At 41.8% G+C, this 57530-nt stretch carries 58 protein-coding genes, 1 tRNA gene and 1 pseudogene (2 of these 60 only partly in view); 13 read left to right on the forward strand and 47 right to left on the reverse strand.

From position 1 onward, the window contains the following. Both AC4CS8_RS06905 and tehB read right to left on the reverse strand, forming a co-directional pair. Positions 1 to 2002, reverse strand: partial view of a heavy metal translocating P-type ATPase gene (locus AC4CS8_RS06905; RefSeq protein WP_493892536.1) — the 5' portion only. Its footprint begins 455 nt before the window's first position; only the first 2002 of its 2457 coding nucleotides appear in the window; the start codon lies at positions 2000 to 2002; its stop codon lies off the left edge, out of view. Between the two features lie 93 nt (positions 2003 to 2095). Further along, positions 2096 to 2953: an SAM-dependent methyltransferase TehB gene (gene tehB, locus AC4CS8_RS06910; protein WP_493892537.1), complete on the reverse strand. Its 858-nt coding sequence runs from the start codon at positions 2951 to 2953 to the stop codon at positions 2096 to 2098. A 179-nt stretch (positions 2954 to 3132) separates the two neighbouring features. On the opposite strand from tehB, the gene AC4CS8_RS06915 reads away from it, so the two are divergent. Beyond that, entirely contained in the window at positions 3133 to 4176 is a 1044-nt protein-coding gene (locus AC4CS8_RS06915) for a zinc-binding dehydrogenase (protein WP_493892538.1), read from the forward strand. 48 nt (positions 4177 to 4224) lie between these two features. Here AC4CS8_RS06915 and thrS read toward each other — a convergent pair whose 3' ends face one another. From thrS to yycF, 9 genes are all read right to left on the reverse strand, one after another. Continuing rightward, positions 4225 to 6177 carry a threonine--tRNA ligase gene (gene thrS / locus AC4CS8_RS06920; protein WP_493892539.1) on the reverse strand — a complete coding sequence of 651 codons (1953 nt, stop codon included), beginning with the start codon at positions 6175 to 6177 and terminating at the stop codon, positions 4225 to 4227. A gap of 133 nt (positions 6178 to 6310) precedes the next feature. Continuing rightward, positions 6311 to 6661 carry a MazG-like protein gene (locus tag AC4CS8_RS06925; protein WP_493892540.1) on the reverse strand — a complete coding sequence of 117 codons (351 nt, stop codon included), beginning with the start codon at positions 6659 to 6661 and terminating at the stop codon, positions 6311 to 6313. Between the two features lie 284 nt (positions 6662 to 6945). Then, positions 6946 to 7308, reverse strand: a complete 363-nt coding sequence (locus AC4CS8_RS06930; RefSeq protein WP_493892541.1) for a hypothetical protein — start codon at positions 7306 to 7308, stop codon at positions 6946 to 6948. A gap of 11 nt (positions 7309 to 7319) precedes the next feature. Next, complete coding sequence (locus tag AC4CS8_RS06935) at positions 7320 to 8633, reverse strand: glycosyltransferase family 4 protein (RefSeq protein ID WP_493892542.1); 1314 nt, start codon at positions 8631 to 8633, stop codon at positions 7320 to 7322. Then, positions 8634 to 9632 carry an LTA glycolipid anchor biosynthesis glycosyltransferase, IagA/BgsA family gene (locus AC4CS8_RS06940; RefSeq protein ID WP_493892543.1) on the reverse strand — a complete coding sequence of 333 codons (999 nt, stop codon included), beginning with the start codon at positions 9630 to 9632 and terminating at the stop codon, positions 8634 to 8636. A gap of 252 nt (positions 9633 to 9884) precedes the next feature. Beyond that, the gene (locus tag AC4CS8_RS06945) at positions 9885 to 10829 is read right to left on the reverse strand and encodes a glycosyltransferase family 2 protein (RefSeq protein WP_493892544.1); all 945 of its coding nucleotides are present in this window, start codon (positions 10827 to 10829) and stop codon (positions 9885 to 9887) included. 117 nt (positions 10830 to 10946) lie between these two features. Continuing rightward, the gene (locus tag AC4CS8_RS06950) at positions 10947 to 11750 is read right to left on the reverse strand and encodes an MBL fold metallo-hydrolase (RefSeq protein WP_493892545.1); all 804 of its coding nucleotides are present in this window, start codon (positions 11748 to 11750) and stop codon (positions 10947 to 10949) included. A 6-nt stretch (positions 11751 to 11756) separates the two neighbouring features. Next, entirely contained in the window at positions 11757 to 13106 is a 1350-nt protein-coding gene (gene vicK, locus AC4CS8_RS06955) for a cell wall metabolism sensor histidine kinase VicK (RefSeq protein WP_493892546.1), read from the reverse strand. Continuing rightward, a complete protein-coding gene (yycF, locus tag AC4CS8_RS06960) occupies positions 13099 to 13806 on the reverse strand; it encodes a response regulator YycF (RefSeq protein WP_493892547.1) in 708 nt (235 codons plus the stop codon). Before yycF ends, vicK begins: the two co-directional genes overlap by 8 nt. A gap of 178 nt (positions 13807 to 13984) precedes the next feature. Between yycF and AC4CS8_RS06965 the strand changes: the two genes are divergently transcribed. From AC4CS8_RS06965 to AC4CS8_RS06980, 4 genes are read left to right on the forward strand one after another with little or no spacing between them, the layout of a single operon-like run. After that, positions 13985 to 14746 (forward strand): amino acid ABC transporter ATP-binding protein, encoded by a 762-nt coding sequence (locus AC4CS8_RS06965; RefSeq protein ID WP_493892548.1) that lies wholly within the window; start codon positions 13985 to 13987, stop codon positions 14744 to 14746. A gap of 11 nt (positions 14747 to 14757) precedes the next feature. Next, entirely contained in the window at positions 14758 to 15597 is an 840-nt protein-coding gene (locus AC4CS8_RS06970) for a transporter substrate-binding domain-containing protein (RefSeq protein ID WP_493892549.1), read from the forward strand. Positions 15598 to 15611: 14 nt separating this feature from the next. Next, positions 15612 to 16310: an amino acid ABC transporter permease gene (locus tag AC4CS8_RS06975; RefSeq protein WP_493892550.1), complete on the forward strand. Its 699-nt coding sequence runs from the start codon at positions 15612 to 15614 to the stop codon at positions 16308 to 16310. Between the two features lie 12 nt (positions 16311 to 16322). Then, positions 16323 to 16982 (forward strand): amino acid ABC transporter permease, encoded by a 660-nt coding sequence (locus AC4CS8_RS06980; RefSeq protein WP_493892551.1) that lies wholly within the window; start codon positions 16323 to 16325, stop codon positions 16980 to 16982. Between the two features lie 170 nt (positions 16983 to 17152). Here AC4CS8_RS06980 and AC4CS8_RS06985 read toward each other — a convergent pair whose 3' ends face one another. After that, positions 17153 to 18754 (reverse strand): ATP-binding cassette domain-containing protein, encoded by a 1602-nt coding sequence (locus AC4CS8_RS06985; RefSeq protein WP_493892552.1) that lies wholly within the window; start codon positions 18752 to 18754, stop codon positions 17153 to 17155. A 216-nt stretch (positions 18755 to 18970) separates the two neighbouring features. Here AC4CS8_RS06985 and AC4CS8_RS06990 point away from each other — a divergent pair, with 216 nt between their 5' ends. Then, positions 18971 to 19876: a helix-turn-helix domain-containing protein gene (locus AC4CS8_RS06990; protein ID WP_493892553.1), complete on the forward strand. Its 906-nt coding sequence runs from the start codon at positions 18971 to 18973 to the stop codon at positions 19874 to 19876. 44 nt (positions 19877 to 19920) lie between these two features. Here AC4CS8_RS06990 and smpB read toward each other — a convergent pair whose 3' ends face one another. From smpB to ybeY, 10 genes are all read right to left on the reverse strand, one after another. After that, positions 19921 to 20388 carry an SsrA-binding protein SmpB gene (gene smpB / locus AC4CS8_RS06995; protein WP_002935771.1) on the reverse strand — a complete coding sequence of 156 codons (468 nt, stop codon included), beginning with the start codon at positions 20386 to 20388 and terminating at the stop codon, positions 19921 to 19923. Positions 20389 to 20390: 2 nt separating this feature from the next. Then, positions 20391 to 22760 (reverse strand): ribonuclease R, encoded by a 2370-nt coding sequence (gene rnr, locus AC4CS8_RS07000; RefSeq protein WP_493892554.1) that lies wholly within the window; start codon positions 22758 to 22760, stop codon positions 20391 to 20393. Between the two features lie 51 nt (positions 22761 to 22811). Then, positions 22812 to 23045, reverse strand: a complete 234-nt coding sequence (gene secG / locus AC4CS8_RS07005; protein ID WP_493892555.1) for a preprotein translocase subunit SecG — start codon at positions 23043 to 23045, stop codon at positions 22812 to 22814. Between the two features lie 45 nt (positions 23046 to 23090). Continuing rightward, the gene (gene rpmG / locus AC4CS8_RS07010) at positions 23091 to 23240 is read right to left on the reverse strand and encodes a 50S ribosomal protein L33 (RefSeq protein ID WP_493892556.1); all 150 of its coding nucleotides are present in this window, start codon (positions 23238 to 23240) and stop codon (positions 23091 to 23093) included. Then, entirely contained in the window at positions 23240 to 24445 is a 1206-nt protein-coding gene (locus tag AC4CS8_RS07015; RefSeq protein ID WP_493892557.1) for a multidrug efflux MFS transporter, read from the reverse strand. The genes rpmG and AC4CS8_RS07015 overlap by 1 nt, the downstream gene beginning before the upstream one ends. Beyond that, entirely contained in the window at positions 24429 to 25034 is a 606-nt protein-coding gene (coaE, locus tag AC4CS8_RS07020; protein ID WP_493892558.1) for a dephospho-CoA kinase, read from the reverse strand. The genes AC4CS8_RS07015 and coaE overlap by 17 nt, the downstream gene beginning before the upstream one ends. Beyond that, positions 25027 to 25854 (reverse strand): DNA-formamidopyrimidine glycosylase, encoded by an 828-nt coding sequence (gene mutM, locus AC4CS8_RS07025; RefSeq protein ID WP_493892559.1) that lies wholly within the window; start codon positions 25852 to 25854, stop codon positions 25027 to 25029. Before mutM ends, coaE begins: the two co-directional genes overlap by 8 nt. A 56-nt stretch (positions 25855 to 25910) precedes the next feature. Then, entirely contained in the window at positions 25911 to 26810 is a 900-nt protein-coding gene (gene era, locus AC4CS8_RS07030) for a GTPase Era (protein ID WP_014637640.1), read from the reverse strand. A gap of 17 nt (positions 26811 to 26827) precedes the next feature. After that, positions 26828 to 27226, reverse strand: coding sequence for a diacylglycerol kinase family protein (locus tag AC4CS8_RS07035; protein WP_493893876.1), 399 nt, complete (start codon positions 27224 to 27226; stop codon positions 26828 to 26830). Between the two features lie 88 nt (positions 27227 to 27314). After that, positions 27315 to 27812 (reverse strand): rRNA maturation RNase YbeY, encoded by a 498-nt coding sequence (gene ybeY / locus AC4CS8_RS07040; protein WP_493893877.1) that lies wholly within the window; start codon positions 27810 to 27812, stop codon positions 27315 to 27317. A gap of 99 nt (positions 27813 to 27911) precedes the next feature. On the opposite strand from ybeY, the gene AC4CS8_RS07045 reads away from it, so the two are divergent. Next, positions 27912 to 28724, forward strand: a complete 813-nt coding sequence (locus AC4CS8_RS07045; protein WP_493892560.1) for a MurR/RpiR family transcriptional regulator — start codon at positions 27912 to 27914, stop codon at positions 28722 to 28724. 107 nt (positions 28725 to 28831) lie between these two features. Here the strand turns inward: AC4CS8_RS07045 and AC4CS8_RS07050 are convergent, their stop codons facing one another. From AC4CS8_RS07050 to AC4CS8_RS07075, 6 genes and pseudogenes are all read right to left on the reverse strand, one after another. Further along, positions 28832 to 30340 carry a PTS transporter subunit EIIC gene (locus AC4CS8_RS07050; protein ID WP_493892561.1) on the reverse strand — a complete coding sequence of 503 codons (1509 nt, stop codon included), beginning with the start codon at positions 30338 to 30340 and terminating at the stop codon, positions 28832 to 28834. Between the two features lie 24 nt (positions 30341 to 30364). Then, positions 30365 to 31069 (reverse strand): N-acetylmannosamine-6-phosphate 2-epimerase, encoded by a 705-nt coding sequence (locus AC4CS8_RS07055; RefSeq protein WP_493892562.1) that lies wholly within the window; start codon positions 31067 to 31069, stop codon positions 30365 to 30367. A 297-nt stretch (positions 31070 to 31366) separates the two neighbouring features. Beyond that, a pseudogene (locus AC4CS8_RS07060) lies at positions 31367 to 31803 on the reverse strand (carboxymuconolactone decarboxylase family protein). A 163-nt stretch (positions 31804 to 31966) separates the two neighbouring features. Beyond that, positions 31967 to 32662, reverse strand: coding sequence for an HAD family hydrolase (locus AC4CS8_RS07065; RefSeq protein ID WP_493892563.1), 696 nt, complete (start codon positions 32660 to 32662; stop codon positions 31967 to 31969). 48 nt (positions 32663 to 32710) lie between these two features. Further along, positions 32711 to 34450 (reverse strand): ABC transporter ATP-binding protein, encoded by a 1740-nt coding sequence (locus AC4CS8_RS07070; protein ID WP_493892564.1) that lies wholly within the window; start codon positions 34448 to 34450, stop codon positions 32711 to 32713. Beyond that, positions 34447 to 36177 (reverse strand): ABC transporter ATP-binding protein, encoded by a 1731-nt coding sequence (locus tag AC4CS8_RS07075; RefSeq protein ID WP_493892565.1) that lies wholly within the window; start codon positions 36175 to 36177, stop codon positions 34447 to 34449. Before AC4CS8_RS07075 ends, AC4CS8_RS07070 begins: the two co-directional genes overlap by 4 nt. Positions 36178 to 36553: 376 nt before the next feature. On the opposite strand from AC4CS8_RS07075, the gene AC4CS8_RS07080 reads away from it, so the two are divergent. Further along, entirely contained in the window at positions 36554 to 37330 is a 777-nt protein-coding gene (locus AC4CS8_RS07080; protein ID WP_493892566.1) for a S24 family peptidase, read from the forward strand. A 118-nt stretch (positions 37331 to 37448) separates the two neighbouring features. On the opposite strand, the gene AC4CS8_RS07085 is transcribed toward AC4CS8_RS07080, so the two are convergent. Further along, a tRNA-Thr gene (locus AC4CS8_RS07085) sits at positions 37449 to 37521 on the reverse strand. A 130-nt stretch (positions 37522 to 37651) separates the two neighbouring features. Here AC4CS8_RS07085 and AC4CS8_RS07090 point away from each other — a divergent pair. From AC4CS8_RS07090 to AC4CS8_RS07100, 3 genes are read left to right on the forward strand one after another with little or no spacing between them, the layout of a single operon-like run. Further along, positions 37652 to 38122: a FeoA family protein gene (locus tag AC4CS8_RS07090; RefSeq protein ID WP_493892567.1), complete on the forward strand. Its 471-nt coding sequence runs from the start codon at positions 37652 to 37654 to the stop codon at positions 38120 to 38122. Continuing rightward, the gene (gene feoB / locus AC4CS8_RS07095; RefSeq protein ID WP_493892568.1) at positions 38119 to 40260 is read left to right on the forward strand and encodes a ferrous iron transport protein B; all 2142 of its coding nucleotides are present in this window, start codon (positions 38119 to 38121) and stop codon (positions 40258 to 40260) included. Before AC4CS8_RS07090 ends, feoB begins: the two co-directional genes overlap by 4 nt. A gap of 2 nt (positions 40261 to 40262) precedes the next feature. Continuing rightward, complete coding sequence (locus AC4CS8_RS07100; protein WP_493892569.1) at positions 40263 to 40409, forward strand: FeoB-associated Cys-rich membrane protein; 147 nt, start codon at positions 40263 to 40265, stop codon at positions 40407 to 40409. A gap of 50 nt (positions 40410 to 40459) precedes the next feature. Here AC4CS8_RS07100 and AC4CS8_RS07105 read toward each other — a convergent pair whose 3' ends face one another. The 11 genes from AC4CS8_RS07105 to AC4CS8_RS07155 form a co-directional block, all read right to left on the reverse strand. Then, positions 40460 to 40969 (reverse strand): GNAT family N-acetyltransferase, encoded by a 510-nt coding sequence (locus AC4CS8_RS07105; RefSeq protein ID WP_493892570.1) that lies wholly within the window; start codon positions 40967 to 40969, stop codon positions 40460 to 40462. Then, entirely contained in the window at positions 40959 to 41513 is a 555-nt protein-coding gene (locus tag AC4CS8_RS07110) for a GNAT family N-acetyltransferase (protein WP_493892571.1), read from the reverse strand. Before AC4CS8_RS07110 ends, AC4CS8_RS07105 begins: the two co-directional genes overlap by 11 nt. After that, a complete protein-coding gene (locus tag AC4CS8_RS07115; protein ID WP_493892572.1) occupies positions 41497 to 42531 on the reverse strand; it encodes a PhoH family protein in 1035 nt (344 codons plus the stop codon). The genes AC4CS8_RS07110 and AC4CS8_RS07115 overlap by 17 nt, the downstream gene beginning before the upstream one ends. 78 nt (positions 42532 to 42609) lie before the next feature. Next, positions 42610 to 42825, reverse strand: coding sequence for a YozE family protein (locus tag AC4CS8_RS07120; protein ID WP_493892573.1), 216 nt, complete (start codon positions 42823 to 42825; stop codon positions 42610 to 42612). A 5-nt stretch (positions 42826 to 42830) separates the two neighbouring features. Beyond that, complete coding sequence (locus AC4CS8_RS07125; protein ID WP_493892574.1) at positions 42831 to 43289, reverse strand: DUF1801 domain-containing protein; 459 nt, start codon at positions 43287 to 43289, stop codon at positions 42831 to 42833. A 14-nt stretch (positions 43290 to 43303) separates the two neighbouring features. Next, positions 43304 to 44674 (reverse strand): D-alanyl-D-alanine carboxypeptidase, encoded by a 1371-nt coding sequence (locus tag AC4CS8_RS07130; protein ID WP_493892575.1) that lies wholly within the window; start codon positions 44672 to 44674, stop codon positions 43304 to 43306. 18 nt (positions 44675 to 44692) lie between these two features. After that, positions 44693 to 45613: a 2-dehydropantoate 2-reductase gene (locus AC4CS8_RS07135; protein WP_493892576.1), complete on the reverse strand. Its 921-nt coding sequence runs from the start codon at positions 45611 to 45613 to the stop codon at positions 44693 to 44695. 2 nt (positions 45614 to 45615) lie between these two features. Beyond that, positions 45616 to 46473: an RNA-binding virulence regulatory protein CvfB gene (gene cvfB, locus AC4CS8_RS07140; protein WP_493892577.1), complete on the reverse strand. Its 858-nt coding sequence runs from the start codon at positions 46471 to 46473 to the stop codon at positions 45616 to 45618. Positions 46474 to 46544: 71 nt separating this feature from the next. Then, positions 46545 to 47102 (reverse strand): ribosome recycling factor, encoded by a 558-nt coding sequence (frr, locus tag AC4CS8_RS07145; RefSeq protein ID WP_493892578.1) that lies wholly within the window; start codon positions 47100 to 47102, stop codon positions 46545 to 46547. Positions 47103 to 47117: 15 nt separating this feature from the next. After that, complete coding sequence (pyrH, locus tag AC4CS8_RS07150) at positions 47118 to 47846, reverse strand: UMP kinase (protein ID WP_493892579.1); 729 nt, start codon at positions 47844 to 47846, stop codon at positions 47118 to 47120. A 101-nt stretch (positions 47847 to 47947) separates the two neighbouring features. Then, positions 47948 to 49588, reverse strand: coding sequence for a putative polysaccharide biosynthesis protein (locus tag AC4CS8_RS07155; protein ID WP_493892580.1), 1641 nt, complete (start codon positions 49586 to 49588; stop codon positions 47948 to 47950). Between the two features lie 122 nt (positions 49589 to 49710). On the opposite strand from AC4CS8_RS07155, the gene AC4CS8_RS07160 reads away from it, so the two are divergent. Then, positions 49711 to 50649, forward strand: a complete 939-nt coding sequence (locus AC4CS8_RS07160; RefSeq protein WP_493892581.1) for a beta-1,6-N-acetylglucosaminyltransferase — start codon at positions 49711 to 49713, stop codon at positions 50647 to 50649. A gap of 89 nt (positions 50650 to 50738) precedes the next feature. Here the strand turns inward: AC4CS8_RS07160 and AC4CS8_RS07165 are convergent, their stop codons facing one another. The 5 genes from AC4CS8_RS07165 to rplK form a co-directional block, all read right to left on the reverse strand. Continuing rightward, positions 50739 to 52697, reverse strand: a complete 1959-nt coding sequence (locus AC4CS8_RS07165; RefSeq protein ID WP_493893878.1) for a GBS Bsp-like repeat-containing protein — start codon at positions 52695 to 52697, stop codon at positions 50739 to 50741. Between the two features lie 315 nt (positions 52698 to 53012). Further along, complete coding sequence (gene yghU / locus AC4CS8_RS07170; protein WP_493892582.1) at positions 53013 to 53795, reverse strand: glutathione-dependent disulfide-bond oxidoreductase; 783 nt, start codon at positions 53793 to 53795, stop codon at positions 53013 to 53015. Between the two features lie 8 nt (positions 53796 to 53803). Next, complete coding sequence (locus AC4CS8_RS07175) at positions 53804 to 54094, reverse strand: hypothetical protein (protein WP_493892583.1); 291 nt, start codon at positions 54092 to 54094, stop codon at positions 53804 to 53806. A 107-nt stretch (positions 54095 to 54201) separates the two neighbouring features. After that, positions 54202 to 54891: a 50S ribosomal protein L1 gene (rplA, locus tag AC4CS8_RS07180; RefSeq protein WP_493892584.1), complete on the reverse strand. Its 690-nt coding sequence runs from the start codon at positions 54889 to 54891 to the stop codon at positions 54202 to 54204. Positions 54892 to 54931: 40 nt separating this feature from the next. Beyond that, the gene (gene rplK, locus AC4CS8_RS07185) at positions 54932 to 55357 is read right to left on the reverse strand and encodes a 50S ribosomal protein L11 (protein WP_493892585.1); all 426 of its coding nucleotides are present in this window, start codon (positions 55355 to 55357) and stop codon (positions 54932 to 54934) included. A gap of 257 nt (positions 55358 to 55614) precedes the next feature. On the opposite strand from rplK, the gene AC4CS8_RS07190 reads away from it, so the two are divergent. After that, on the forward strand, positions 55615 to 55971 hold the full coding sequence (locus tag AC4CS8_RS07190; protein WP_493892586.1) for a DUF3397 family protein: 357 nt from the start codon (positions 55615 to 55617) through the stop codon (positions 55969 to 55971). 51 nt (positions 55972 to 56022) lie between these two features. Here AC4CS8_RS07190 and gloA2 read toward each other — a convergent pair whose 3' ends face one another. Beyond that, a complete protein-coding gene (gloA2, locus tag AC4CS8_RS07195; protein WP_493893879.1) occupies positions 56023 to 56409 on the reverse strand; it encodes an SMU1112c/YaeR family gloxylase I-like metalloprotein in 387 nt (128 codons plus the stop codon). Then, on the reverse strand, positions 56409 to 57530 hold the 3' end of the coding sequence (locus AC4CS8_RS07200; RefSeq protein ID WP_493892587.1) for a DNA translocase FtsK. Its footprint extends 1248 nt past the window's final position; only the last 1122 of its 2370 coding nucleotides appear in the window; the start codon falls outside the window, past its right edge — the gene reads right to left on this strand; its stop codon occupies positions 56409 to 56411. Before AC4CS8_RS07200 ends, gloA2 begins: the two co-directional genes overlap by 1 nt.

Here is a 57530-nt window from a genome sequence, read left to right on the forward strand (position 1 = left end):
CAATGGCTTGCGCTGTTTTTTCATTATCCCCTGTCAACATAACCACTTCTAATCCCATAGCTTGCAAAGCCTGTACAGCCTGAAGACTGGTCTCTTTCACTTTATCGGCGATGGCAATGACGGCTAAGAGCTCTTCTTGATTTGCTAGGAAAACAGGCGTCTTGGCTTGATGAGCAAATTTCTCTGCTACTGCAAGTCCTTGGGAAATATCAATTCCCTGCTCACGAATGAGGCGTTCATTTCCTAGATAAATAGTCTGCTCGGCTATTGTTACCGAAAGACCGCGACCGGAAAGTGCCTGAAAATCACTAGCTGGCAACAAAGCAATTTTTTCTGTTTGAGCAGCTTGAAGGAGGGCTTGAGCGAGAGGATGTTCCGAAAATTGCTCACTACTTGCTGCGAGTTGGAGGACTTGCTCACGGCTCTGATCTGCCAAAATCTGAATGTCTGTCACTTGCGGTTTGCCCTCAGTAATGGTCCCTGTCTTATCAAAGACAATGGTGTTCACACTTTGTAGGGTTTCAATAGCTTGACCAGACTTGAACAAGAGGCCATTTTCAGCACCCTTGCCGGTCCCAACCATGATGGCTGTCGGGGTCGCAAGCCCCAAAGCACATGGACAAGCAATGACCAATACAGAAATCATAATGCTTAGGGAGAAAATCCAAGATTCTTGACCGAGGAAGTACCAAGCAAGCCCTGACAAAAGAGCCAAGCCCATGACAACTGGAACAAAGACCGCAGATACTTGGTCAGCCAATTTTGCGATAGGTGCTTTCGAACCTTGAGCCTCTTCTACCAAGCGAATAATCTGAGCCAGCGTCGTATCTAGGCCGACCTTAGTGGCCTGCATAGTAATAGCACCTTGCTGGTTCAATGTACCACCAAAAACATTGTCGCCTTGCTCTTTCTTAACTGGCAGACTCTCACCTGTCAGCATGGATTCATCCACACGTGTCTGACCTTCAAGAACCTGACCATCAACTGGGATCTGCTGACCTGGGCGGACAATCACTTGGTCACCGACTACTACTTCTTCAATCGGAACTTGGACTTCTTGACCATCCCGAAGAACCTGGGCAGTTTTGGGAGCCAAATCCATCAGCTTCTTGATAGCTTCAGAGGTTTGACCTTTCGTTCTAACTTCAAAATATTTTCCGAGGGTAATCAAGGTCAGAATGACTGCTGCTGATTCAAAATACAGCTCTGGATGGTGACCATGCATGGCTACTTCTTTTCCCATTAGGAGAAAAGCAATCATCAAGAGCCCTTGAAGCAAAGCTGCCCCTGTCCCAACGGCAATCAAGGAATCCATATTGGGATGACCTTGGAAGAGGGTTTTAAATCCTTTTTGAAAAAAACTGCGTCCGATATAGAGAACGGGCAAGAGTAAGACGACTTGGCTGACCGCAAAGACAAGTGGCTGATGAAGCCAAACTGGCAAGGGAAGCCCACCAAAAGGCAACATGGGCCCCATAGCAATATAGAGCAAGGGCAAAGTGAAAACTGCTGACCAGATAAATCGTTTCCAAAGAATCTCTTCCTTGCTTGGTCCCTTATCCACCGACTGCTCTACTTCTTCTGGTCTGATGAGTTGATAACCTGCCAGCTCAACTGCTTTCTCAAGACTGGCTGGATTCTGACTATCACGGCTATAGCGAATGGTCGCTTTTTCCGTTGCTAGATTGACAGTGACCTCTTCTACCCCCTCTAATTTGCCTAGAGCTTTTTCAACCGTCATAGCACAAGATGCACAGGTCATGCCAGAAATATCGTAGGACTCCGTCACCAAGTTATCAACTAGATGGTAACCTGCCTTTTCAACAGCCTGACGAATATCCTCTAGTCCCAAAAGCTTTTCAGAATAGCTGACACTCAATTTTTCAGTCGCCAAATTGACACTAGCTTCCTCCACTCCTGCTAATTTCCCAACAGCCTTTTCAACTGTCATGGCACAGGATGCACAGGTCATACCTTCAATAGAATATGTAGCATTTCTCATATATTCACTCCTTTTGACTACATCTGTAATCAAATTATACACCATCCGACTACATTTGTAAACAAAAATGTTTCAAAAAATAGAGGTAGCCCTCTACTTTTTCCTAGCCAGCATTGTCACAAAACGCATCTTAAGGAAATTTCCATTCTCATCACGTTTATGGAGTTGACCAAAATCTTCATTGTACTTAATCAAATCCCAATCTGCATAATATTCCTTCAATTCTCCCGCTCCAAAGGTAAAGGAGAAATTCATAGGACATGGGGCATCTTCCGTATCCATGGCCGCCACAATCAAATTATAACCACCAAGTCGTGTCTGCTCCTGCATATTGTGAATAATGACTGGTACACGGTCACGCTCCAAGAACATAAAGACAACTGTCGAAATAATCCAGTCATAGTCTTGCTCCAGACTGGCTGAGTTAATGTCATAGGTTCCAGCCTGCAGGTCCAAATCTTCTACTTCCTTGATCTGCAAAAGGGATCGGATACTTGGCACATCCTTATCCACAGCCGTTACATCAAAACCACATTGAGCCAAGTAAAGACTGTTTCGACCATGACCACAGCCCAAGTCCAAGACCTTACATGGTTCAATAGTCTTCAAAGCTTCCAAGACTTCTGAATGCGTCCGAGTGTAGTCATACTTTTTAGCAAAATAATCCTCTGGCTGACAGAAAAATTCCAAGAAAAACTCGGTATCATCTGTCAACAAGGTTACACGATGCCAAGCCTGCGGTTCCACAAAGGGAACATCATCTGTCGGACCATAGACAAATCCTCCCAAAATCTCATCATCATCTGAAATCGGCTCAAACTTGAGCTGACCTTTCAAAACCTTGATTTTAGCCCAAGTACCCACCTTGGTATTGTGCTTGGTCAAAAAATGTTGAGGAACCGTATCTTGATTCCAAATAGGCATACGTTTGTAAGGAACTAAAACTGTCATTATTTCTCCTTCTTATCAAGAATAATTATAGTCTATCATAAAGGAAATATGAATTCAATTCCAATTTTTTCTTGACTTAGAGTTAACTCCAAGGTGTATAATAGAGTTGTTAGTGGGAAATCAGCCACTCATCTAAGTAGAAAGGACTTTTACAATCAAACAGTAAAAGGAAGCTATATATGAAAGCAGCTATTTATGAAAAAGCCGGCAAAATGACCGTTGCAGAAATCGAAAAACCAAGTCTTCAAGCTAAGGATGATGTCATTATCAAGGTCGTTCGGGCCTGTGTCTGTGGGTCAGACCTCTGGGGCTATGGGGAGGGCATTCATCATGACCACGGCGATACCAACTCAGGTCACGAAGCAATCGGTATAGTCGAAGAAGTTGGTGAAGACATCACAACCCTCGTCCCTGGTGATTTTGTTATCGTTCCATTTACACATGGTTGCGGGCACTGTGATGCCTGTCGTGCTGGATTTGACGGAACCTGTGATAACCACCCTGGCTATACAAACTGGGGCAATAACTATCAATCACAATACATTCGTTTCCACTACGGAAACTGGGCCTTGGTAAAAGTTCCTGGTCAACCAAGCGACTATTCAGAAGGCATGATTAAATCCCTTTTGACCTTGGCAGATGTCATGCCGACAGGATACCATGCCGCTCGTGTTGCAGATGTGAAACCAGGCGATAAAGTCGTTGTTATTGGTGATGGTGCAGTTGGACAATGTACCGTGATTGCTGCAAAAATGCGCGGTGCTTCCCAAATCATCATGATGAGCCGCCACGCAGACCGTCAGAAAATGGCTTTGGAATCAGGGGCGACTGCTATCGTAGCAGAACGCGGAGAAGAAGGCATTGCCAAAGTCAGAGAAATTCTCGGCGGTGGTGCTGACGCTGCTCTTGAATGTGTCGGTACAGAAGCCTCAATTGACCAAGCTCTCGGTGTGCTTCATAATGGTGGTCGGATCGGTTTTGTCGGTGTACCTCATTATAACAACCACGCACTCGGCTCAACCTTTGCCCAAAACATCATCATCGGCGGTGGCTCTGCTTCTGTCACAACCTACGACAAAGAAATCCTGCTCGATGCCGTTCTCAAAGGCGACATCAATCCAGGTCGTGTATTTACCAATACCTACAGCCTTGATAACATCGACCAAGCCTACAAGGACATGGCAAACAGAAAAACCATTAAAGCCATGATTACGGTGGATTAATCAACACAAAGAAAATCAGAAGTTCTCATTAGAACCTCTGATTTTTTCTTATTCAGCAGCTTCAGCTGGACGTGATTTGCGGGCAATATCTGCTAGGATATGGTCGACAAATTCTGCAACAGTTTGAGTTTGGGTCGCCTTACTTCCGTAGCGACGCACGTTGACTGCGTTGTCTTCTATTTCCTTGTCACCGACGATAAGTTGGTATGGAATCTTGCTAGTCTGGCTCTGACGAATCTTGTATTGCATCTTCTCGTTACGCTCATCCACATGTACACGAACACCACGGTCTTGCAATTCTTTGGCAACCTTCCAAGCGTAGTCCAAATGAGCTTCCACAGAAATCGGAATCAAGGTCACTTGAGTTGGAGCCAACCAAGTTGGGAAGGCACCCTTGTAGGTTTCAATCAAGATAGCCGTGAAGCGTTCCATAGTCGAGATAACACCACGGTGAATCATGACTGGGCGGTGCTCCTCACCGTCAGCACCAATATAGGTCAGACCAAAGCGTTCTGGCAATAGGAAGTCCAACTGAATGGTTGACAGAGTTTCCTCATTTCCAAGGGCAGTCTTCACTTGAATATCCAATTTTGGACCGTAGAAGGCTGCTTCTCCTTCTGCTTCAAAGTATTCTACGCCCATTTCATCCATGGCACCCTTCAACATACGCTGGGCATTTTCCCACATCTCATCGTTGTCATAGTATTTCTCTTTATCTTCTGGGTCACGATAAGACAGACGGAAACGGTAATCGTTTAGGTTGAAATCTGCGTACACATCGATAATCAATTGGAGAGCTTTTTTGAACTCTTCTTGGATTTGTTCCGGTGTCACGAAGATATGACCATCGTTTAATGTCATCTCACGTACGCGCTGCAAACCAGTCAATGCACCAGATTTCTCATAACGGTGCATCATACCAAGCTCGGCAATGCGGACCGGCAATTCACGGTAGGAACGAACATGGTTTTTATAGACTTGAATATGATGTGGACAGTTCATTGGACGGAGAACAAACTCTTCTCCATCCCCCATATCCATGGTTGGGAACATATCTTCTGAATAATGCTCCCAGTGACCCGAAGTCTTGTAGAGTTCCACAGAAGCCAATGGTGGCGTATAAACGTGTTGGTAGCCTGAAGCCAACTCTTTATCTGTGATGTAACGCTCCAAGGTACGACGGATGGTCGCACCATTTGGCAACCAGAATGGCAAACCTTGACCAACCTCTTGGCTAATCATAAAGAGGTCTAATTCCTTACCAAGTTTACGGTGGTCACGTTCTTTGGCTTCTTCACGCATTTGAAGATAAGCCTTGAGGTCTTTCTTGTCAAACCAAGCTGTACCATAGACACGTTGCATCATTGGATTTTCGCTCTTACCACGCCAGTATGCACCAGCAACATTAAGCAATTCAAAAATCTGAATACGACCTGTTGACGGAACGTGTGGACCACGGCAGAGGTCAACGTACTCACCTTGAGTATAGATGGTCAAACCGCCCTCGTCATCAGAGTGCTCTTGAATCAATTCCAACTTATATGGATCGTTTTTGAAAATTTCAAGTGCTTCTTCCTTGGTTACCTCACGGCGTTCTGAAGGGAAGTTTTCCTTGACAATTTTCATCATTTCTTCCTGAATGCGTGGCAAATCTTCGTTTGAAATCTGACCAGTCGCATTGTCCGTATCATAGTAGAAACCGTCCTGAATAGCTGGACCAACACCCAACTTAATGTCTGGGAAAAGGCGACGTGCCGCTTGCGCAAACAAGTGAGCAGCTGAATGACGCAAGATGTCCAAGGCATCTTCGTGGTCAGGAGTCACGATTTCAAGCGTCCCATCTGCTTCAATGGCACGAGTCGTATCAATCAATTTACCGTTGAACTTACCTGCAAGGGCCTTTTTAGCCAAGGACTTGCTGATGCTCTCCGCAATTTCAAAAGTTGTCACACCAGCCTGGTACTCACGAACAGCACCATCTGGGAAAGTAATTTTAATCATAATATAAGATATAAAGGGCGTTAAGCGGACACAGACAAAATAGGAAACAGAACGACGATGCAAGCGTCTAGTTCTCGTTTATCTTTTTGGCCCAGTCCGTAGCCCGTATTCAGTTCAACCAAATACGGAGACCCTAGTCCTTTCTATTTTTTATATATTTTTTAATCCCCAATAACTCTTCTTTTTGAGCTAAAAAGGTTTCCATTTCTTTTTGAATATCAATATCCAGTCGATCGGCTAATTCAATCAACCACCAGATATTTTCAGCCATTTTATGCTCCAAGGTATAAGGTGTTTCATCATAGTAACGCCCCTGCTTGGTCATAATCAGACGGTTCATGTTGCCAATATCATTGGTCAAAGCCAAGAGATCTTCCTCAATGGACCACTCTTTGTCGTGGTGCTTGACTTCCAACTCTCTGTAAGCCTTGCGAATGGCTAGGCAACGGTCAATCGTTTCTTGTGGAATGCTGGTCAACTTCATCTCCTTGTTTTTTCAAAAAAGAAAATACGACGCCCTCACAAAAGGACGTCGTAACGTGGTTCCACCTTCATTCGCAGTCACGCTAAAAAGCCTGACTACCTCAGATTGGCGATAAGGGAACCACCCTTTTATGTTTGCATAAAATCATACCGAGTAGTGTCAATCCTATCCTCTATGTGCTTGCACCCACCGCACACTCTCTCAAAGATTTCCTAGAATTGATAAGTCTCTAAAAGCTATTATAACAGGATTTCCTGATTTTTCAAGGATTTTTGCGAGAATTTCTAGATTTTCCAATTCCAAGCATCTTCCTCATCAACCCCCCCTACTCCTACTCCGAGAAAGCCTATGAGAATGTAAGGAATAACGTAGATTTCTGAGCCCTCTGCATTTGGAAAAATCAGGGTATCGACTGGCAGATAAAGCAAGCCTTGTAGCAGTGGAAACCACCAGGAAAAGCCATGTTTGACAGTATAAATGATTGAAATCAGTAAAATCAAGATTGGTTGATAGACTAAAATCAAGTTAATCAACAATCCCTTGATGGTCAAGTCATCCAGCGGAGAATACATAATCAGCACCGGCACCAGATAATAGACCAGTAAAGTAGGCAAGATGTACCAAAATATTTTTCCTGAATTCTTCATTTTCATCCCTCCTAATCAAAGAAATTACGAACGGATTTGACCTGGGCAACTGATTTTCTGAGAATGCGAGCTGTGGTGTCGGTTGATTTGACAACGGCCTTGGCTGGTAAGGTGACCGCTCCCTTGAGCAATACTTCTGCCACACTATTCTCGTTAATATGCTGCCGTCTAAAGTCATAGGAAATTTTCAAGTCTAGATAGTATTCATAGACTTTACGACCAAAATTAGTGGCCGAAATTTCATACAATTTCTTCGTTAACAAGTACGGACTCATCTCTGGAGTAGCCAGAATAGCATCTATCACCGCATCTGCTATATCACGTTCGCGCTCAAATAAAGTACCAAACATTTTGTTTGAAACAACATTTTCCAAATAAGGATTCGTGTGTGCAATGATTGGCGTACCCGAAGCAATACTCTCTAAGTAGGTTAAACCTTGGGTTTCACTGGTCGAAGCCGAAATAAAGAAATCAGCCGCCTTGTAATACAGTGCTGTTTCGCTCGGAGCAATCATACCCGTCATGGTCACCGCATCCGTAACACCTAACTCCATAATCAGTTTTCTCAACTCTTCTTCGTACGGACCACCTCCGGCAATAACAAGTTTGACTTCATTATTTTCTTTTAAAATAGCTGGCATAGCCCGAATAACTGCTTGGATATTTTTTTCATGGGAAATACGCGATAAACTAAGAAGCATCGTTTCATCAGGGGCTATCCCCAAGTTTTCCCTTAACTCCATTGTTTCTATTTCTGTAATTTCTGGTCGGTCAAATTTGACCAAATCGATACCTGTTGGAATTACTCGCTTCGGAATATCGATATGATATTCATTCAAAATGCCTTCCACAATCTCACTGGGACAGATAATCCCGTCTAAATCACTAGCGAAAGCCCGTACAAGATATTTGACCATACCAGGTCTAATCAGACGCCCCTTAGCAATATAGTGAACATAATCCTCATACTGAGTATGATAGGTATGCACTACAGGAATATTAAGCTCTCGTGCAATCATTTTACCTAAGATACCCAAAGAGAACTCCGTCTGAGTATGGATAATATCCAACTTATAACGACCTGCAATTTTCAAAGCATCACGAAAACCAGCATAAGCCACTCGACGATCTTTGAAACCGATAAAAGGCACACTGGGAATACGGATAATATCCCAATCTTCATAGCGATTAACCGCCTCATCCGTTGTTGTAAAGATAAAGACCGTATGCCCCTGTTTTTCCAGCTCCGTTTTTAAGGTCTTGATAGAAGTGGCTACTCCTGATACCTGCGGAAAATAACTATCTGTAAATAAACCTACTCGCATTTACATCTCCATTACGCGACGGTATGCTTCTACCAATTGGTGAGAAACTCGTTCCATTGAGCGACTTTCTGCCACACGGTAGCCCGCCTCGCGTTTATCTACTTTTTTATCTAAAATATCTTGAATCGACTGAACAAAATCATCAACCGTTTGTCCCAATTCTGCACTTGTTTCATCAATCCAACCTTCATATACTGGAATATCTCGTAATACAACATGTTGATGGCTAGCAAAAGCCTCCAAGACCACAATTCCCTCTGTCTCCTCATAGGAAGGGAAGAAAAAGGCATCTGCGCCACTCATGGCTCCTTGAAAAACAGCTCCTTTGAAATAACCAGGAAATTCTACGTTAGCTGGATGATCACCGTTAACAATGCGCCGAATATAAGAAGGAATCAACCATTTATTAATGGAACCAAGCCAAATAAAGCGAACATGCGGCATCTTCTCAGCCACCTTGACAAAGTCTTCTATTCCTTTCCGGCGAAAATATAGGCCAGCACAGACCACTACAGGCTGTCCTTCTTCAATTCCAAAATGCTTTCTAAAGACAGCCTCCTTATGGGCATCTTTTTTATATTTATCTAAATCAATTCCGTTAGAAACTGCCACAATAGGTGTGGTGACTCCATAAGATTCAATCAATTTCTTGGAATATTCTGATGGAGTGATAACAAAGTCAGCTTTCTGGTACATACTAGCTAAATACTTACCAACAAAAGGAGCTAACGCATTCGATCCTATAAAAGAATTTTGAAAATCTTCCTTCGTTGAATGACCATGCATGATGACTTTTTTACCATGGCGCTTAGCAGCATGAAGCAAGAGCCAGCTCCTCGGCCCATAGGTATTAATATGAATGACATCATAATCCCCCAACAAGTCTGTAGTATAGGGAATACCTGCCTTGTCCAAAGCTTCCATTTGATGATGAAGAGCCCTACCGATACCAGACTTCTCTAACACCGATTTGCCCTCTAAATATAACAAAACTTTCATGTCTCTATTATAGCATGTTTTATAAAAAATGGCGTACTTCCTTGGCAGAGAAAAAGGAAGTAAGAAGATCTCAGTAAAAAGAGCTCTCTCACTTCCACACATGGTAATTTGACCTTACATAGTTACCTTCTTGTTTTCTAAAAATCCTACCGAGATGGTTCAGCAAACTGTTTCACACCACTGGATGCTTCGTCATCTTAAACAATCAGTCACTACACTCATGCATTGACTATACTCAATAACTATAGTCTATCAAATGTACTCTCTTTTTTGAATGCCTCCTGCTCGTCTTACAATATAGACAGGCCGATTTTTCGTCTCCAAGAATATCTTAGAAATATATTTTCCAATAATTCCAAGTGCCAATAATTGCAAGCCACCCATGAACAAAATAAGGCAAACTAGACTCGGCCATCCATCCACACTTCCTCCAAAGAAAAGCTTCCGAATGATGATAAAGACAATTCCAATACATGAACTAATGAAAGAAAGAAAACCACCAACGGTTGCCAAATTCAACAATACATCGGAAAAATTAACAATTCCTTCAATTGAATATTTAAACAATGAAAAAAAGTTCCAAGAAGTTTTCCCAGCCACACGTTCTCTATTTTCAAAACTCAAATAAGTTGTTTTGTAGCCAACCCAAGAAAAAAGTCCTTTAGAAAAACGATTGACTTCTCGAAGTTTTAAAATGCTATCGACAACCTGTCGAGTCATCAACCGAAAATCACGCGCACCATCTACCATTTCCGTGTCAGAAACCTTGTTAATCAGAACATAAAACATACGAGAGAAAAACGAACGAATTGGAGGTTCTCCAACTCTATCCTTCCTCCTAGTGCCAACTACATCATAGCCTTCCTGAATTTTTGCATACATATCAATTAACAGTTCTGGCGGGTCTTGTAAGTCGACATCCATTACCGTCACTAAATCACCACTAGCGTGTTCTAGACCTGCTAAAAGAGCTGCTTCCTTTCCGAAATTTCGTGAAAATGACAAATATCCGACATTCGAATATAGCTGTTCTACTTCTTCTAATACTTCTAATGTCCCGTCCTTCGAACCATCATCAATAAAAATATATTCAAAAGATAAGTCCGTCATTTGATTTTCTACACGCTTTGTTTCCTCTAAAAAGGGGCGGATTGTCTCCTCTTCATTATAACAAGGAACAACTATACTCAGCTTCATCTCTTCCTCCTATTCCTTACCGCTATTTCATCCTTCGAATAAAATTATATCTTAAATATTCTATTATTTCAAAGTAATACATCAAAAATCCTTTGCCAGTTCGACAAAGGAATACCACTAAATCCGTGTTAGTTGAGTTGCTGAGTCTGGGGAAGTATCATAGACTTGAAAATCTGTCCCAACTGCCAAGTCAGCTTGAGCTAACTGATTAACCATGGTCATGTGAGCTAGTTCCTTGATATTATTTTCTTTGGATAAGTGCCCTAAATAGATTTTTTTAGTCCGATTTCCTAAGGAACGAATCATGGCATCCGCTCCGTCTTCATTACACAAATGTCCTTTATCGGATAAAATACGCTGTTTAAGATTCCAAGAGTAGGAACCCGCCCGAAGTATTTCAATATCATGATTCGACTCAATCAAATAGCCATCAGCATTTTCTACAATTCCAACCATTCGGTCACTAACGTAGCCTGTATCTGTCAACATAACAAAGCTTTTGTCATCTTTCATAAATCGATAAAACTGAGGACTTGCCGCATCATGACTGACACCAAACGACTCAATATCTAAGTCCCCGAATGTCTTTGTCACCCCTAGTTCAAAGACATATTTTTGTGCGACGTCGATTTTCCCTAGTTTGCCATCCATTGCCTGCCAAGTTAACTCGTTTGCGTAAATGTCCATACCATATTTACGAGCCAGAACTCCGATACCTTGTATGTGGTCACTGTGTTCGTGGGTTACCAAAATGGCATCAATATCCTCTGGCTTGCGGTCGATTTCCGCCAATAGACTGGTAATCTTTTTTCCTGACAAACCAGCATCTACTAAAATCTTTTTCTTTGGGGTTTCCAAGTAAAAACAATTCCCACTCGATCCCGATGCCAATATACTATACTGAAATCCTTTTTCTGACATAGACTCCTATTCTTCCTCTATCATGTCATCCCACTCATCCATAGCGATATCCTTGTTATAAGGTAGCACAATGGTAAAAGTAGATCCATGACCATACTCACTTTTCGCCCATATAAAGCCTTTGTGTTGTTTTATAATTTCCTTCGCAATTGCCAAGCCCAAACCTGATCCTCCTTGGGCTCTGGAGCGCGCCTTATCAACCCGATAGAAGCGATCAAAAATTTTCGGCAAATCAGCCTTGGGAATTCCCAGACCTTGATCCGAAATAGAAACAATAAGCTGACTATCTGTCGTTTTCATACTGAAAGTAATCTTCCCTCCATCTGGAGAATACTTAATCGCATTATTGAGAAGATTATCTAGAACCTGCGTCATCTTATCTGTATCAATCTCCACCCAGATAGGTGTAATCTGATAATCTCGCACAATCGAGTAGGCCTTGTCTGTTTCCTGACTCTTCATCTGGTCAAATCGGTTCAGAATAAAGGTGACAAAAGCGGTAAAATTGATTAACTCAACATCAACTGTTCCCACTTGATTGTCAATTCTTGAGAGACTCAATAAGTCTGTAATCATCCTCATCATCCGATTGGTTTCATCTAAGGAGACTTTGACAAAACTAGGTGCTACGGCATCTGTCAATGCCCCTTCATCCAAAGCTTCTAAATAAGATTTGACCGAAGTCAAGGGAGTTCGCAATTCGTGGCTGACATTAGAAACAAAAAGCCTACGTTCTCGCTCTTCTTTAGCTTGTTCGGTCATGTCATGCAGAACCACAACAAGACCTGAAATCAGACCACTTTCACTACGTATAGTAGCAAAATTTGCTCGCAAAGTCACATACTCTCCATTTTCGCTAGCATGGTCAATCGTTACCTCAGGTGTCTGAGCTAATAAATCCCTAAACTTATATTGGTCTCTCAAATCCAACACGTCTAACAATTCAGCCTGCTCAATTTCTTTCCCTCGCAAACCAAGCTGTTTTTGGGCCATATCGTTCACCATGATAATTCTACCCATACGATCTGTTGCTACTACCCCATCACTCATATAAGATAGAATAGAAGAAAGTCGAACTTTTTCTTGTTCTAAACTATCATGAGTCAGGCGAATCACCTCAGACAAATCATTTAGCGAATTGGTCATGTCTGTAATTTCAGGACTTCCTCTCATATCTAAGATATCAGAGTAATCTCCTGCAATCAATTGTTTTACTTTTTGATTTAGTTGTTTAATTTGTTTATTATCACGATGGTTTTCAATTAAAAGAATAGTGACCGTTATAATAAAACCTATCAAAATTACAATAAACCAAAATTCTGCAGTAGTCAGTAGATAGCGTAGTTGATTAATCATTTCCCTTTATATAGTATCCAACTCCCCGACGAGTCAAAATATACTCTGGACGACTTGGGACATCCTCAATTTTTTCTCTTAGACGACGCACAGTAACATCCACCGTCCGAACATCACCGAAATAATCGTAGCCCCAAACAGTCTCTAACAAATGTTCGCGTGTCATCACTTGACCCGTGTGGTTCACCAAGTGATGCAGAAGTTCAAATTCCCTATGGGTTAGTTCTAACTCCTTACCGTGTTTTTTTGCAACAAAGGCATCCGGTACTATAACCAAATCCCCCAATACTAGCTCTGGTGTTGTCCCAGAAGACTCTATATCTAGTTGGGTCTCTGTTAACTCACTTCTGCGAAGAAGTGCTTTAACACGCGCCTGCAGTTCTCGGTTAGAAAAAGGTTTCGTCACGTAGTCATCTGCACCAATTTCCAAACCAATCACCTTGTCAAACTCACTATCTTTGGCAGAAAGCATAAGAATCGGAACATTGCTCGTTTTGCGAATCGTCTTTGCCACTTCCAGACCATCAATCTCTGGCAACATTAAATCCAAAATCACAATATCTGGAAACTCAGCTTCAAATACTTCTAAAGCTTCACGACCATCATAAGCTGTTACAACCTCATAACCCTCTCGGGTCATATTAAATTTGATAATATCTGAAATCGGCTTTTCATCATCAACAACTAATATTTTTTTCATTTTCTGTTCACCTTTTTTATTCTTCTTTCTATTATATCAAATCCCAGCTCATTTGGCACTTTATTAATCTATGTTATAAAACATAACATTCAATGTCTTGAATATTCTGAAAATATTTGACTTTTCTCATTTTAAGTGCTAAGATAAGGCCTATCAATGCAATAAAAAGGAGAACCTTATGGCCTTAGTAGAATTTAACAACGTCAACAAATACTACGGAGACTATCACGCACTTCGAAATATCAATTTAGAGTTCGAACCTGGTCAAGTTGTGGTACTCCTCGGTCCATCGGGATCAGGAAAGTCAACTCTCATTCGTACTATTAATGGCTTAGAAGCTATTGACGAGGGAAAGCTCGTCGTTAATGGGCATGATATTTCCAAGACATCTATAAAGGAACTGGTTAGCTTGCGCAAAGAGGTCGGTATGGTTTTCCAACACTTTAACCTTTACCCACATAAGACAGTGTTAGAAAACGTCACGTTAGCTCCTACCAAGGTTTTGGGAATCGACAAAGAAACTGCTCAGAAGACTGCTCAAAAATACCTTGAATTCGTTAACCTATGGGATCGTAAAGATTCTTATCCTGCCATGCTATCTGGCGGACAAAAACAACGTGTGGCGATTGCTCGCGGTCTTGCTATGAAACCCGAACTTCTACTTTTTGATGAACCAACTTCTGCCCTTGACCCTGAAACCATCGGAGATGTGTTGGCAGTTATGCAAAAACTAGCTCGGGACGGTATGAATATGATCGTCGTAACGCATGAAATGGGCTTCGCCCGTGAAGTTGCTGACCGTATTATCTTCATGGCTGAAGGCGAGGTACTAGTCGATACAACTGATGTTAACGGATTTTTTGACAATCCAATAGAACCACGTGCCAAACAGTTCCTCAGCAAGATTATCAACCACGAATCAGACAAAGTACAACTCTAGGAGGTCGTTCCATGACAGATAAAAAAGTGCATTTTTGGGGGACTATTTGCCTACTAATTGTCAGTGTTCTGAGTCTCTTTCTCATCAATCAACCTGTTGTAGAAACTGAAACACCTGCCGACCTTTCTAATAGCGACCAGGTTCAAGCCATTATCGATAGGGGTGTTCTTCGCGTCGGTGTCAAGCAAGATGTACCAAATTTTGGCTATCTCAATCCAGATACTAGCGAATTCGAAGGAATGGAAATTGATATTGCCCGCAAAATTGCAGATGAACTAGGTGTTGATATCGAATTTACACCTGTCACTGCACAAACCCGCGGGCCGCTTCTTGATAATGGTCAAGTAGATATGGTTATTGCCACATTTACCATTACAGACGAACGCAAGCTTCTTTACAATTTCACTACTCCCTACTATACAGATGCTGTCGGTTTCCTTATTAATAAAGATAGTGGCATTACAGATATTGAAGATTTAGATGGGAAAAATATCGGTGTAGCCCAAGGTTCTAATACACGTACCCTTATCTCTGAACTAGCTGATAAATATGGAATTGAGGTCAGCTACACCGAATTAGGTTCCTATCCAGAATTATCTGTGTCTTTACGTGCACACCGCATCGATGCCTTCTCAGTTGACCAGTCTATTCTTTCGGGCTATGTCAGCTCCAAGTCTCAACTCATGGACTTCAGCTTCTCAGCGTCAAACTACGGTATCGCTACTAAATTATCCAACACAGACCTTAACGACTACTTAAACAGCTTGATTGAAGAATGGACAACAGACGGTAGCCTTCAAGCTATCTATGATGCCAACGGTCTTAAGCCTGTGACAGAAACCGATGAATAGAAAGGTAATTGACTATGACTTTCTTAACAACTAGTCCTTATGCTTGGGAGAACTGGGTTAGTTATTTCAATGACTTCCCGACCTTTTTCCAAGGTTTCCTCTTTACCTTAGCCATTTCTATCGGCGCCTTCATCATGGCCATGTTGCTAGGAATTGTCTTTGGTAGTTTATCATCCAGCAAAAATAAGTTTTTGAAACTTATTGCCCGTATTTATGTTGAATACTATCAAAATACTCCACTTTTAGTGCAGTTTATGATTGTCTATTATGGCTTTCCTTTGATTTCAAATTATGTCCTCATGCCTTCTATCTACTGGACCGCTGTTATCTGTGTCGGACTTTACCATGGTGCCTATATCGCAGAAGTGATTCGTGCCGGTATCGAGGCGGTGCCTACTGGTCAAACTGAGGCGGCATTATCGCAGGGATTTACCCAGTCTGAAACCATGCGCATCATTATCCTACCACAAGCCATCCCTACTATCCTGCCACCATTGACCAACCAAGTCGTTAACTTGATTAAAAATACGGCTACGGTTGCCATTATCTCTGGTGCGGATATCATGTTCATGACTAAATCTTGGTCAGCCATGAATGCTAATTATATCCCAGCCTTTGCTGGTGCTGCTTTTCTCTACTTCATCATGTGTTTCCCTGTTGCTAGCTGGGGCCGCAGGATTGAAGAGAAAAACAAAGCGACTTTTTCTCACTAAGGGGGTTGAAGCATGGATTATGTTTTAGAATTACTCAAACCGTCAACCTTCCAACTCTTGTGGAATGGATTGAAACTAACTCTTTATATTTCCAGTATCTCAGTGGTCTTATCTATCCTCTTTGGAATGATTCTGGCGATCATGCGAAATGGAAAAAATCCACTTTTTAAGTGGATTGCAACAATCTATATCGAGTTCGTACGGAATGTACCCAACTTGCTTTGGATTTTCACTGTTTTCTTGGTCTTCCAAATGAAGTCAACGCCTGCTGGTATCACTGCTTTTACCATTTTTACCACGGCAGCCATGGCCGAGATTATCCGCGGTGGTCTAAATGCAATCGGACCAGGACAGACCGAAGCTGGTCTGTCACAGGGTTTCACCCCAGTACAAATCATGGTCTATATCATCATGCCACAAGCTATTCGCAAGATGTTGCCAGCTATCATCTCGCAAATTGTAACGGTCATCAAAGACACTAGTTTCCTTTACTCCGTTATCGCTTTGCAAGAACTATTCGGAGCTAGCCAAATCCTGATGGGACGCTACTTCGAGGCGGAACAGGTCTTTGCACTATATCTTATGGTTGCTCTCATCTACTTTGTCATTAACTTTGCTATCTCAAGTCTGTCACGCTATGTGGCTAAGTCTTGGGCAAATAGTATTGAATAAAATACTCGAAACTCAGGTTCAACAATTCTTGAATTTCTATATAGTATACACAATAAGTCAATAAGACTATATCACCAATCCCCACAGTTACAAACTGTTGGGATTATTTTCATTTAGAAATTTAATCTTTCATGGCTAGGATACTGTAAACCTAAAAACAAAGTGGTTGACTAGGTTTCTTTAACATAGCAATTCAGGTCAATCACTTGCGTATAAGAGGCTTTCATCTGATTTGATATGTGGTGTTCAATATTCAATACAGTGCCAGGGTAGTTAAGTATGATTGCACTCAAAAGCTCTGCATTTCCCTTATCCAGCCCCGACAAGGCTTCATCAACAAACAAAATTTCTTTCTCTTGTAACAATGCACGAGCAACTTCTAATCTGCGTTGTTCACCATTTGACAACTGGATTCCATCCTTCCCTAACAAGGTACCCAAGGTTTGTAAATCCGCAAATTTCCCCAAGCCAACTTGCCCTAAGACCTCCAACAAACAACTATCTTCCATCGGAAAACCAAGTGTTAGATTAAATCGTAAGCTATCTGTATATACAAAAGAATTTTGATCAATCACAGCGATATGGTCATATAATTCCACACCTTCCGCATCTTGACCAAGCCGAATAGTACCATTTAAGGCCGGAATTTCTCCCAACAAGGTTTTAAACAAGGTTGATTTCCCAGTTCCTGAACTGCCTGTCACTAGAACCTTTTCCCCTGACCGTATAGACAGATTAAGCCCTTTTAATAAGATAGTGGAGCCATAACCAATGGCTAATCCTTTTGCCTCAATCTCCCCTTGATTCGCCTTTTTAGCCGTTAAAACTGTTTTATCGCTTAAACCATAAGCTAGGTTATTAAGCTGAATGGCTTCAAGTAAAGGAAAAGCTCCTAATATTTCGTTGACATAATAGATAGCAGAAATCAGTGGGGTCACAACTCGATCAGAAGCCATATAAACCGAAAGTAAGATACCAAAACCAAGTTCCCCTGTACTAATCAGATAAACCCCATACAAAAAACCAACCAGTATCGAGAGATTATAGAGTAAGCTTACAAAGAAGGAAGAAACTGCCTGCCTAAAATTCATACTAAAGTAGCTGCTTTCCATATCGAATAAGAGTTCTCTATTTTTGGAAAGGATATTACCAATCGCACCAAATCGTACCAACAACCAACGGGAGGTCAAACTTTCTTCCAGAGATAGTGCATAGGCTTGATTGTTGACTTGCCAAGACATGGTACCATTCTTTATCCACTTAGCTGATAACTTAGGCACAAGTGTCGGTAAAATGCCAAAACCGATAAAAACCAGTCCCAACTTCCAATTCTGCGACAGAACAAAAGAAAATGAAATGACGCCTTGGAAAATACAGTAACACAATTGTAGACAGGAATTGATTACTTTTTCTTGTATTACCGTCACATCGGACAAGGATTTTGTTAAAAAACTTGTCGAGGCAACATCCAGCTGATTTTTTTGAAAGGAGTATTGCAAGATAGCTGTTCTCAAAAAGACACTCGTTTTTTGTAAAAATATTCCCTTTAAAAAATTATAGACTAGCTGGGCTAGCAATAAACCGACAAGTCCCAATCCCCAAAAAACAATCAAAGACACTACTGATACAAGATTTCCTTGTTCCATTCTAATGGACAATTCTCCCATCACATAGGGAGATAAAATGCCATCAAAGGCAAATAGAAATGAGCTTAGTAGGCACCCCCAAAATAAAAACTTATATTTCGAAATCAGAATGATGAGATTTTTCATAGCGCCTCCTATCTTATGCGTCCTTTTACCTGTATTCTTTTCTCTAATCTATTCCATTTATAACATGATTTAAAGGCAAAATCAACCCAAAATATGTATAATAGAAATTATTTTAAAATATATTCCTACTCTAACTATTCCCTAGAAAAAACTTGCTGATTAAGAATTTTTCTTTTATAATAAAACCAACAGAAAATCGAAGGAAAGACAGTATTTATGAATATGTTAGGTGAAAAATTTAGATTAAGACGGAAGGAACTCAAACTATCGCAGAAAGCTCTCGCAGAAGGTATTTGTGAACAAAGCCAAATCAGTAAAATTGAAAGAGGGAGTTTCATGCCGTCCGCTGAGCTTCTCTACAAGCTATCCAAGCGTCTGGAAGTACCTCTGGATTACTTTTTTAATGAACAAATCGAGGTCAAGTCTAATCTCTCTCATTTTAAACAATTATCATCAAAACTATTAGAAGATAGAAATTATGATGATTTAGAATACATTTATCAATTGGAGGTGGAAAAAAAGAGCATTCTATCCTTTGAAGACAAAATGTATCTTGAGTGGAGCAAGGCTATTATTGACTTTTATAAATACAATCTAACATCTCAGGCTATCTCACATTTGGAAAAAGCCCTTGCTTCACTATCACCTACAACCATTATTTATCTTAAAATCCTCAATACCTTATCTAACTTTTATTCTCTAGTTGGACGTGAAGAAGAGTATGAAAAAAATTACCAATTTTTAAAAGAACTCTATCAAACCAAGGATTTGACAAATCAAGAATTTCTTTTCGGCTATATCCGAATCCGTTTCAACTACGCCCACCATTTACAATCACAGAAAAAATACAACGAAGCCATGCAAGAAGCGCTTGAAATGATTGAATTCTGTAAATCTAAACATACTAGCTATCAATTAGAACACTTTTTAATAATAGTCGGCAATGCTGGTGCATCATTTTTGGACAAGGAGCAGGTAAGGAATTACTACTTACAAGCAATAGAATTATGCCGCATATACGATCATCCTCTTATGCTTATGAAAATAGAACATTTTCTCAGCAATCTTGAAAACTCTCAAAAAAATACCGCTACATTGCAAAACGTGGATAACAAAGATTAACGAAAAACTCGATAATACAAAAAAGACCGAGATTTCTCCCAGTCCTAGCGACTATTGATAGCCTTCATAGTCCGTTTAATATCGCGGTCTTGCTCACGGCGTTTGATGGACTCTCGCTTGTCGTAGTCGTGCTTCCCTTTAGCAAGCCCAATCAGGACCTTGGCAAAGCCGTCCTTGATATAGACCTTGAGGGGCACCAGGGTCATCCCCGTTCCCTTGACCTCATTGCCCAAGGACTCAATCTGCTTCTTCCGCAAGAGGAGCTTGCGGGTCCGCGTCGGCTCCTGGTTCCAGATATTGCCCTCATCGTAGGGAGCGATATGGACATTGACCAACCAAGCCTCGCCCTGCTTGATCTGGGCAAAGCCATCCTTAAGGTTAATCCGCCCCGCACGAATAGACTTAATCTCCGTCCCCGTCAGGACCATCCCTGCCTCCACTGTATCGACAATGGTATAGTCGTGGCGGGCTTTTTTATTCTGTGCAATTACATTGCCCTCACCCTTGGCCATGCCTATCTCCTTTTCTTCTTATTCTTTTTAGCAACTTCTTTGTAAAATGGTTTCTTTTTCTTGTCTTTTTTGCCACTTTTTGACTTGTGGTCTTTTCCAGACTTGTGACGTCCGCTGTCGCGACCAGCAGCTTCTTGTTTGTGGTGCTTGCCCCGTCCTCGCCCTGACCGATCATCACGGTCACGGTTAGAGTGACTAGCCGTTCTCCGCTTGGCTTTCAATACTTTTTCGACAATATCCAGCTCGGACGGCACGTGGGCAAAATCGATTTCCCCTGTCATCTTGTCCGCCCGCGTTAGCTTGATACGGATTGGCTGACCGACACGGAAGACCCGACCAGATTTCTCACCTTGCAAGGTCAGAGTCCGCTCGTGGAACTGGTAGTACTCGTTGAGGTTGGTGACATGGATCAGACCTTCAACCGTATTTGGCAACTCGACAAAAAGCCCAAACTTGACTACGCTAGACACCACGCCGTCAAACTCTTGCCCAACAAATTCTTGCATGAACTCTGCCTTCTTCATGGCTTCGACTTCCCGCTCTGCCTCAATGGCACGGCGCTCTAAACTGGACGAAGACTTGGCAAGCTCAGGAATAACCTGCTCAAAATGCTCTGCTTTTTCCGCAGGATTATGACCATATTCCCGTACCATACGGTGAACCAGCAGGTCGGGATAGCGGCGGATAGGACTGGTGAAGTGGGTGTAGAACTCGGCACCCAGACCGTAGTGGCCGTGGTTGTGCTCCGAGTAGCGTGCCTGCTGCATGGAACGCAGCAACATCATGTTGAGGACATCCGCATAGGGTTCATCCTTGACCCGCTCCATGAGATCCTGAAGGGCGTCCTGACTGATCGAGCTGGCCGTTCCATATACCGTCAGACCAAAGCTGGTCGCATAGTCGATGAACTTCTGCAACTTGTCTGACTTAGGCTCCTCGTGGATCCGATAGATGAAAGGCAGGTCCAGCTTGGCAAAATGCTCAGCAACGCACTCGTTGGCAGCCAGCATGAAGGACTCAATCATCCGCTCGGCAATGCCTCGCTGGCGCAGTTGGATATCGACTGGCAGACCGTCCTTGTTGACGATGATTTTGGCTTCAGCTGTATCAAAGTTGAGAGCCCCACGCTTGTAGCGCATGGTTTCCAGGGTTTCGTGGAGTTTGACCATGAGGTTCACACTCGGCACGATTGCCTTGTATTTGTCCAACTTTTCCTGATTGCCCGCAATCATGTCATTGACATCGGAATAGGTCATACGGAAGGTCGTTTTGATGACCGTCTGACCAATCCAGCGCTTGACAACCTTCCCCTTACAGTCAATTTCCATAATAGCCGACTGGGTCAGGCGATCTACATTTGGATTAAGAGAACAGATGCCGTTTGACAGGCGTTCTGGCAACATCGGCACCACACGGTCGGTCACATAGACAGAGGTTCCACGCTTGACAGCTTCCTGGTCCAAGGCTGAGCCCTCAGTCACATAATAGCTGACATCAGCGATATGGACACCCAGCTCCAGATTACCGTTCTTGAGCTGCTTGATATGGACAGCATCGTCCAAGTCCTTAGCATCCGCACCGTCTATGGTGAAGATGATTTCATCACGCAGGTCCAAACGTCCTTCAAAGTCCTGTTCAGACGGACTTTCTGGCACCCGATTGGCCTCCGCCAAGACTTCATCAGGAAACTCCGACACGATGTCCATCGACTCCAAAACTTCCAAGACATCAATCCCCACATCGTCCTTGTGACCCACCACGTCCCGAATGGTCGCAACAAAGTGGTCCCGTTTCTTGTTTGGATAAGCTTCGATATCAACTTTGAGGATTTCCGTTCCGGTCAATACCAGAGGTGACTTCTTGATGTAAATCTTCTGAGCGATTTTCTGGTTTTTAGACTTGATGTAGCCTGCATACTCTGGCTTGTCTTCATCAAAAACAATCAAGCCCACCGCTGTTTTCAGGCTATGTTCTAAAATATCAATGACTTCCGCTTCCGCAGCCGTCCCCTTGAGCCTGTCCGCCACTTTCTTGATAGCCACTTCCACTCGGTCGCCCTCGATAGCAAAGTTGACATCATCGCGGCTGACAAAGAGGTCATCTTCTTCCTCATCAATGGTCACAAAGCCGAAACCTGACTTGTGGGCACGGAAGATACCTTGTAAGGTCACTTTATTTTTTGAGATTTTAGGTGCTGGAAGGGCAATTCGTCCAGCATTGTCAAAAACAAGTTGACGACGACCTTCCATGCTAGAAACTAGCTTGACCAAGTCTGTAAATTGTTTGGCAGAACTGGCTCCGAGCTGGTCTGCTAACTGATCCATGGTCACAGGACCAGCTTCTTTAATATAGTTTATAATTTCGTTTTTCATAATACCTTTACTAAAAAAACAGACCAAGAACGAGTTCCCAGTCTGATATATCTATCTACTTGAAATGACGACCAAAGCCAAGGCAACAGCCATCCAAATAAAGATAAGGATAGCAGTCAGACGTTGCATTACAGCCTCAAAACCACGAGCTTTGCTCCGTTCAAAAAGAGCTCCTGTCCCAGCATCAAATACGTTGCTTGACTGGTTTTTAGCAGGTTGAACAAAAATCACTCCAATAATTACTACAGATAAAATCAAAAGAACAGCTAATAATACTCGGTACATATTTTTCTCTTTCCTTAAATAACTCCCTACAGTATACCACACTTTTTACTTTGTTTCAAGATGAAGGGTTACTTTTCTCTCTTTAGGACAATATTTCAAGACCTCTATCTTTTGCGGATGGTTTTTAGAATTTTTACTGGTCAAGTAGTTTTTACTCCCACACTCTGAACACTGCAAGTTAATTTTTACTCTCACTAAACATCCCTTACTTTCAAATAGTTTCTAAAATTGGTCAAGGACCAAATAAGATTAAACAAAACAAGTCCACTGGATAGATAAAATACCCAGTCATAGCCCATGTGTGCTGCTACTGCTGATCCTATCATGGGACCAACAACAGAGCCCAGATTATTAAAAATCTGGTTATAAGAAAAGATTCTAGAAATCCCCTCTTTGGGTGTCAATTTGGTTAACAAGGAATTGACAGAGGGTAACAATGCCCCTGTACCAAAACCATACATAAATCGTAACAAACCAAGTTGGAAAGGATTCTGGGCAAAGACACAGAGCACATTGATGAGAAGGCTGTAGGCTAAGGCCAATAGCAAGAGCCGATGATTGCCAATTTTATCCCCCAACTTTCCTAAATAGCCAGAAGTCACCAAAGAGGCCATGCCTGGCAGAGAGATAATAAAACCAGCAACAAATAACAGATTATCTCTCTGTCCCAAATGCCGCACATAGAGGGTCAATATCGGCACAACCGCTTGGGCTGCTGCAATGATGACCATGGAGGTCACAAAGAGCCCGACCAACATCGGTTTATCTTTGACCTGAGCAAAGACTTCTTGGATGGAGGCAACTTCACCTTTTTTCACTGGTACGAAATCCTCACGAATATAGAAAACCGTTAAAACAACAACTAAGGCATAGAGGAGCCCAACCAATAGAAAGACATTGTGAACGCCGAACATCTCTGCTAAAATACCACCAAGAGTTGGCCCAATCAAGTTACCCGCTACTGCTCCAGTTGATAAGGTCCCTAGAGCATAGCCTGTCTTACTCTTTGGTACCTGACTGGCAATCAAGGCTGTCGCGTTGGGGATGTAACCTGTAAATATCCCATTTAAGATACGTAAGGCAATCAACCAAAAAACATTCGGTACAAAGGCCATGCCACCCATGGTGAAAATCATAGCAAAGGCCGCCCGCACCATCATCGGCTTGCGACCATACCGGTCTGCAAGACTCCCCCAAATCGGTGCCATAACTGCAGCCGCCAAGGCGTTTGCCGATACAGCCAAACCCGCATAGTATTCCACCTGACCAGCACCTACACCTAGTTCTTCGACAAAGACCGAGATAAAAGGCATAACCAAGGTGAAACTCATACCTGTCAGAAAATTTCCCAGCCAAGCCACCTTCAAATTTTGTTGCCAGTAACTACTGCCCTCTTCCATCCTTCAATTCCTCCAAAAGCCAGGCAACCTGCACCAAAGTCGCCTCCACTGCTCCGCTATTATCAATCACCACTTGAGCTTTCGCCCGTTTTTCCTCTAAAGAAAGCTGAGCTACCAACCGATTTTCCGCATCTTGAACAGATAAACCATTGCGCTTGATAAGCCGATCCAACTGCTGCGCTCTATCGACATAGACCAGCCAGACTTCATCTACTTCTCCGCTATAATCCGCTTCGTAGAGCAGAGGAATATCCATAAAAACTACTTGCTCAGTCTGTTTGAGAACATCTCTTCTAGTCAGCAATTCTTCCTTAATAATCTTATCTTGCAAGTCAGACAAACGAACCCGCAAACTACTGTCCGCAAAAACAGCCTGCCCCAGCTTTGCTCTATCCAAATTTCCATCTACCGACAGAATTTCTTCTCCAAATTCTTCTAGCAGTATCTGATAAAGTTTGCCTCCCTTAGCCTGCAACTCATGAACGACCGCATCCGCATCGATGACCGGATAACCATGATTTCTTAGAAAAGCTGTAACCGTTGACTTCCCAGAGGCGATACCACCCGTTAAACCGATAACTTTAGCCATGTTTCACCTGACATGTGGGACAGAAATGCGTTCCCCGTCCGCCTAACTGGATTTTGACAATCTCCGTTTGGCAATGTGGACAGGCCTGTCCCGTCTTTCCATAAACTTGTAGATAATCCTGCATGGTCCCATCCATCCCTAAAGCATTCTTATAGGTCCGAATGGTTGAGCCACCTTTTTCAATACCCAGTTGCAAGACTGATATAGTTGCTTGACGGAGGCTCGCTACTTGTTTCTCCGATAATCGATTACTTGCTTGAGCAGGGTGGACTCGGGCCTTGAATAAAACCTCGTCAACATAGATATTGCCCAACCCAGCCACTAAAGACTGGTCCAAAAGATGCGACTTAATGGGCTTTTTCGACTTAGCTAACTTTTTGGCAAATTCTTCTAAGTCAAAATCTTCCTCCGTCGGCTCAGGACCAATTTTTCGACTGAGAAAATAGGCTTCTACATCCGCCTTGCCCAGCAGTTCCATTGTGCCAAACTTGCGGACATCCTGATAGACCAAGGTCGACTCATCTGTAAAAGTGAAAAAAACATGGAAATGCTTGTTCTCAGGCACTTGATCAGGAAAGAAATTGTACTTGCCTTCCATACGTAAATGAGAAATCAGAACAAAGTCCGTCAGGTAAATTAATAAATACTTACCCCGACGGCCCACGTCTAAAACTTCCTGACCAATCAAGTCTTGGCAGAAAGTATCTGCCCCTGTCTTAGTCATAGGAGTATAGATTACTTCAACCTTGGAAATAACCTTCCCCTTGACCAGCCTATTCAAACCACGACGAACCGTCTCCACTTCAGGTAATTCGGGCATACTTATCCTCCTCACAGAAATTGCTGAGCTACGCTCAGCAATCGATTTCAACCTTCTTAATACTCTTTCTCATTATAGCCAAAATCTGCAAGGTCGAGTTTTTTATCTCGCCAGTTTTTCTTGACTTTGACCCATGTTTCCAAGAAGACTTTATCTCCTAGCATGAGTTCAATATCACGGCGGGCCATAGAACCGATTTTCTTGAGCATAGCTCCTTGTTTACCGATAATAATACCTTTTTGACTATCTCGCTCCACCATAATGGTCGCTCGAATGTGAACCTTATCCGTAAATTCATCGCGTTTCATAGACTCGATGACAACGGCAACTGAGTGCGGAATTTCTTCACGGGTCAGGTGCAAAACTTTTTCACGAATCATCTCAGACACCAAGAAGCGTTCTGGGTGATCTGTGATTTGGTCTGCAGGGAAATACTGGAAGCCTTCATCCAAGTTTTCCTTAAGAATTTCCATGAGGCGATTCACATTATTTCCTTGGGTAGCTGAAATAGGCACAATTTCCTTGAAGTCCATCTGATGACGGAAGTCATCAATCTGCTCAAGTAGCTGATCTGGGTGAACCTTATCAATTTTGTTTACAACCAAAATGACTGGAACTTTTGCCTGTTTCAGCCGTTCCATAATCATGTCGTCGCCCTTGCCTCGCTTTTCATCAGCTGGAACCATGAATAGAACCGTATCCACCTCACGCAGGGTGCTATAGGCAGACTCCACCATGAAATCCCCCAAAGCCGTCTTAGGCTTGTGAATCCCTGGCGTGTCAATAAAGACAATCTGCTCTTCTTCTGTTGTATAAATCCCCATAATCTTGTTACGGGTCGTTTGAGCCTTATCGCTCATAATAGCAATTTTTTGCCCCATTACATAGTTGAGAAAGGTTGACTTCCCAACGTTTGGTCGACCTAATATCGCCACAAATCCTGACTTAAATGTCATGCATTCTCCTTAGTATTTTAAAAAATAAAGTTCCAAATCTTTGGTAGAAAGATAATCAAACCTGTCAACAAAGCAAATCCTGAAACAAACAAGACTGCTCCTGCCGCCATGTCTTTAGCATTTTTTGCCAACATCGAAAAATGGTAGTCTGATGCCAAATCAACTACATTTTCAATGGCCGAATTGACAATTTCAAACGCAATCACCAAACAAATACTCAACAGCAAGAAGAGCCACTCTGTTATAGAAACTCGGAAAATGAATCCTGCTATCACAACTAAAATAGCCGACATTAGATGCTTGCGCATATTGCGTTCTTCCTTGAAGGCTGTAAATAAACCTGTCGTAGCAAATTCTAAACTAGCTACTAAATCACGGTTTTTCCACTTTTTCTGAGTTTCTCTTGCCCGGCTCATTTTTTCGTCTACCTCTTCATCAAAACGAAACAGTTTTTTTTCAATCGCTTGTTTGGAAAGTCTATCTGTAAAAACTTCTTTTTCCGAATTAGTCTCGTGTAAGTCCATAAGCTGTCAATATCTCTTCCTGTAAACCAAACATTTCCGCCTCTTCTTCCGACGTATAATGGTCATAACCATTAATGTGTAAGAAACCGTGGACAGCTAAAAATCCCAATTCACGCTCATAGCTGTGACCATATTCTGTAGCTTGTTCGCGAGCTTTGTCAATGGAAATATAAAGTTCCCCTATATAGGCATCGAAATCTTCCATCATTTCAGCCAAATCAGGATCGTCTAGTAAGTCTTCTTCATCAAAGACAATCTCCAACTCTGGTTTATACTCTAGACTAACAACATCGGTAGGACGATCAATACCTCGGTACTCCAAATTAACCTCATGGACACGCTTGTTGTCCACAAAGGTCACAGCCATTTCCTTATTCTGCTTGCCGATTTTTTCAGCAGCAAACTGAAGCAAATTGGTAATCTGCTCTTGCATCTGAGCAGAAACCTGCCCTGTCTCATCAATCATCTCAATATACATCATCTTACATTCCTTTTATGTTTCCATTATATCACAAAACCTATCAATGAGGTTTTTTTAGTGGTATAATATGCTCAGAACCTATCGAAGGAATGAAAAATGTTACAAACACCCAAGCATATAACAGCCATCATTGAGTCTCACCTAGATCAGATGACAAAACTTGAAAAACAAATTGCCAACTATTTTACTCAGTTAGACCCAGCAAGTGCAGATCTTAGCCAGGAAAACACCATAAAACAACTCCATATTTCCCCCTCTGCTCTTACCCGTTTTGCTAAAAAATGTGGTTTTTCTGGTTATAGAGAATTTGTATTTGCTTTTCAGAATAACCAACAATACTTTGAGAAACATTTTGAAAAATTACAACGGAGCTTAACAAAAAAAGTCTTGGTAGACTATGAGGAAATTTTAACTGCTACCAATAACTTGGTAGACGAGGAAAAATTAGAAGAAATTGCCAAACTCATTGACAGTAGCAAACGTGTCTACTTCTATGGAATTGGTAGTTCCGGCCTTGTAGCCATGGAAATCAAGTCTCGTTTTATGCGGCTGGGTGTAGTGTGTGATGCAATTACCGACGAAACCAATCTCATTTGGACGACGAATATACTGGATTCCACTTGTTTGGTCATCGGTCTTTCTTTATCTGGTCAGACCGAAGGAGTTATGCATCACCTGCGTTTGGCTGATCAAAAAGGTGCAACAACTGCACTATTAACAACTAAGTCTTTTGCAAAGGAAAACACTCATAAACTGATTCCTGTCGCATCTGTCCGACATCTCAACTACGGCAACCGTATTTCACCTCAAATTCCCTTGCTTATCATGCTGGATATTATTTACGCCTACTTTTTAGCGATTGATAAAGAGAAAAAAGAGAATATTTTCAGACAAACGATTATAGAATAAGTTCATACAAGCAAAGTAAAAAGCAGTCAAAGCTACTCCACATGCTATGATATAGCGAAGTCAGCTCGACTGCCTTTTTATTACATTTTATTAGAGAGCACTACATTTCACTCTTCTAACCCAAGAATTTGGTTTATTTCTTGACTATACAGAATAGCTTTTCCTCCAAAAATAGCTTGAATTCCACCTTTTACATCTAAAACAGCTGTTGCACCAATTGTCTGAATCACTTCCTTCTCAACAAGATGACTATCTTTGAGCGATACTCTTAATCGAGTTGCACATGCAGTTACATTTTCGATGTTCTCTGCTCCACCGAGTGCATCAATAATAGAGATAGCATTGTCATAAAGACTGGAACCATTCGGTAAAACTTTTTCAGAATGTGTAGTTTGATCACTGGTTTCCATACCAGGAACTAGAACATGGAATTTAGTTACCAAAAATTTGAAAACAACATAATAAACTGCTGCCCAAACCAAACCAACAGGAAGCACATAGAGCCAGTTCGTTTTATCGTTTCCTTGGAAAACACCAAAAATCAAGAAATCGATTAACCCACCAGAAAATGAATTACCAATACGAATTTGAAGGAGATCTGCTACCAAGAAAGAAAGTCCGTCCAAAAAGGCATGAACAATATAGAGCCACGGTGCAACAAACAAGAAAGAAAACTCAATCGGCTCCGTAATACCAGTCAATAAAGATGTTAAGGCACTACTTGAATAAAAACTACCAACTTTCTTACGATTTTCTTTAGGGATTGCATGATACATAGCCAAACATGATGCTGGCAAACCAAATATCATCGTTGCAAATCGACCTGCAAAAAATCTAGTTCCGTAAGTAAATAATCCTGTGTGATTCGCATCAGCTAGTTGGGCAAAGAAAATATTTTGCCCACCTTGGATTGTCTCACCTGCTACAACCTCACTCCCACCTAATGAGGTATACCAAAACATTGGATAAATGGTGTGGTGTAAACCAAATGCACCTGTCAAGCGTAACCCAAAACCATATAAGAAGGTTCCAAAACTTCCCATCTCTGCTATTGCCTCACCAAAATCAACTAGCAAATTCTGAATCGGTGGCCAAATAACATAAAAAATAGAACCAATAGCGATTGCTGCAAATGAGGAAACGATTGGAATAAAACGAGAACCTCCAAAAAAGCCGAGGAATGCTGGTAATTCAATTTTTCGATATTTATTGTGTAAATTAGCCACAGTAATACCTATTGCAAGTGCTCCTATCACACCAGTATCTATACTTGCTCCAGCATCTGCAAATAAAGTCAAAAAACCGCTGATGGTTGCTGTGTAAACCAAATAGGCAACTCCAGCAGATAGACCTGCTGTTCCTTTATCAGCATCCGCCAAACCTACAGCAACACCAATCGCAAAAATCAATGCAAGATTTGCAAACACAGCACTACCAGCTGTACTCATAATAGTGAATACTGCTTGTAGCCATGCTTGATTCAATACAGGAAATTGAGCTACAGCATTGCTATTTGACAATGCACCTCCAATTCCCAATAATAGCCCAGCAACGGGTAGAATGGAAATCGGCAACATAAAAGCCTGTCCCAATTGGGAAAACTTCTTAAAATTCATACTATATTCCTTTCTATTGAATGTCTATTTTTCATGCAAAGCTCTGATAAAACGCTCCGCTATTTCCTTAGGTCGAGTAATGGCTCCACCAACAACGATACCGGCCACACCTAAATCATGTATCGTCTTAACTTGGTCTGGGTAATGAATTTTTCCTTCTGCTATGACATCTATCCCAGCACGACAGAGACGGTCTATCAGTTCAAAATCTGGCCCATCTTCCTGCCTACTATAAGAGGTATAACCAGAAAGTGTTGTACCGACAAAATCAATACCAGCTTCATAAGCTACCACACCTTCCTCATAGGTAGAAATATCCGCCATAAAAAGTTGCTTAGGATATTTTTCTTTGATTTGCTTGATGAAGTCAACGATAGAAAGACCATCAAACCGTTCACGTTTGGTACAATCCAAAGCAATCACTGCAATATCTAATTCAGCTAATTCATCAACTTCACGCATTGTTGCAGTGATAAAAGGTTCTTGTGGAGGATAATCCCTCTTGATGATTCCGATAATAGGTAAATCAGTGACTTCTTTAATTTCCCTAATATCTCGAACACTATTTGCTCGGATACCGACAGCCCCTGCTTCTTGAGCAGCCTTGACTAGCAGAGGTATAACACCACCTTCTTCCCTATATAAAGGTTCACCCGGTAAAGCCTGACAAGAAACAATGATTCCAGCTTTTATCTGTTCTTTCAAAGTGTCTTTACTGAAGTTGGTCATTCATTTTCTCCTTTCTATTTTTTGATTAAAGATAGCGCTTACAATATTATTATATAGCATATTGATTTTTTTTCAATCCTAGCTCCTCATTTAAAATCTAATTTCTATTTTAGAAAAAAATATTCTTTTTTTGAAACTAATTTCAAAATTTTATTTTTGTTGTAAAACTAGTTTTACAAAATGCTCCAAAATTATCATATTCATACCAGAACTACCCGTACACTCATGCTTCAAAAAAACTAGTTAGGATACTATCTGCATCCTAACTAGTTTTCGAAACAAAGTGGGTTATTTTTTCTACAAAGCATACGATTGCTGTCCTGAATTAATCGGAGCGTCAACCAAATTGATTGCATAATTACATGAGCTAGCAAGACCAGCTCCCAAGACAACAGCCAAGGTTCCCAATTTCATATCTGCTTCAATCGCTTCCCGTGACAAATAGCCTGCAAAATGTCATCTGATATCTTAATCTGCTTGATAGAAATTGTCGTGTGACCAGCCACACAGAAACCACAACCATTAGCAACCGCTGCGGTAATTTGAACAATTTCACGATCCGTTGGTGTCAAACTATTACAACAATTGATGGTTCCTACTGTCTGATATGTTTCCAATACTGTTCGGAGAATTAGCCAAAAAATCAATCAAATTGGGAATATAGTCACCGTTATTTTATTGATCATTTCCAAGTTCTCACGCAAATCCGGTCTAACTGTGTACAAAGTATGAATAGGAAAAAGGCTTGTGTCATAGGATACTCCATTTTATAATGTTTCATAGACTAGCTTCAAAAAACTCTGTGATTCGGCTTATTCTATCATAAAGCGAAGACAGTCAGCAAATATATTTTGGTTATCTTTCCTATAAATAAAGACTATTTTAATAAAAATACATTTAAATCGACCATATTGTAGATTCTAAATCCTCCCAGTTCTCAACTACCTTATCCGCGTCGACAGCCGTATCAGGCTTGGAACGCAATCTGTGATTAAACCAAATCACTTGCCAACCACATGCTTTAGCCCCTATGACATCATTTTCAAAAGAATCACCCAAATAACAAATCTCCTTGGCTGGAAGCCCCAAACGCTGTTCCATGACCTGAAAAATACTTGGATGGGGCTTGGCAACACCTAGTTGACCTGAAATCATGATTAAATCTTGGTCAAACCAATCTAAAAGCCCCAGTGTACGAATCTTTCGCAATTGGTGGCGATAAGGACCATTGGTAATAATGCCCATAGCAATCCCTTTTTCTTTGCAATAGCGAAAAATGGCTGGAAAGATAGGACTTAACTCCAACTGCCCTTGGTAATAATCATAGTCAATCTGAATGGTCAAGGCTAGGGCATCCGATACATGAATATCGAAATCAGCCAAAGCCTCTTTCATCCGGTAAATATGGCTATCCTTCAAACTCATTTTCCCAGTTGCCGCAGCCTCAAATACTTGATCTGCATGATGGCGAAAGGCTAAATAAAGCGGAGCCATTAGTTCATCGGCCACCTGCAAATGCCGACTGATTGCCTTCTTAAAAGGCTGAATCTGGTCATATAAGGTATCATCTAAATCAAAAATCAATGCTTTCATGCTTTGATTATAACAAAAAACCTAGACTTCTGCCTAGGTTTATTCATTCTATATTTTGGCCTGTATTCTATGCATCTGGGCATAGACGCCATCCTCTTCAATTAGTTCCTCGTGTCTGCCGCGCTCAATAATGCGACCTTGATCCAAGACCAAAATTTGATCTGCATTTTGAATCGTTGACAAACGGTGGGCAATGATAAAGGTTGTTCGTCCTTCTTTCACCACTTCCATGGCATGTTGGATAATTTCTTCCGTTTCCGTATCGATATGGGAAGTCGCCTCGTCCAAAATTAAGATTTTAGGATCAGAGTAAAGGGTGCGGGCAAAGGCAATCAACTGACGTTCCCCACTGGAGAAGCTAGCTCCTTTTTCAACAACTGGCTCATCCATTCCCTTTTCTAGTCGCGCCAGCATAGGCCCTGCTCCAACTTTTTCAAGCGACTGGAGAATCTTCTCCCTGTCTGCATCTTCCTCGTTCATGGCTACGTTACTGGCGATTGTTCCTGTGAAGAGATAGGGATCTTGTAGGACAATCCCCATATGACTGCGCAGGCTTTCCCGTGAATAGTCACGGATGTTTTTTCCATCAATCAAAACGCGACCTTCTTGTGGATCGTAAAAGCGATAGAGAAGGTTCATAATGGAAGACTTACCAGAGCCAGTATGCCCCACCAAGGCAATAGTCTCTCCCTTATCCGCCTGAATGGAAATCCCCTTGAGAATAGGCTTTCCTTCCTCATAGGCGAAGGTGACCTGGTCAAAGACCACCTGACCAGCTGTCACCGACAATTCCACACTGCTATCAGGCTCAGTCTCTTCTTCCAAGAGCTCGATTACCCGCTTGCCTGTCTCCAAGGAGCGCAAGAGGTTTGGAAATTGCTGGACAAGAGCGCCTAAGGCAATGAAAATTCCCTCGATGTAGTTGATATAGACAAAGAGCCTACCAGCTGACAGGTCTGACTGTCCCTTGAGGAATTGGTAGCCTACAATGGTCAAAATCCCTGTGATAACCAGATATTTCAAGAACTCAGTCAAGTTCCAAGTTGCAATAGACTGGGCCCAGATAATCTTGTTATCAGCCCGCCGCATCTTGTCTGCCGTTTCCTCAAACTCTCTCATCACCCGTTCTTCCTGACCAAACAGCTGAATGAGACTGGCGCCATTCATGGTTTCATTGACCTGGGTATTGACATCACTTCTAGCATCGTAAAAGTCCTTCATGGGCTTGTCAGTCATTTTCTTGTAGGCATACTGGATACCGATATAAAGTGGAATCAAAAGAAGAAGGACAAAGCCCAGTGTGACATTCATGGCAAAAAGAATACCATAGGTGAAAATCAGACGCACGATATTGTTAAAGGCATTCACCAAAGTCCCATAAAATTGGGTCCGCAAGGTTTCTGTATCGTTGACAATCCGTGTGGCAATCTTCCCAGCTGGCTTGTCATCAAAGTAGGAAATAGGTAAGCGTTGCATGACATCGTAGGCACGATTGCGCAAATTCTCCGCTATGCCATTGGCACAGAACATAAGCAAACGCATAGAAATGTAAAAGCCAAACGCACCGATTACATTGAGCAAGAGATAGAAAGCAAGTTCCCGCAAAAAGACGGGTTGATTAAAAGCAGTTCCCTCACTAATAGCAGTCAAAGGGCCGTCAATCAGAGTCTGTAAAATCAGAGGAGCAAAGCGCACCATGATAGAAGCAAGAAGGTAAACAGCAACAGCTCCTAGAAACAACCACTTAACGCGCTTGATTTCCCCTAATAAAAATCCGATAATACTCATTCTTCCCCTCCTTCCTGACTTTGTTGGCGTTGGTATTGTTCATAGTACCAGCCTTCTTGGGCAAGCAAGTCAGCCGGCGTCCCTTCTTCTACGATCCGCCCTTCATCCAAGACCAATACCCAGTCTGCATGATTGACAGCAGATAGGCGATGTGTCACGATGACATTGGTTTTCCCTGCTCGCTCTTTTTGAATATTTTGGATAATCTGGCGTTCTGTCCGAGCATCTACTGCCGACAAAGAATCATCCAGTATCAGCAAGTCTGGCTCTCGCAGAAAGGCACGAGCAATCGAAATCCGTTGCTTCTGACCGCCAGAAATGGACACGCCCCGCTCGCCAATCATGGTTTCTAGACCGTCACTCATCCGCTCCAAGTCCTTGGTAAAGGCTGCGGTTGCAATGGCTTGCTCAATGTCCTCAGGACTGCTATCAAGCTTACCAAGTGCAATATTTTCGCCAACTGATTTGGAAAAGAGGATATGCTCTTGAGGAACGTAGCCGATTTTTCTCTCGATAGAAGCACGTTTTACTTCTAAAACTGGCTGGTCGTTGATGAGAAACTCTCCTTGACCGACTGGATACTGGCGGAGCAACTGGCGGACCAAGGTGGTCTTTCCTGAGCCAGTCTTTCCAACGATACCAACTGTCTGACCAGCCGTCAGGGTCCAGTTAATGTCTGAAATGCTAGCCCGTTCTGCCTCTGGGTAGCTAAAGCTGTAATCCTTGAAGGAAACACTAGACAGCTCTGCTATTTCCCTAGTACCGTCAGCTTCTAGGTCATCTCCTGTCTCAATCAACTCCTGCAACTTCTCAAAGGAAGTCTTCCCAGTCTGATAAACCAGAATAAAGTCTGCCAAGGTCCAGAAAGGCTCCAAAAGTGAGCTGACATAAAGTTGAAGAGCAATAACCTGCCCAAGACTTAAGTCCCCATTCTGAAGGGCCTGTGCCCCCAAGAGAAGAACGGCTGCATTTGACAAGGCTAGAAATACAGTCGCTAATGGGTTATAGAGGGACTGGAGAGAGGTAATGCGGTTTCCACCTTGTGCCAATCGCCTAGTCTTTTCTTGAAACTTAGCTTCTTGCGTAGATTTCTTGCTGTAGGCTCGGGTCACACGGATACCTTCGACCACTTCCAAAACCTCGGTGTTCAAAGCTGCCACTGCATCACGGTTCTCATCAATAGCCAGATCCTGCTTGCGACCGATAAAGAAAATCCAAACAGCCATAGCAATCATTGGTAGGATCGCCCAGAAGGAAATCTTCCAGTCAATCAAAAACATAGTGGGAATGATGAAGGCCAGCATACCGCCTGCGTAGACCACAATCATAAGACCATAGCCAATCATTTCCATAAGTCCATCTACATCTGTTGAGAAACGGGTCATAATATCACCAGAGCGAAATTTCTCATAGAAAGGCGTTCGCATGACCACCATTTTCCGAAAGGCACGCTGCTGCATCTCAAACTTGAAGTTGACCGAAGCCTGAAAGAGTTTGAGGTGCCAGATAAAGCCCATGGCATAGTTGAGCAAAGTCACTAGCAACAACAAGGTCATATCTTGAATCAAACCAGATTCCGTCAAGCCCTGACTGGTCAAGGTATCTACCATACGCTGAATAATCTGGGTTGGCACTAAAAGCGTGGCGTCATAAATAACCAAGGTCACAGCAACCAACAAGTAAAGCCACTTGTGCTGTTTGACATAACTAAAAATCAATCGAAACATAGAATCTCCTTTTCCAATACATCTCCAAAAGTAACTACTCGACATCTTTTGAACACAAAAAGACCCGAGATGAACACACTCCATCCCGGGTACCCTCAAGTCCGCAAAAAGAAACTAAGGTCTTGGCTTAGAAAGGAGTGTATGATGAAAACTTGCTACCGTGTTCATAAGCAATTGTTTCATGATGTTCTCCTTTCTCTCATTCTTGAATTATCTAACCCTTATTCTAACATAATAGACAGATAAGTCAAGGATATTTTGGCATTTTCGATTTCTTTTTCCAAGTATTTAAATACGAATTTATTCGAAATATGTATTTACATTTTTGAATTAAAACGATATAATAGTGATATAATAACTTACAAGGAGAAAAGATATGGTAAGAGGACGTGGAACAGCAACTCCGCAAGATATCGAATATATGAAGATTCTTTCAGAGAACTTGCGACTTTTATTGGAGCGAGGACAGTTCAAACAAGCCGATGTGGTCAGAGGTACAGGAATTCCTGCTAGCACCTTGACAGGATATGTGAAAGGTAACTCTCTGCCTGTTACTGCTAATGTTCAGAAGCTGGCTGATTTTTTTCAGGTCGATCCTGCTCAGATTGACCCCCGTTTTTCTAAAGTGATTTCTTTACCAACAAATTCTACAGCTCCTATCCTTGAATCCATTCAACAAACAGTTGCACAACTTCTTCCCCAAAGACAAGAATTCATTTTGGCCTGTGCTAAAGAACAACTAGAAGAACAAGAACAGGAACTCTTTGAAGCTAGCTTAGTAGAGTACCATATTTATGAAAAGTTATCTGCCGGAACTGGAACTGCTACCTATGATGAGCATAGCTATGATATCGCCTATTTCGATCAAGATTTGGACCATGATATTGCCAGCTGGATTTTTGGAGATTCTATGGAACCCAAATATCTCAATGGACAAGTCGCTTTAATTAAAGAGACTGGCTTTGACTATGACGGCGCTGTTTATGCAATTGTTTGGGATGGACAAACCTATATCAAAAAGGTTTATCGAGAAGAACATGGACTCCGACTAGTTTCTCTCAATCCTAAATATTCAGACAAATTTGCCCCTTACGATGAAGATCCTCGCATTGTCGGCAAAATCGTTGGAAGCTTTACTCCAATCGAGCGATAATAACTTGTTTTATAACCAAGACTAGTTCTTATTCCTAAAGAACTATGCGCTCTTATGATTCTGAATCTTATATAATAGCAAAAACCCTTGTGTATCAAGGGTTTTTGGCGTTATTTTATGCTAGTTGCCGGGATTGAACCGGCGACCTCATCCTTACCATGGATGCGCTCTACCGACTGAGCTAAACCAGCATACTCTATTAGTTTACCATATTCCATCTATTTGTCAACACTTATTTCTAATTGCATCTTCCCTAGAATTATCTGACATTTTTAAGAAATTATGCTATACTATTGTTATAAAAATCACAAAGGAATCTATATGAAACTGCAATGCCTTCAAGTTGGGCAATCTTATTTGGTCAAAGATTGCTTGATGCAAGATGAAATTCGCAAGCACTTAGCACACTTGGGTTTAACAATCGGTGAAGAAATTCGCATCATTTCAAAAACTAAAACCAATGCTATTTTTCAAGTCAAAGCAAGTCGTCTGGCCCTAGACCAAGAAATTATTGAATCGCTGGTTTTAATAGAAAAGTCAGCTACGGAGATCATCAATCTATCTGAGGCACCTATTGGTAGCTCTGCTAAAGTCATGGACATTTATGCAACAGGTGCTCTACGCCGTCGTCTCATGGATATGGGACTTACAAAGAACACGCAGCTATTTCTCAAAAAAGTCGCTCCCCTAGGCGATCCAATCGAAATCACCCTACGAGGCTATGAACTGACACTACGTAAATCCGAAGCACAAATGGTCGGGGTCCAAATCACAAGCGAGGTAAGAAGATGACAAAACAAATCGCCCTTGCAGGAAATCCAAATAGTGGAAAGACGACGCTTTTCAATCTCCTAACAGGTACTAACCAACGTGTCGGCAACTGGCCTGGGGTAACCGTTGAAAGAAAGTCTGGGACTATCAAAAAGCGGAACCATCTACTCCTTCAAGATCTACCAGGTATCTACTCGCTATCTCCCTACACACCAGAAGAACGGGTTGCAAGAGATTATTTGATAGCGGACCAACCAGCTGCCATCCTCAATGTCGTCGATGCAACAAACTTGGAACGCAACCTCTATCTAACCTTGCAGTTATTAGAAATGGGCTTACCAACTCTTGTTGCCCTCAATATGACGGATGCCTTAAAAAGTCAAGGTCGCTCAATCAATAGCGATCAACTTTCCTATCAACTAGGTGTCCCTGTCCAACCTATTAGTGCCCTGAAGAAACAAGGCATTCCCCAACTTATCCACCAAGTCGAAAAACTTGCCAATCACCAGCCCGAACCTATCTATCCCCAGTATGACAAACAATTTGAGGCTGGGCTTGCACAGGTTATTGATCTCCTACCAGATTCTATCCCACATCTTCAAAAGCGTTTTTACGCCATCAAGTCACTCGAACAAGACCAAGTCATTCTGGACCAATTGCAACTCGGTACACAAGAAATGCTTGATTTGACCGAAATTATTACCATTTTGGAAAAAATTTACGCAGACGATATGGAAGCCATTATCGTCAATCAACGCTACCAGTTTATCGAGAAAATCGCAGAGCTCGTCACCAAGGACAGCGATCAGACTTTTAACCTATCTGATAAAATCGACCAAGTGGTTACCAACCGTTTTCTCGCCCTGCCTATCTTTGCAGCAGTTATGTGGCTGACTTATTTCCTGTCCATTCAGACGGTTGGTACCATGGGGACAGACTGGGTAAATGACGTCCTCTTTGGAGAACTTGTGCCCGGCTTTATTCAGGAAAATCTAGACAAATTTGAAATAGCTGACTGGCTACAATCTTTAGTCCTTGACGGCATTATTGCAGGTTGTGGTGCTATTCTCGGTTTTGTTCCACAGATATTTGTCCTCTTTTTCTGTTTGGGAATCTTAGAAGATATTGGCTATATGAGTCGCGTCGCCTTTGTTATGGATAGGATTTTTAGACGCTTTGGTCTCTCAGGCAAATCCTTCATTCCCATGTTGATTTCCACAGGTTGCGGTGTTCCCGGAGTCATGGCTAGTCGGACCATTGAAAATGAACAGGACAGAAAAATCACTATTATGACCGCAACTTTCATGCCTTGTTCTGCTAAACTTCCTATCATTTCGCTAGTTGCTGGTGCCTTCTTCCCTGACAATCCTTGGATTGCCCCAAGTGCTTATTTTGTCGGTATGGGAGCGATTATCCTATCGGGAATGGCACTTAAAAAGACCAAACAGCTTGGTGGAGTCGCAAGTCCCTTTATCATGGAATTGCCATCCTATCACTTACCTAAGCTCAGCACCGTTCTCCGTTATGCCTTCGATAAAGCCCTTAGTTTCATCAAGCGTGCTGGTACCATTATCTTTGTGACCAATATCATCATTTGGTTCAGTAGTTCTTATAATTGGTCTTTACAAATGGTCGAAACAGATGAGAGTATCTTAGCTTCCATCGGACGTAGTTTTTCCCTTCTCTTTGTTCCACTTGGTTTCGGAAATTGGCGTGCAACTGTTGCAGCCATCACTGGACTCTTAGCCAAGGAAACCGTTATTGCCACCTTTGGTATCCTCTACAAATTAGGAGAAACAACAGAAGAAAATCCTGAACTCTGGGGGCTCTTGCAGCATGATTATACAGCCTTATCAGCCTATTCCTTCCTAGTCTTCAATCTCCTTTGTGCGCCTTGCTTTGCAGCAATCGGTGCTATCCATCGTGAAATGGGAGAAGCAAAATGGACTTGGATTGCTATTGGTTTCCAGACAGGTTTAGCCTATGCAAGTAGTTTGGTCATCTATCAAGTTGGCCTTGTAGCCATCTACGGACAAGCTCCGACAGTCTGGACCTTTATGGCAATCTTACTGGTTATGGCAGCCATCTACAGCCTAGTGAAGAAACCAGCTAACACTCTTCCAATCGTCACTCTGAAAACATTAGAAAAAGGAGAATAGTAATGCCAACACTTATCCTCTTTCTTATCATTGTTGTCCTATTTTCTCTTGCTATCCGCAGTCTCATTAAGGGGAAAGGATCCTGCGGAGATTGTTCCTGCGACTGTGCGATTAAACAAGAGATAGATGATTCTTCTCACCATGAATAAAAACTCGTTGTTCAATCTATAAAACAAAAGCTACCCAGTTCACGTTTGAGCTAGGTAGCTTTTTCATATTCTGCTAAAATGATGTTTTTTCCAGCTGCTTTTTTGACTTCACCAGTCGGGCTGAAGCCAACCTTAGACCAAAAATGAGTTGATTGTGGATTACTTTCCACATAACCTAGCCGCACCTTTTTGAAGCGAGTTGCTAACTGGGGCAGGAGCTCTGCTATTATCATTGAACCAATACCCTGACCAGCCAATCTGGCATCCACCATAAAAAGACCGATGTAAGCCACTTCCTCTGACGGATAGCCGTCTATCAGATCCAACACCGCAACCAGTCTAGCCTCATCCCAGAATCCTAGAAAATACTTGTCTGATAAGTCTTTCCCCGGCGGACAATCCACTAAATCATTCGCCAGACTTTCCAGACTAGGAAGAGGAGGAAAATGCTCAAAGTAGAGGGGATTGGTCTGATATAGTGCCAACACCTGCTCTAAATCTGCTTCCTCCAATCTCTTCACATGAAAACGGCTGGATAGATTTCTAATCTCAATCTCCATAACGTTCCTTTCGATGCAATCCATAATATAAGGATGTAACCTGCTGACCAGTAATGACCTGATCAGCCTCTTTTTGAGCTAGCAAGCGAAAATCCATTTTTTCTAAGAGTCTCTTGGAAGCTACATTCTCCTGAGCGTGTCCTGCCTTGATGACCTCAAAGCCTACGTCGTCCAAGAGCAGGGGCAGAACTGCCTGTAAGCCTTCGCTTGCCAAACCCTGATGCCAGTATGCCTTGTTGAGAATGAAACCAATGGAGATAGACTTGTCTTGCTCTGAAAGTCCGTAAGTATCCAAAGTACCAATCATCTTCTGATTGCTCTTTAGCTCCAAGGCATACTTCCCGACGGGATCTGCCAAGTACATTTTTTCAATGCCCTGTCTGGTGTCTTCCAAGGTCTGATTGACTGGAAAGGTCCAACGAGTCGTTTCCTCATCAGAAGCGTACTCGTACATATCCTCCAAATCGTCCATAGAAACAGGGCGAAGCCGAAGGCGTTTGGTCTCCAAAACCGTATACTTAGCTAACTTATCCTTCAGAGTCATGGTCTTCCTCTAACTCTTTCTTCGGTTCTCCAATGGTCTCAAAACTTGTACGGCTATCCGTACTTAAAGCCTCCTGCTCGTAAGCATTGATAATCTGGGCAACCACCGGGTGACGGACCACATCCTTGGCAGAAAAATGCACAAAATCAATCTGTGGAATCTTAGCCAGTTTCTCTGTCGCATCAATCAATCCCGACTTAACCTTTCGAGGCAGGTCAATCTGGCTAATATCCCCGTTGACAATCATCTTGGAGTTGAATCCCAGACGAGTCAGAAACATCTTCATCTGCATAATGGTGGTATTTTGTGCCTCGTCCAAGATGACAAAGGCATCCTCCAAGGTCCGCCCACGCATATAGGCCAGCGGGGCAATCTCGATAATCTCCCGCTCCATCAGGCGCGTGGTCTGCTCCTTGCCCAAAATCTGATAGAGGGCATCATAAACAGGTCGTAGGTAGGGGTCCACTTTTTCTTTTAGGTCTCCTGGTAAAAAGCCTAAACTTTCACCAGCTTCGACCGCAGGACGTGTCAGAACAATCCGCTTGACCTGCCCCCGCTTGAGAGCAGTAACTGCTAGCGTAACCGCTAAGAAAGTTTTACCTGTACCAGCAGGACCAATCCCAAACACGATGTCATGGCGTTTTACGCTATCCACATAGATCTTTTGACCAAGGGTCTTTACGCGAATGGGCTTGCCGTAGTTGTCCTTGATAATTTCTTCTTCGTAAAGGGCAACAAATTTCTCAATTTCATCGTTTTTGACCATAGAAATCGCCGTTACCACATCAGGCGTATTGATGACCAAGCCCCGATTGACCAAGACCAAGAGGGATTGAATGACCAAGCGAGCCTGCTCTATCTGCTCTTCCTGACCGATGACCTGCACTACTTCCGTCCGTGCATGAATGACCACGCCCAATTCCTGTTCCATTAGTCGCAGGTGGCGTTCATTAGACCCAAAGAGGCTAAACAAATCATCTGGGTGTTTTAAGTGAATATCAATCGAATGTTCTAGCAAGTCTTGCTCCTTTTCCTCTGCTTTTCTCTATTATAGCAAAAATAGCCCTAACTGGACTATTTTGACTTATTTTCTTGCTCAATGCCCCAAATACTCTTCCCAAATCCGATCAAAATCACTCATGGAAAAGCTAAAGCTTGCCGATTCTTCCAGAAAGCGACTGACCACATCGAAATCATCGGACTGTTTGGGAAAGTCCGATTCCTCAAAGGCATAATCTGCTAAAATAGCTACTGGCTCATTACTTTTGGGATTGCGTTGAGCCATTAACCAAGTATAAAAACTTTTTCTCACAACACTTACTTTCTAATATGATTTTCTTCATAGAGCTCTATATACCGTTTCATACTCATCTTACTAACCAGTTGACCAATGAGCTCATAGGGAATATTTTTAGGATTTTTCATGCGGACACAGGACTTGCCCATATCTAGCTTGGTCGGTACCACTTCCTGATAAGCAGCCACAAACCAATCATTGAGTTCCTTGTCCATATAAATCCCCATATGATAAAGAGCAATATGAGCCTTTTGAGAAGCCAGAGCTAAAAAGGGCAACGGCTCTCCAGGCGTACAATGATAGCCGTTAGGATAGGCAGACAAGGGGACATAATAGTTAATCATTCCCCCTAAAACTCCCACCTCAAATCCCGCAGGTAGATTACCCACAATCTCCTGATGCAACTGCTCTAGGGGCTCCTTGCGATTATCTGGCAAGGCTTCAAAATAGGCTTCTACACTTTCAACATCGTATAACATTTCTTCTCCTCGGTCTAATATCTATTACGTCGAGAAAGTCTTTCTCCACTATTGCGTCGCTGTTTTCTCTTACGACGATTATTTTGTTGGACCAAGAAAAAGTGACCAATTAGACTAACTAGAAGAGCTGCAAGTAAAATCCAAGGCCATTGACCAAGTAAAATCGTTGTCCAATCAACTTGCTTAGAAACCTGCTCAGTCTTCTGTGAATTTTGAGAGGTTGTGCTATTTGACTGAGCTGTTATTGCTTCTACATTCACTGTATCTGTGATCATCGAACTCACAGCTTCTAAGCCATTTTCTACACGTAGTTGATTATTTTCTACTACGTAAGTTGGCTCTGTTCCCTTGGCAATCGTTCCATAAAAATCTTTTTCCAACTGATATTCTTGGCCATTAATAGTCTGTTTCCCTGCTGACAAGAGTTTCTTATATTCATAGTCCGCATAAGATTTTTCAATCAGAGCATTTCCAAATGGATGACGATAATATTCTCCATTTTGATCCGACCAGTCACCGACTCCCATAATAACTGCAATGTGACGTTGTTCCCCACGTTTGATGGTTGCAATATAGTTAAATGCTCCTCGTGGACTTGAACCTGTTTTCAGTCCATCTACTCCGTCGATACCATACTCAGCACCAGGAAGGGAATAATTATAAGTTTCAAATGTTTCTTCATAAGGTGTCCCAGCCTTAACAGTTACTACCGCATCATTTGTATGGTCTAGAATTCCGGGATAATTCTTTACAAAATGATAAGTCAAGATTGCTAAATCACGCGCTGTCGTTTGATTGGCACTATAAATATCATAGCGAGTTGGATTGTAGTAACCTTCAAAAGCTGACGCCGCAGCACCACTGGGATTAAACCAATAGGTGTTGGTCATTCCTAGTTCTTGCGACTTTGTATTCATCAAATCAATAAAAGCATCTGGATCATTATTAGAAATAAGATTAGCTAGCATAATAGTGGTCACATTAGAAGACGGAACAGCAGTCATAGTTATCAACTCACTAACCGAATAATTTACGCCCGCTACAATTTTATTATTAGAAATGGCATAAATCCCAGAAATTGCTTGATCAGATGCTGTCGCTGTAACAATTGTGTCCTCGGTAAATTTGCCTTGGGCAATTGCTTCATAGGTCAAATATAAGGTCATGACCTTACTCATACTAGCAGGATCGCGTACCTCATCAACATTGTCTCCCCACAGAATATCTCCAGTATTTCCATCAATGACAATAGTCGACTTCGGTCGATTTACTTCACTAACTTCATAGCCTGCCGCACGCGTGATATCCATCAATTCATCCGCTTGAACAGGAAGGCTACAAAAAGTCAATAAACTAATCAAACAACTTGCAAGAATCTTTTTCACTATCTTCTCCTAACTATTTTATCGTAATCCTAATATACTTTCTTTCGCATGTATCATTTCTGTTATCATTTGACAATAGGGTGTTGGAATCCCCGCTCGTTTTCCTTTAAAAACTACAGCACCATTCAAGTAATCAATCTCTGTCTTCCGACCATTTTGAACCAAATCCTGATGCATGGACGGATAATGATGAGAGGCTTTCTTAGAAGTATCCATGATGTATTTCCAAATAGCAGCCTCGTCAATTCCGTCTGTTTCAGATTTAGCTACGGCGATAAATTCTTTGAAAATTCCCTGAACCAAATTTAAGCCACCTTCTGTTCCAAAGAGTTCACCAATGGTACAGTTGAGAACTGTACAGGTCGGATTCATCGTTCCATTAACACAGGCTTTCTGCCAAATGGCATTGATAACATGGTCATCATAGTTTGCATTCAGTCCAGCTTCATTAAACATATCAATGATTTCAACAACTGACTGCCCATCACCAACCATATTTTGCACCGAGATAGATCCAGGACCTTCCAAATGTGCATGGCCTGGTCCCTTAAGCCCAGCCAACCAAATTGTGACCCCAACCATGATACTATCATCTGGTACATATCGACGCATGGTTGTCGCATGCCCCAATCCATTCAAGAGACTCAAAACCTTAGTCTGCTCACCAATAATCCCCTTAATATCCTGTAGCATTTTCGGCAACTGGTCCGCCTTAGTTAATAGAATAATCAAATCAGCAACTTGAGTCGCCTCAGTCGGCTTCATAATGGGAAGATGCACCGTCTCATCAAAATCTCCAGTCACCTTCAGCCCTTTTTCTCGGATAGCCTGGATATGTTCATCCCAATTATCCAGCAAAATTACTTCATGGGTAGTCTTTGACAATTGATAGCCAAACCGACACCCCATTGCACCACTACCAGCAATATAGACTCTCATAGCTACACCAACTCTGTCCCAAATTGGTCTTGTTTGACTTTTCCAGCCTTCATCAATCCACCAAGTGCCTTCTTAAATTGCCCCTTGGATATACCAAAAGTACTCTTGATATCTTCCGGAGTGGATTTGTCATTCAAAGTCATAAAGCCTCCATTACTTTCCAAATAAGTCAAAATCATCTGAGCATCATTTTCCAACATCTCAAACGAACGTGGTTTTAGAGATAGATTTAGAGTTCGATCGACTACACGATAACCAATTACACGCGCATCTAAAACCTGTCCCAAACGAGGTTCTGTAAAACGCTCACTTGGATGGATAAAACCAAGCATGTTGTTATCTGGCAGGTAAACAAAAGTTCCACTCAGTTTCAAACGATAGACAATAGCACGCACTGTTTGGTTTTGCATATTGTCATAAGCAGGACCTGCCATCTTCTGAAAATCTTCCTGAAAAGCAGGTAAAGCCCAGATCCGATCCTTCTTATCCACATCCAATTTGACATACAACTGGTCACCTTTTTTAGGCCATAGTTCCTTGATATCAGGCAAGTTATCCAAAGAAACAACTACCTGTTTATCTGGTAAACCTGTGTCAAGGAAAACACCCAAGTCTTTCCGAACTTCTGTAACTGTTCCCCAGCCAAAGCTAGTCCGACTAGCCGTCACTTCCAGGGTTGTCAGACGGAATTTTTGTTTCATATCTGTATAGACAAATCCTGTAACAGACTGCCCAAGACTGAATTCTCCCTCTGTTTTAGCAAGAGCAAAGGTCATTCCTTCTTTTTGTACAAAGTAAAATTTTTCATTCTCATCTATTACAAGACCCGTGAGAACTGTCGCTAATAATGTATTGTTCATAGGCTTCTTCTTTCTAATCGCCAATGGGATAAAGCGGGAAAAAGGAGGGCACTCCTGCTCTCCTTCTTCTATTAAACTTCCAGCAACTCTTTTTCCTTGTCTGCTGTCATCTTATCAATAGTCTTAATGGCATCATCTGTTACTTTTTGAATATCTTTTTCAAGAGTCTTCAATTCATCTTCAGTGATCTCTTTCGCTTTTTCAGCTTTTTTTGCTTCATCCATGGCATCACGACGGATATTACGGATGGCAACTTTTGAGTTTTCACCCACTTTTTTCACATCTTTCGCTAAATTTTTCCGTGTCTCCTCTGTAAGGGCTGGAATAACTAAACGGATAACAGTACCATCTGACTGTGGAGTCAAACCTAAATCCGAAGCATTTAAAGCACGCTCAATGTCCTTCAAGATAGACTTATCAAATGGCGTAATCAAAAGAACACGCGCCTCTGGTACTGTGATACCCGCTAACTGGTTGAGCGGAGTAGGAGCACCATAGTATTCTACTGTGACACGGTCTAACAAACTGGCATTGGCACGACCTGCACGAATGTGGCCAAATTCACGAGCCAAACTTTGATGAGATTGGTTCATACGCTCTTGTGCTTTTGTAATGATTTCTTTTGTCATAATAGGTCCTTCTTTTTATTTTTCTTCCTTATTTGATACCGTTGTACCGATTTGTTCGCCAAAGACAACACGCTTGATATTACCCGGCTCGTTCATGTTAAAGACAACCAAGTCAATGTCATTGTCCATAGACAAGGTTGAAGCTGTCGCATCCATAATTTTAAGCCCACGACTGATGACTTCACGGTGAGTTAATTCATTAAATTTCACGGCGTTAGCGTCTTTCTTCGGATCTGCATTATAGACCCCATCCACACCATTTTTCGCCATAAGAATAGCGTCTGCTTCAATTTCTGCTGCTCGGAGGGCTGCTGTTGTATCGGTAGAAAAATACGGTGATCCGATACCAGCACCAAAGATAACAATTCGACCTTTTTCTAAGTGACGAAGAGCTCGACCACGAATATAAGGCTCCGCAACAGACTGCATAGCAATAGCTGTTTGAACTCGTGTATCTACACCAATTTGCTTTAATGAATCAGCCATTACTAGAGCATTCATAACCGTTCCTAGCATCCCTGTATAATCTGCCTGAACGCGATCCATTCCTGCTTCCGCAGCAGGCTCACCACGCCAGAGGTTCCCACCTCCAATAACCAAGGCAATTTGAACACCTGATGCTGCTACTTCTTGGATTTCTTTAGCGATTCCCTGCACTGTCTTGATGTCAATGCCAACACCACGTTCACCAGCTAAGGCTTCTCCTGATAGTTTGATTAGAATACGTTCATATTTTGGTTTCATTGTCTTACCCCTCTATATTATCCCTTCCATTTTATCATAATTTTTCCATTTTTTATAGCAGAATCTGTCGAAAAAAAAGAAAATCATTTCTGATTTTCTTTCTATGGCAGATGCAATTTGCGACGTAAACTCGTTGCCCTTGTACCGATTAGTTTATCCAATTGACGTGTTTTCAAGGTTAGGACAACAAAGACAATAATACCGACCACACCTGAAATTCCGATGTGGAGCGCACTGGAAATATAACCTGTCGCTGGAATGAATTGATTGAGCAAACATTCTAATCCAAAAACAATGATGCCCATTACCAAGGAAATACCACTAATGGTTCCCACATCCTTGATAATTTCTTGCTGATCAAATGCTACGCATTGATAAATTCTCCGATAAAAGAGAATAACTGTTACACCTAATCCTAAGGCCGTTGAAAGGAGGGAACCATAAACTTGGAAAAGGTATAAGAAGGGGATTTGTAAAACCAACTTAACCACCAGACCAATGACAAAATACAAAATAGCTCTGCGATTTTCAAAGATAGCCTGAATCACGACCCCTAGAACCGAGTAAAGTCCCTGTATCAAAATCAACAAAAGGTTAGCGATGAAAAGGTGGATGGCTAAATCTTCAGCCTCACCATAAAAGACCGAATAGAGTGGACGGGCTAATAAAACTGTTCCAACAATGGCCGGAATCACAAAGATAAAGAGCATTTGTAGATTGTCTGTAATCAGCTGAGCAGTTCCCACTTTGTCCTTTTGAACAAACCGTTCGGTAATAAGAGCAATGGCCACACTACCAATAGACCCTGTAATACCAATAATCAGCATGGTAATTTTACTTGGATTGGAAACCATGTAAGAATAAAGAACCAGAAGTTCCGAATTTGTATAGTCAGTAATCCGGCTCATGGTATTGACAAAAGTTGCCTGATCCACAAATTGATAGAGTTGGAAGGCCATGCCTAAGATAATGATAGGAAGAGCTTCTTTCAGAGTTTCCATAATCAGCGACTTAATATCAATAGTAGCTGAAACGGTTCCTTTACGGACAATTTTCCCTAAAAAACCACCCTTATGCAAGTACCAAATGAGTGCTGCAACACTGGCTAACATCCCAATGAAAGCTGCGAAAGTTGACTGAGTAACTGCCTCTAGATAGTTACCTGAACCTATCTTCATGATATAGAACGTCGTTGCTAAAATCCAAATAACCCGTACAATCTGCTCTACAACCTGACTGATTGCATAAGGCTTCATATCGTGATGCCCTTGGAAGAAGCCTCTCATTATACTCATAGCCGGGAAAATAAAAAGCGGTGGCACCAAGCTGTACATAACAGGCACTAATAACTCCTTAGATCCTGAGATCTCCGCTAACCAAGGTGCTGCTAGGTACATGACTACTGCGAAAATTCCTCCCATAATAAGCATCAGTTTGAAGAACTCTCGCACCAAGTAATAAGATATATCTTGTTTTCCTTGAATATTATACTTTGCAATCTGTTTAGCAACTGCTGTAGGTAGACCAACTGTTGAAATCAATAAGAAATTGGCGTAGATTTGATACCCCATATTAAAGAGGGCATTGGCCTCAGCAGCATGGCTTCCCAACCACATATACCAAGGGATAACATAGATAATTCCCAAAAGACGACTGATGAAACTTCCAGCCGTTAACCAGGCCATCCCACGCACCATAGTTTCCTGATGCTGCCCTTGTTGCGTTTCAACTTTTTCCGACATATACTTTTCCTTTTCTTGCTAGTTAGACCTTCATTATAAACTTTTTCTCCCAACTTGTAAAACTGGAACATTTAATGTAGAATAAGAAGACTACTCCGTTTTACATTGAAAAGGATTTTACTATGAAAAAACACGCCTACTTAATTGTAGCTCATGATAAATTTGACCAGTTAGCGTTTCTGCTTCAATTACTTGATTATCCACATCATGATTTCTTTGTCCATATTGATAAGAAATCTACTATCAGCCCAGAAGAAATTGCCACGCTACAAGCTAGTGTCACCTCTTCTAATCTTACTCTCATTCCAAGACGCGCTGTCTACTGGGGAGACTTCAGTCAAATTCAGTGTGAATTAGACCTTTTCGAAGCTGCCCATGCCACTGCTGACTATGAATTCTACCACCTCCTTTCCGGAGTTGATTTACCGCTTAGAAGTCCTGAAACTATCTACCACTTCTTCTCTCAAAATACAGACAAGAATTTCATTACTCGTTTTAACCAAGATGAATTCCAAGACCTCAAACTACATAAACTAGTTGAACATTACCACTTGACCACTAAGTTTCCTCGTAAGTTACCACAGCCTTGGCACAAATTTGTCCGTGCTTATCGTATCCTTGAAAACAAGGTACAGACAGCTCTTAAGATTGATCGCTTAAAAGGAAATCGTGAAAACTGGGGACTTGATGCTTATGCAAACTGGAAGTCTATTAACAAAACTGCACTAGAAGCGATTCTGGCAGACAAAACCTTTATCTACCACCACTTTCACCATAGCTTCTGTGCAGATGAACTTTACGTCCCAATGGTCTTTACACGGGCAAAACTGCTGCCGACCATCTATCACTATGAACATGTGACAGATACTCCTGACGAAGTTCAAGGCAATCTTAGCTATATCAACTGGTGGGACGGACACCCTTACGAGTGGACCGATTCTCCTGAAGATATGGCACAGTTAGAAAAAGGAATTGCTCTTGGACACTTTTTCTCCCGTAAATTTGACTTGAATAAAGCTCCTGGCCTCAAAGATTTTATCCTAGAAAAAACACGCAACTAGAATATAAAACCACCTAAGCAAATTTAGGTGGTTTTTTTACCTTCTTTTCTCCCTTGGAATCTTTCGTCTGCTCACCTTGAAAAGTAGAACTAACGACTCTCTCGATGGAGTTGGTGCAACTCTGCTACAAGTGGATTGAGTAGACCTAATCGACCATCTGCATTGGTCATAATCGTCTGTACATAGGTCCCTTCTGGAGCATAGACAATTCCCGAATCATTTGCAGCTCTATAACCCCAACCACCAATCCAACCAGCCTTACTCTGAACTTTTTGAGTAGTTCCTAAAACCGAGTGAATTGGAGATAAATTTGGACTTTCAAACCAAGACCCAACTTCTCGACCGGTAGGAGTGAGAGAAAAATAGCGATAATTTTGCAACCATAGACCATGCAATTCCTGAGCAGTCAAATAAGGATAGAGAGCATCTACTGAAGCCCGACTAACCCCTGCAGCATCTGCCCATTGAAAAATACTGCTTGGACCAAAGGTTGAATATAGGTGGAAATAACCATCATTACTAGAATTTCTCAATACATCCAGCATCATTCCTTTATACTGATTTATCGATTGAGGATTGCGTGCAGTCAAACTAGCAACATAAGGACCTTTAATGGTGGAAGCTCCATAAATTTTTGTGCTGGCATTGTATTCAATCCCTCTACGAGTTTGTATATCCGACATTTTAAAGCTAACGGTATAACCTTGGTATTCCATGTGGTTAATAGCATTTACCAAAGCTTGTAATCTATCTGGTCGTGGCGTGTAATCCCCGATAATTGTCAACACTTTTCCACCAACTACCATTTGTTTTACTGCTAAACTTGGTAGAGCTACATTCACTGTTGTAGAAGTAATTCCTGTTCGCTGACCGACTGCGTTAATATAGTACAGACCAATCTGATAACGGCCTGATTCATAATTATGATTGACAAGAGGTACCGTAACGGAATAAGTCCCATTCGATTGACGAGTGGCAGTATACCAAATCAAGTCATCTTGACCATTTCGATCTGTCCAGATAGGAAGTTGTACTTCTTTCAAACCTGTAGGAGCAACTATATTAGAAACAGAAATTGTGAAGGTACCGTTCTTGACATTTGCCGTTGAAACATTTAATTTTCCAGTAGGATTTCCAAAGCTAGCAATCGAGAAACCTTCAGTTGCTTTCAAAGGAACTAAGGTCTTTCCTATTTTACTTTCCCCATAAATATGAACTTCATATTTACCAGTTACAAATTGATGATGGAGAAAATCAAGGGTGGCAATGTAACTTCCATCTGCCTGTCGTTGCGCCTGGTACCAATAAATATCATCCTGTCCATTTGCAACCGACCAAACTGGAATCTTAATCGATTGAATATAGTGCGGAACATTTGTCACGGTTACCTTATAACTAGCGGCGCTTTGTTTGGTAATAGTGGTCGAAACAGTAGGCGTCGGGATAGATACTGTCAACTGGGTAAAACCAGTTGTTAGACCATATACATGAATCGTATATGAACCAAAACCACTGTGATTTTCAAAAGGAACCAAAACTTTTCCTAGTTGATCAGCCTTGTACCATCTCACATCATCCTGACCATTGACATCCGACCAAATTGCAACCTTAATATCCGATACTTTTTTATAGCTTGAATCAGGTAATTGAACAAGAATTCCGTAACTGGTCACGGTTGCAGTTGGCTGGTCAACCATTACAGGAGGTGTCATTCCTGCAGGAGCTAATCCATAGAAAGCGATACCTTCTTGTCTCCAACCTCTCGTTCCCAATACGGTATACTCATTGCCATCTCGCGTATAGAGATGACGTTTTAATTCTGGATGATATAGGCGATAGATTGGCAAATCTCCAAAAGAGCGAAAAGCTTCGCCTTCTTGATTCCACCCTCTGCTTCCTAACACCTTATACTCATTGGGATCTTTGGTATAAAGATGAACCTTTAACCCCGAATGATATAGACGGTAAAGACCGGCGGTTGTGGCCTCATCTCCTGACTGAGAGGCGGTTGTGGAGGTTGAGGGGCTGGTAGAACTACTACCGACGATTGTAGAATTAGAGCTAGTAGTCGTTGTGGAGCTTTCCGTTGGGACTGTGCTTGTTAAATCGGTGCTCGTCGTAGCAGTTAAACTTGTTGTGCTAGAAACAGAATCTGTGGAAGACTGTGTACTTTGAGAACTGGTAGAATCACTTACATCAGATGTTAGCGAAGTGCTAGTTGAAGCATCTCCACTTTATGAAGTTGTGCTACTTTCTGCAAAAACAGACAAACCAAGCCCTGTCATTAGCACCACCATACCATAAATACTAATAACACGAATCCATTTTTTCATTATCATCTCTCCTCATTCGATGTCACAGCATTAAATCGCTCGGTACTCAGCTGCCAAACCTTTTTGCACTCCCGGACGATCTGCGATTTTCTTTACCCAAGCCTTGAGGTAGGTATAGGAATCTGTGTCCAAAAATTCTGCCGATCCCGGATACAATTTTCCAAGTACCAATTGCCCATACCAAGACCAAATAGCAATATCTGCAATCGTGTAGGCACTGCCTGCTATGTATTCTCTTGTTTCCAATAACTGATCTAAAAGATCTAGCTGTCGCTTGGTTTCCATAGTATAGCGATTAATCGGATACTCTTGAGCAGTTGGTGCGTAATGGAAGAAATGTCCAAATCCACCTCCAACAAATGGAGCAGCACCAGTTTGCCAAAAGAGCCAATTAAGAACCTCTGTCCGTTCAGCCCATTCTTTTGGCAAGAAAGCTTCGAACTTCTCTGCTAAATAGAGGAGAATATTGGTAGATTCAAAAACGCGAACTGGTTCTTTTTCAGAATAATCCACAAGCGCAGGAATCTTAGAATTTGGATTGATACCAACAAAATCGGAGCCAAATTGATCTCCTTGACCGATGTTGATAAGAAAGAGATCATAGTCTGCTTCAGAAATACCTAATTCCTTCAATTCTTCCAACATAATGGCAACCTTAATACCATTCGGTGTGCCTAAAGAATAGACTTGGAAAGGCTTGTCTCCTTTTGGTAGTTTTTGTTCAAAGCGACTACCTGCTGTAGGGCGATTGCCTGAACGGTTATCATTTTCATCTTCCCACTTCCATACGAGTGGTTTTGTGTATTCTGTCATATCTTCTCCTATTTAACCTTTCCTGGAAAAATACTCGCATAGCGATAATGATTCTGGATTTCTTGAATATAACGAGCAAGTTGAACCAATTCTTTAGGTGCTCTGCAAGTCAAAGCCGTTAACTCTGCATTGACAAAGCGACTTAAGTGTCCTGCTAGTATGTAGAGATTCTCTTCCTTCTCAAGCTGACCTGCAACATCAAAAATTTTTTCTCGTAAGGCTTCTGAAATCTCTTGCTGTGGAAGATTATAGACTGCAGATAAGTAACTGTAAAACTCTTCCTTTTCTGCTACTTTCATTCGATGCCTCCTTTGATATAAATTGACTATAGTATAAAGCGAAATCAATTCTTTGTCAAGAAATTCTCTAACAAAAAAGATTGCCCTAAGACAATCTTTTTTATGGATTAAAGTGAGTTTGTATCAACCTTGATACCTACACCTTGTGTCGTAGTGATAGTCAAACTAGTAATGTAAGTACCTTTAGCTGTAGCTGGTTTTGCTTTAACGATGACATCGTTAAAGGCTTTGAAGTTTTCAACAAGTTTGTCAGCGTCAAATGATACTTTACCGATAAGAGCTTGTACGATACCTGCTTTGTCAGCACGGTAAGTGATTTTACCACCTTTAGACTCTTCAACTGCTTTTGCAACATCCATTGTTACAGTACCAGTTTTAGGGTTTGGCATCAAGTTACGTGGACCAAGCACGCGACCAAGACGTCCAACAACTGCCATCATATCTGGAGTTGCGATAACAACGTCGAAGTCCAACCAACCACCGTTGATTTTAGCAACAAGGTCATCTTCACCAACAAAGTCTGCACCAGCAGCTTTTGCTTCTTCTGCTTTTGCACCACGTGCGAAAACAAGAACGCGAGCAGTTTTACCAGTACCGTTTGGCAATACCATTGCACCACGGATTTGTTGGTCTGCTTTACGAACATCGATATTCAAGTTGTACGCAACCTCAACAGATGCATCAAATTTAGCAAAGTTAGTTTCTTTTGCAAGAGCAACAGCTTCTTCTACGCTGTAAAGTTTTGTGCTGTCGATTTTTTCAAGAGCAGCACGCAAGTTTTTGCTTTTTTTAGCCATGTTATATGTCTCCTTGTAATCAGATAATCTTGAGTGCTACTTAGTCAGTAACAGTGAATCCCATAGAACGAGCAGTACCTTCGATCATACGCATTGCAGCTTCAAGAGATGCAGCGTTCAAGTCAGGCATTTTTGTTTCAGCAATTTGTTGTACTTGCGCACGAGTTACTGAAGCAACCTTATCTTTGTTAGGTGTACCTGAACCTTTTTCAACACCTGCAGCTTTTTTCAAAAGAACAGCAGCTGGTGGTGTTTTTGTGATGAAATCGAAAGATTTATCTTCATACACAGAGATAACTACTGGGATAATCATGCCAGCTTGGTCAGCTGTACGAGCGTTGAACTCTTTAGTGAATCCCATGATGTTGATACCTGCTTGACCAAGTGCTGGTCCAACTGGGGGAGCTGGAGTAGCCTTACCTGCAGGAATTTGAAGTTTTACGAGTTTTTCGACTTTTTTAGCCATGATATAAAATCCTCCTATTGTGGTTTTGGCGGTAATTACAGATTTTTACCTCCCACAAGTATGCAATTTCGCATACCAATCTATTATACACTATTTTTAAAATAATGCAAGGAATTGTCTGCTATATTTTCATTTTTCCTAGTTTTAAGTTCCCAAGGTACTACAATCTAATCGATCTCATCTAAATTACGGCAACTTTTTATCTTCCTTCCTTATCCTCAGTAGCTTTTTCCAAGGGTATGTGCTAGAATAGGACTATGATAGTTTTAAAGATTGCTTCCATACTATTTATTATTTTGAACCTAGTGATTGCTTTTACAACTGTTCAACTCTTTGGATTAAAAAAAAGGGGCTGGAACTTTGCAGACATTGCTTTTCCACTCTTTGCTTTTGAATTTTACCTAATTTCAGATAAAGCTTATTACAACAGCCTCCTACCTCATCTGCTGTTGGCTCTATCTCTCCTGGCCTTTGGAATTACCCTTTATTTTATCTTTAATAAAAAAGATTTTACTTATCGCAAAGTTTTCAAATTCTTCTGGAGAGCTAGTTTCATCCTCACGTTCTTGCTCTATCTTTCCTTAGTCATTGCAGTATTGACTCTACCAAATTAACCTCCGTCTAAATACGGACTCCCCACCAAAAAAATTGGTAGGGAGTCTTTTTTATTCGTGAATTTCTAAAGGTAGGCCATCTGGATCAAAGAAGAAGGCCATTTTCTTACCATCAAAGTCATCTGTCCGTAGGGCTTCATGGCAGATTCCTAATTCATCAAATTGTGCTAAGCAAGCCTCCACATCTTCAACCCTAAAAGCTAAATGCCGAAGACCTGTATGCTCTGGACTAGGCATAGCTGGTCGTAAAGGAGCATCTGATTTAATAAAGATTTCTAAGACTAGTTGTCCTTTTCTGACATTGAAAAGAATATCATTTTTTTCCGGTCGAATATGCTTATCCAGTTGCTCAAAACCTAGTTTGTCAACATAAAACTCTCTGGTCTTTTCATAATTGCTACCAATAATAGCTACGTGATGAACGGTATCTAATTTAATCATGGGGTCTCCAATACTTTCCGTGGCTTGGTTCCTTCTGCAGGTCCGATAACGCCTGCCGCCTCTAATTCTTCCATGAGTCTGGTTGCCCGGTTGAAACCAACTGAAAAGCGGCGTTGAATCATAGAAGCACTTGCTTTTTGACTTTCAACGACTAAGGCACGTACTTCATTAAAAAGGGGGTCGCTGCCATTGTCTCCACTCAATCCGCCTTCCAAATCACTTTCAGAAACTTCACCAGGGTCAAAGCTATCATCGTATTCCGCTTCAGCCTGCTCTTTGACAAAATGAACAATTCGTTCCACATCATCATCCGATATGAAAGAACCTTGCAAGCGAACTGGAGCTGATTCCCCAATTGGGTGAAAGAGCATATCACCTCTCCCTAGCAATTTTTCTGCTCCATTTTCTCCTAAAATGGTTCGAGAGTCTGTACCAGATGCCACAGCAAAGGCAACACGAGACGGTACATTGGCTTTAATAAGACCAGAGATGACATCAACAGACGGACGCTGAGTGGCCAAAATCATGTGAATTCCTGCTGCACGAGCCTTTTGTCCCAAACGAATAATAGCATCTTCCACTTCCTTACTGGCAACCATCATCAAGTCCGCCAATTCATCCACGATAACCACTATTAGTGGTAGAGGAATTTGTTTTTCATCCGAACGACTATTAAATTCTTCTACCTTCGCATTGTAGCCTTCCAAATTCCGTACACCTAAGTGGCTAAAAAGTTCATAACGTTTTTCCATTTCATCCACTACTTTTTGAAGAGCTCGAGCTGCCTTACGTGGGTTGGTCACAACTGGAATGAGCAAATGTGGAATATCATTATAGACAGACAATTCTACCATTTTGGGGTCTATCATCATGAACTTAACTTGATCTGGACCAGCTTTCATCAGGATAGAGGAAATGATGCCGTTGACGGCAACAGACTTTCCTGAACCAGTAGATCCAGCTACCAACAAATGTGGCATTCGAGCTAGATCAAAGGAACGGACAGAACCATTAACTGCTTTACCAAGGGGAATTTCCAAAAGCTTATTCGGATCCGTTTGGGACTGTTCCCAAAGCTCTCTGAAGGGTACCATAGCCACTTCTGAGTTTGGAACTTC

The sequence above is a fragment of the Streptococcus sp. NSSLK0004 genome (genome assembly GCF_059039125.1).

Bases quoted from the DNA above. Each gene is read 5' to 3' on its own strand.
- tehB (WP_493892537.1), bottom strand. From the start codon at position 2,953: ATGACAGTTTTAGTTCCTTACAAACGTATGCCTATTTGGAATCAAGAT.
- AC4CS8_RS06915 (WP_493892538.1), top strand. From the start codon at position 3,133: ATGAAAGCAGCTATTTATGAAAAAGCCGGCAAAATGACCGTTGCAGAA.
- thrS (WP_493892539.1), bottom strand. From the start codon at position 6,177: ATGATTAAAATTACTTTCCCAGATGGTGCTGTTCGTGAGTACCAGGCT.
- AC4CS8_RS06925 (WP_493892540.1), bottom strand. From the start codon at position 6,661: ATGAAGTTGACCAGCATTCCACAAGAAACGATTGACCGTTGCCTAGCC.
- AC4CS8_RS06930 (WP_493892541.1), bottom strand. From the start codon at position 7,308: ATGAAGAATTCAGGAAAAATATTTTGGTACATCTTGCCTACTTTACTG.
- AC4CS8_RS06935 (WP_493892542.1), bottom strand. From the start codon at position 8,633: ATGCGAGTAGGTTTATTTACAGATAGTTATTTTCCGCAGGTATCAGGA.
- AC4CS8_RS06940 (WP_493892543.1), bottom strand. From the start codon at position 9,632: ATGAAAGTTTTGTTATATTTAGAGGGCAAATCGGTGTTAGAGAAGTCT.
- AC4CS8_RS06945 (WP_493892544.1), bottom strand. From the start codon at position 10,829: ATGAAGCTGAGTATAGTTGTTCCTTGTTATAATGAAGAGGAGACAATC.
- AC4CS8_RS06950 (WP_493892545.1), bottom strand. From the start codon at position 11,750: ATGTCAGAAAAAGGATTTCAGTATAGTATATTGGCATCGGGATCGAGT.
- vicK (WP_493892546.1), bottom strand. From the start codon at position 13,106: ATGATTAATCAACTACGCTATCTACTGACTACTGCAGAATTTTGGTTT.
- yycF (WP_493892547.1), bottom strand. From the start codon at position 13,806: ATGAAAAAAATATTAGTTGTTGATGATGAAAAGCCGATTTCAGATATT.
- AC4CS8_RS06965 (WP_493892548.1), top strand. From the start codon at position 13,985: ATGGCCTTAGTAGAATTTAACAACGTCAACAAATACTACGGAGACTAT.
- AC4CS8_RS06970 (WP_493892549.1), top strand. From the start codon at position 14,758: ATGACAGATAAAAAAGTGCATTTTTGGGGGACTATTTGCCTACTAATT.
- AC4CS8_RS06975 (WP_493892550.1), top strand. From the start codon at position 15,612: ATGACTTTCTTAACAACTAGTCCTTATGCTTGGGAGAACTGGGTTAGT.
- AC4CS8_RS06980 (WP_493892551.1), top strand. From the start codon at position 16,323: ATGGATTATGTTTTAGAATTACTCAAACCGTCAACCTTCCAACTCTTG.
- AC4CS8_RS06985 (WP_493892552.1), bottom strand. From the start codon at position 18,754: ATGAAAAATCTCATCATTCTGATTTCGAAATATAAGTTTTTATTTTGG.
- AC4CS8_RS06990 (WP_493892553.1), top strand. From the start codon at position 18,971: ATGAATATGTTAGGTGAAAAATTTAGATTAAGACGGAAGGAACTCAAA.
- smpB (WP_002935771.1), bottom strand. From the start codon at position 20,388: ATGGCCAAGGGTGAGGGCAATGTAATTGCACAGAATAAAAAAGCCCGC.
- rnr (WP_493892554.1), bottom strand. From the start codon at position 22,760: ATGAAAAACGAAATTATAAACTATATTAAAGAAGCTGGTCCTGTGACC.
- secG (WP_493892555.1), bottom strand. From the start codon at position 23,045: ATGTACCGAGTATTATTAGCTGTTCTTTTGATTTTATCTGTAGTAATT.
- AC4CS8_RS07015 (WP_493892557.1), bottom strand. From the start codon at position 24,445: ATGGAAGAGGGCAGTAGTTACTGGCAACAAAATTTGAAGGTGGCTTGG.
- coaE (WP_493892558.1), bottom strand. From the start codon at position 25,034: ATGGCTAAAGTTATCGGTTTAACGGGTGGTATCGCCTCTGGGAAGTCA.
- mutM (WP_493892559.1), bottom strand. From the start codon at position 25,854: ATGCCCGAATTACCTGAAGTGGAGACGGTTCGTCGTGGTTTGAATAGG.
- era (WP_014637640.1), bottom strand. From the start codon at position 26,810: ATGACATTTAAGTCAGGATTTGTGGCGATATTAGGTCGACCAAACGTT.
- AC4CS8_RS07035 (WP_493893876.1), bottom strand. From the start codon at position 27,226: ATGAGCCGGGCAAGAGAAACTCAGAAAAAGTGGAAAAACCGTGATTTA.
- ybeY (WP_493893877.1), bottom strand. From the start codon at position 27,812: ATGTATATTGAGATGATTGATGAGACAGGGCAGGTTTCTGCTCAGATG.
- AC4CS8_RS07045 (WP_493892560.1), top strand. From the start codon at position 27,912: ATGTTACAAACACCCAAGCATATAACAGCCATCATTGAGTCTCACCTA.
- AC4CS8_RS07050 (WP_493892561.1), bottom strand. From the start codon at position 30,340: ATGAATTTTAAGAAGTTTTCCCAATTGGGACAGGCTTTTATGTTGCCG.
- AC4CS8_RS07055 (WP_493892562.1), bottom strand. From the start codon at position 31,069: ATGACCAACTTCAGTAAAGACACTTTGAAAGAACAGATAAAAGCTGGA.
- AC4CS8_RS07065 (WP_493892563.1), bottom strand. From the start codon at position 32,662: ATGAAAGCATTGATTTTTGATTTAGATGATACCTTATATGACCAGATT.
- AC4CS8_RS07070 (WP_493892564.1), bottom strand. From the start codon at position 34,450: ATGAGTATTATCGGATTTTTATTAGGGGAAATCAAGCGCGTTAAGTGG.
- AC4CS8_RS07075 (WP_493892565.1), bottom strand. From the start codon at position 36,177: ATGTTTCGATTGATTTTTAGTTATGTCAAACAGCACAAGTGGCTTTAC.
- AC4CS8_RS07080 (WP_493892566.1), top strand. From the start codon at position 36,554: ATGGTAAGAGGACGTGGAACAGCAACTCCGCAAGATATCGAATATATG.
- AC4CS8_RS07090 (WP_493892567.1), top strand. From the start codon at position 37,652: ATGAAACTGCAATGCCTTCAAGTTGGGCAATCTTATTTGGTCAAAGAT.
- feoB (WP_493892568.1), top strand. From the start codon at position 38,119: ATGACAAAACAAATCGCCCTTGCAGGAAATCCAAATAGTGGAAAGACG.
- AC4CS8_RS07100 (WP_493892569.1), top strand. From the start codon at position 40,263: ATGCCAACACTTATCCTCTTTCTTATCATTGTTGTCCTATTTTCTCTT.
- AC4CS8_RS07105 (WP_493892570.1), bottom strand. From the start codon at position 40,969: ATGGAGATTGAGATTAGAAATCTATCCAGCCGTTTTCATGTGAAGAGA.
- AC4CS8_RS07110 (WP_493892571.1), bottom strand. From the start codon at position 41,513: ATGACTCTGAAGGATAAGTTAGCTAAGTATACGGTTTTGGAGACCAAA.
- AC4CS8_RS07125 (WP_493892574.1), bottom strand. From the start codon at position 43,289: ATGTTATACGATGTTGAAAGTGTAGAAGCCTATTTTGAAGCCTTGCCA.
- AC4CS8_RS07135 (WP_493892576.1), bottom strand. From the start codon at position 45,613: ATGAGAGTCTATATTGCTGGTAGTGGTGCAATGGGGTGTCGGTTTGGC.
- cvfB (WP_493892577.1), bottom strand. From the start codon at position 46,473: ATGAACAATACATTATTAGCGACAGTTCTCACGGGTCTTGTAATAGAT.
- frr (WP_493892578.1), bottom strand. From the start codon at position 47,102: ATGACAAAAGAAATCATTACAAAAGCACAAGAGCGTATGAACCAATCT.
- pyrH (WP_493892579.1), bottom strand. From the start codon at position 47,846: ATGAAACCAAAATATGAACGTATTCTAATCAAACTATCAGGAGAAGCC.
- AC4CS8_RS07155 (WP_493892580.1), bottom strand. From the start codon at position 49,588: ATGTCGGAAAAAGTTGAAACGCAACAAGGGCAGCATCAGGAAACTATG.
- AC4CS8_RS07160 (WP_493892581.1), top strand. From the start codon at position 49,711: ATGAAAAAACACGCCTACTTAATTGTAGCTCATGATAAATTTGACCAG.
- yghU (WP_493892582.1), bottom strand. From the start codon at position 53,795: ATGACAGAATACACAAAACCACTCGTATGGAAGTGGGAAGATGAAAAT.
- AC4CS8_RS07175 (WP_493892583.1), bottom strand. From the start codon at position 54,094: ATGAAAGTAGCAGAAAAGGAAGAGTTTTACAGTTACTTATCTGCAGTC.
- rplA (WP_493892584.1), bottom strand. From the start codon at position 54,891: ATGGCTAAAAAAAGCAAAAACTTGCGTGCTGCTCTTGAAAAAATCGAC.
- rplK (WP_493892585.1), bottom strand. From the start codon at position 55,357: ATGGCTAAAAAAGTCGAAAAACTCGTAAAACTTCAAATTCCTGCAGGT.
- AC4CS8_RS07190 (WP_493892586.1), top strand. From the start codon at position 55,615: ATGATAGTTTTAAAGATTGCTTCCATACTATTTATTATTTTGAACCTA.